Source organism: Laceyella sediminis, assembly GCF_003003125.1.
Taxonomy (GTDB): Bacteria; Bacillota; Bacilli; order Thermoactinomycetales; family Thermoactinomycetaceae; genus Laceyella; species Laceyella tengchongensis.
This window is the reverse complement of record NZ_PVTZ01000007.1, coordinates 115,124-172,512: the sequence shown is the minus strand read 5'-3', so window position 1 is coordinate 172,512 and position 57,389 is coordinate 115,124. Positions and strand designations below refer to the sequence as shown.

General features: G+C 49.8%; 55 protein-coding genes (1 of these 55 cut by a window edge). 38 read left to right on the top strand and 17 right to left on the bottom strand.

Annotated elements, in window-relative coordinates; all coding sequences use genetic code 11:
- The 11 genes from CLV36_RS10250 to CLV36_RS10200 all read left to right on the top strand — a co-directional run.
- Positions 1 to 972: the 3' portion of a CD3337/EF1877 family mobilome membrane protein gene (locus tag CLV36_RS10250; protein ID WP_106342612.1), read on the top strand. 504 nt of this gene lie to the left of the window's left edge; 972 of the gene's 1,476 nt are visible here — the last part of the coding sequence; its start codon lies beyond the left edge, outside the window; it ends in the stop codon at positions 970 to 972.
- A 21-nt stretch (positions 973 to 993) separates the two neighbouring features.
- The gene (locus tag CLV36_RS10245; RefSeq protein WP_106342611.1) at positions 994 to 1,563 is read left to right on the top strand and encodes a hypothetical protein; all 570 of its coding nucleotides are present in this window, start codon (positions 994 to 996) and stop codon (positions 1,561 to 1,563) included.
- Positions 1,547 to 2,674: a peptidoglycan DD-metalloendopeptidase family protein gene (locus CLV36_RS10240; protein WP_106342610.1), complete on the top strand. Its 1,128-nt coding sequence runs from the start codon at positions 1,547 to 1,549 to the stop codon at positions 2,672 to 2,674. The genes CLV36_RS10245 and CLV36_RS10240 overlap by 17 nt, the downstream gene beginning before the upstream one ends.
- A gap of 114 nt (positions 2,675 to 2,788) precedes the next feature.
- Positions 2,789 to 5,404 (top strand): type IV secretory system conjugative DNA transfer family protein, encoded by a 2,616-nt coding sequence (locus CLV36_RS10235; protein WP_146130624.1) that lies wholly within the window; start codon positions 2,789 to 2,791, stop codon positions 5,402 to 5,404.
- Positions 5,405 to 5,475: 71 nt separating this feature from the next.
- Positions 5,476 to 5,787: a hypothetical protein gene (locus tag CLV36_RS10230; RefSeq protein WP_106342608.1), complete on the top strand. Its 312-nt coding sequence runs from the start codon at positions 5,476 to 5,478 to the stop codon at positions 5,785 to 5,787.
- A 259-nt stretch (positions 5,788 to 6,046) separates the two neighbouring features.
- Positions 6,047 to 6,364, top strand: a complete 318-nt coding sequence (locus CLV36_RS10225) for a hypothetical protein (protein ID WP_102991531.1) — start codon at positions 6,047 to 6,049, stop codon at positions 6,362 to 6,364.
- Between the two features lie 178 nt (positions 6,365 to 6,542).
- On the top strand, positions 6,543 to 7,535 hold the full coding sequence (locus tag CLV36_RS10220; RefSeq protein WP_106342607.1) for a helix-turn-helix transcriptional regulator: 993 nt from the start codon (positions 6,543 to 6,545) through the stop codon (positions 7,533 to 7,535).
- A gap of 233 nt (positions 7,536 to 7,768) precedes the next feature.
- Positions 7,769 to 8,836, top strand: coding sequence for a type III polyketide synthase (locus CLV36_RS10215; protein ID WP_102991533.1), 1,068 nt, complete (start codon positions 7,769 to 7,771; stop codon positions 8,834 to 8,836).
- A 5-nt stretch (positions 8,837 to 8,841) separates the two neighbouring features.
- Positions 8,842 to 9,387 carry an isoprenylcysteine carboxyl methyltransferase family protein gene (locus tag CLV36_RS10210; protein WP_102991534.1) on the top strand — a complete coding sequence of 182 codons (546 nt, stop codon included), beginning with the start codon at positions 8,842 to 8,844 and terminating at the stop codon, positions 9,385 to 9,387.
- A gap of 209 nt (positions 9,388 to 9,596) precedes the next feature.
- Positions 9,597 to 10,469 carry a phosphate/phosphite/phosphonate ABC transporter substrate-binding protein gene (locus CLV36_RS10205; protein WP_102991535.1) on the top strand — a complete coding sequence of 291 codons (873 nt, stop codon included), beginning with the start codon at positions 9,597 to 9,599 and terminating at the stop codon, positions 10,467 to 10,469.
- A gap of 194 nt (positions 10,470 to 10,663) precedes the next feature.
- Positions 10,664 to 12,181, top strand: a complete 1,518-nt coding sequence (locus tag CLV36_RS10200; RefSeq protein WP_106342606.1) for a chitinase — start codon at positions 10,664 to 10,666, stop codon at positions 12,179 to 12,181.
- Between the two features lie 56 nt (positions 12,182 to 12,237).
- Here the strand turns inward: CLV36_RS10200 and CLV36_RS10195 are convergent, their stop codons facing one another.
- The 4 genes from CLV36_RS10195 to CLV36_RS10180 all read right to left on the bottom strand — a co-directional run bounded on the left by CLV36_RS10195 (position 12,238) and on the right by CLV36_RS10180 (position 16,303).
- Positions 12,238 to 13,650 (bottom strand): alanine/glycine:cation symporter family protein, encoded by a 1,413-nt coding sequence (locus CLV36_RS10195; protein ID WP_146130626.1) that lies wholly within the window; start codon positions 13,648 to 13,650, stop codon positions 12,238 to 12,240.
- Between the two features lie 278 nt (positions 13,651 to 13,928).
- Entirely contained in the window at positions 13,929 to 14,294 is a 366-nt protein-coding gene (locus tag CLV36_RS10190; protein WP_106342605.1) for a hypothetical protein, read from the bottom strand.
- 2 nt (positions 14,295 to 14,296) lie between these two features.
- Entirely contained in the window at positions 14,297 to 14,629 is a 333-nt protein-coding gene (locus CLV36_RS10185) for a hypothetical protein (protein ID WP_022737760.1), read from the bottom strand.
- 186 nt (positions 14,630 to 14,815) lie between these two features.
- Positions 14,816 to 16,303 carry an FAD-dependent thymidylate synthase gene (locus tag CLV36_RS10180; protein ID WP_022737761.1) on the bottom strand — a complete coding sequence of 496 codons (1,488 nt, stop codon included), beginning with the start codon at positions 16,301 to 16,303 and terminating at the stop codon, positions 14,816 to 14,818.
- Between the two features lie 205 nt (positions 16,304 to 16,508).
- On the opposite strand from CLV36_RS10180, the gene pdxK reads away from it, so the two are divergent.
- The 7 genes from pdxK to CLV36_RS10145 all read left to right on the top strand — a co-directional run bounded on the left by pdxK (position 16,509) and on the right by CLV36_RS10145 (position 24,295).
- Positions 16,509 to 17,321, top strand: a complete 813-nt coding sequence (gene pdxK, locus CLV36_RS10175; RefSeq protein ID WP_022737762.1) for a pyridoxine/pyridoxal/pyridoxamine kinase — start codon at positions 16,509 to 16,511, stop codon at positions 17,319 to 17,321.
- Between the two features lie 313 nt (positions 17,322 to 17,634).
- A complete protein-coding gene (locus tag CLV36_RS10170) occupies positions 17,635 to 18,627 on the top strand; it encodes an ABC transporter ATP-binding protein (RefSeq protein WP_106342603.1) in 993 nt (330 codons plus the stop codon).
- Positions 18,614 to 19,585: an ABC transporter ATP-binding protein gene (locus CLV36_RS10165; protein WP_106342602.1), complete on the top strand. Its 972-nt coding sequence runs from the start codon at positions 18,614 to 18,616 to the stop codon at positions 19,583 to 19,585. The genes CLV36_RS10170 and CLV36_RS10165 overlap by 14 nt, the downstream gene beginning before the upstream one ends.
- Before the next feature lie 92 nt (positions 19,586 to 19,677).
- Positions 19,678 to 21,294: an ABC transporter substrate-binding protein gene (locus CLV36_RS10160; RefSeq protein ID WP_106342601.1), complete on the top strand. Its 1,617-nt coding sequence runs from the start codon at positions 19,678 to 19,680 to the stop codon at positions 21,292 to 21,294.
- An 85-nt stretch (positions 21,295 to 21,379) separates the two neighbouring features.
- Entirely contained in the window at positions 21,380 to 22,390 is a 1,011-nt protein-coding gene (locus CLV36_RS10155) for an ABC transporter permease (protein ID WP_106342600.1), read from the top strand.
- Positions 22,391 to 22,396: 6 nt separating this feature from the next.
- Positions 22,397 to 23,308 (top strand): ABC transporter permease, encoded by a 912-nt coding sequence (locus CLV36_RS10150; protein ID WP_106342599.1) that lies wholly within the window; start codon positions 22,397 to 22,399, stop codon positions 23,306 to 23,308.
- Positions 23,309 to 23,506: 198 nt separating this feature from the next.
- The gene (locus CLV36_RS10145; protein WP_106342636.1) at positions 23,507 to 24,295 is read left to right on the top strand and encodes a TIGR00266 family protein; all 789 of its coding nucleotides are present in this window, start codon (positions 23,507 to 23,509) and stop codon (positions 24,293 to 24,295) included.
- Between the two features lie 101 nt (positions 24,296 to 24,396).
- Here CLV36_RS10145 and CLV36_RS10140 read toward each other — a convergent pair whose 3' ends face one another.
- Together CLV36_RS10140 and CLV36_RS10135 are read right to left on the bottom strand one after the other, a co-directional pair.
- Complete coding sequence (locus CLV36_RS10140) at positions 24,397 to 26,067, bottom strand: M4 family metallopeptidase (RefSeq protein WP_106342598.1); 1,671 nt, start codon at positions 26,065 to 26,067, stop codon at positions 24,397 to 24,399.
- A 344-nt stretch (positions 26,068 to 26,411) separates the two neighbouring features.
- The gene (locus tag CLV36_RS10135; RefSeq protein WP_106342597.1) at positions 26,412 to 28,433 is read right to left on the bottom strand and encodes a M4 family metallopeptidase; all 2,022 of its coding nucleotides are present in this window, start codon (positions 28,431 to 28,433) and stop codon (positions 26,412 to 26,414) included.
- Positions 28,434 to 28,998: 565 nt separating this feature from the next.
- On the opposite strand from CLV36_RS10135, the gene CLV36_RS10130 reads away from it, so the two are divergent.
- From CLV36_RS10130 to CLV36_RS10120, 3 genes are all read left to right on the top strand, one after another.
- Positions 28,999 to 29,691 (top strand): hypothetical protein, encoded by a 693-nt coding sequence (locus CLV36_RS10130; RefSeq protein WP_146130623.1) that lies wholly within the window; start codon positions 28,999 to 29,001, stop codon positions 29,689 to 29,691.
- Positions 29,692 to 29,999: 308 nt separating this feature from the next.
- The gene (locus tag CLV36_RS10125; protein WP_106342595.1) at positions 30,000 to 30,269 is read left to right on the top strand and encodes a 3'-5' exonuclease; all 270 of its coding nucleotides are present in this window, start codon (positions 30,000 to 30,002) and stop codon (positions 30,267 to 30,269) included.
- A gap of 37 nt (positions 30,270 to 30,306) precedes the next feature.
- A complete protein-coding gene (locus CLV36_RS10120) occupies positions 30,307 to 32,058 on the top strand; it encodes a GmrSD restriction endonuclease domain-containing protein (RefSeq protein WP_106342635.1) in 1,752 nt (583 codons plus the stop codon).
- Positions 32,059 to 32,121: 63 nt separating this feature from the next.
- Here the strand turns inward: CLV36_RS10120 and CLV36_RS10115 are convergent, their stop codons facing one another.
- Positions 32,122 to 32,676 (bottom strand): excalibur calcium-binding domain-containing protein, encoded by a 555-nt coding sequence (locus tag CLV36_RS10115; RefSeq protein ID WP_106342594.1) that lies wholly within the window; start codon positions 32,674 to 32,676, stop codon positions 32,122 to 32,124.
- A 777-nt stretch (positions 32,677 to 33,453) separates the two neighbouring features.
- Here CLV36_RS10115 and CLV36_RS10110 point away from each other — a divergent pair.
- Positions 33,454 to 33,834, top strand: a complete 381-nt coding sequence (locus CLV36_RS10110) for a hypothetical protein (RefSeq protein ID WP_106342593.1) — start codon at positions 33,454 to 33,456, stop codon at positions 33,832 to 33,834.
- Between the two features lie 46 nt (positions 33,835 to 33,880).
- Here CLV36_RS10110 and CLV36_RS10105 read toward each other — a convergent pair whose 3' ends face one another.
- The gene (locus CLV36_RS10105) at positions 33,881 to 35,641 is read right to left on the bottom strand and encodes a UbiD family decarboxylase (RefSeq protein ID WP_106342592.1); all 1,761 of its coding nucleotides are present in this window, start codon (positions 35,639 to 35,641) and stop codon (positions 33,881 to 33,883) included.
- 159 nt (positions 35,642 to 35,800) lie between these two features.
- On the opposite strand from CLV36_RS10105, the gene CLV36_RS10100 reads away from it, so the two are divergent.
- Together CLV36_RS10100 and bcaP are read left to right on the top strand one after the other, a co-directional pair.
- Entirely contained in the window at positions 35,801 to 36,037 is a 237-nt protein-coding gene (locus tag CLV36_RS10100) for a glutaredoxin family protein (RefSeq protein ID WP_106342634.1), read from the top strand.
- Between the two features lie 158 nt (positions 36,038 to 36,195).
- Positions 36,196 to 37,581 (top strand): branched-chain amino acid transporter BcaP, encoded by a 1,386-nt coding sequence (gene bcaP / locus CLV36_RS10095; protein WP_106342591.1) that lies wholly within the window; start codon positions 36,196 to 36,198, stop codon positions 37,579 to 37,581.
- 51 nt (positions 37,582 to 37,632) lie between these two features.
- Here the strand turns inward: bcaP and CLV36_RS10090 are convergent, their stop codons facing one another.
- The 3 genes from CLV36_RS10090 to CLV36_RS10080 all read right to left on the bottom strand — a co-directional run bounded on the left by CLV36_RS10090 (position 37,633) and on the right by CLV36_RS10080 (position 40,889).
- Positions 37,633 to 38,385, bottom strand: coding sequence for a MerR family transcriptional regulator (locus tag CLV36_RS10090; protein WP_106342590.1), 753 nt, complete (start codon positions 38,383 to 38,385; stop codon positions 37,633 to 37,635).
- A gap of 332 nt (positions 38,386 to 38,717) precedes the next feature.
- Positions 38,718 to 39,785 carry a M23 family metallopeptidase gene (locus CLV36_RS10085; protein ID WP_106342589.1) on the bottom strand — a complete coding sequence of 356 codons (1,068 nt, stop codon included), beginning with the start codon at positions 39,783 to 39,785 and terminating at the stop codon, positions 38,718 to 38,720.
- A 138-nt stretch (positions 39,786 to 39,923) separates the two neighbouring features.
- Positions 39,924 to 40,889, bottom strand: coding sequence for an ABC transporter substrate-binding protein (locus CLV36_RS10080; protein WP_106342588.1), 966 nt, complete (start codon positions 40,887 to 40,889; stop codon positions 39,924 to 39,926).
- 193 nt (positions 40,890 to 41,082) lie between these two features.
- On the opposite strand from CLV36_RS10080, the gene CLV36_RS10075 reads away from it, so the two are divergent.
- The 3 genes from CLV36_RS10075 to lipA all read left to right on the top strand — a co-directional run bounded on the left by CLV36_RS10075 (position 41,083) and on the right by lipA (position 44,161).
- Positions 41,083 to 42,096: a FecCD family ABC transporter permease gene (locus CLV36_RS10075; protein ID WP_054096472.1), complete on the top strand. Its 1,014-nt coding sequence runs from the start codon at positions 41,083 to 41,085 to the stop codon at positions 42,094 to 42,096.
- Between the two features lie 5 nt (positions 42,097 to 42,101).
- A complete protein-coding gene (locus CLV36_RS10070) occupies positions 42,102 to 43,145 on the top strand; it encodes a FecCD family ABC transporter permease (RefSeq protein WP_342748014.1) in 1,044 nt (347 codons plus the stop codon).
- 113 nt (positions 43,146 to 43,258) lie between these two features.
- Positions 43,259 to 44,161, top strand: a complete 903-nt coding sequence (gene lipA / locus CLV36_RS10065) for a lipoyl synthase (RefSeq protein ID WP_245888340.1) — start codon at positions 43,259 to 43,261, stop codon at positions 44,159 to 44,161.
- Between the two features lie 48 nt (positions 44,162 to 44,209).
- Here the strand turns inward: lipA and CLV36_RS10060 are convergent, their stop codons facing one another.
- Complete coding sequence (locus CLV36_RS10060; protein ID WP_054096469.1) at positions 44,210 to 44,896, bottom strand: YhcN/YlaJ family sporulation lipoprotein; 687 nt, start codon at positions 44,894 to 44,896, stop codon at positions 44,210 to 44,212.
- Positions 44,897 to 45,015: 119 nt separating this feature from the next.
- On the opposite strand from CLV36_RS10060, the gene CLV36_RS10055 reads away from it, so the two are divergent.
- Positions 45,016 to 45,312, top strand: coding sequence for a YutD family protein (locus CLV36_RS10055; RefSeq protein ID WP_106342587.1), 297 nt, complete (start codon positions 45,016 to 45,018; stop codon positions 45,310 to 45,312).
- A 14-nt stretch (positions 45,313 to 45,326) separates the two neighbouring features.
- On the opposite strand, the gene CLV36_RS10050 is transcribed toward CLV36_RS10055, so the two are convergent.
- The 3 genes from CLV36_RS10050 to CLV36_RS10040 all read right to left on the bottom strand — a co-directional run bounded on the left by CLV36_RS10050 (position 45,327) and on the right by CLV36_RS10040 (position 46,674).
- Positions 45,327 to 45,548, bottom strand: a complete 222-nt coding sequence (locus CLV36_RS10050; RefSeq protein WP_022737784.1) for a hypothetical protein — start codon at positions 45,546 to 45,548, stop codon at positions 45,327 to 45,329.
- Positions 45,549 to 45,603: 55 nt separating this feature from the next.
- The gene (locus CLV36_RS10045) at positions 45,604 to 45,873 is read right to left on the bottom strand and encodes a DUF3055 domain-containing protein (RefSeq protein ID WP_022737785.1); all 270 of its coding nucleotides are present in this window, start codon (positions 45,871 to 45,873) and stop codon (positions 45,604 to 45,606) included.
- A 171-nt stretch (positions 45,874 to 46,044) separates the two neighbouring features.
- Entirely contained in the window at positions 46,045 to 46,674 is a 630-nt protein-coding gene (locus tag CLV36_RS10040) for a MerR family transcriptional regulator (RefSeq protein WP_102991558.1), read from the bottom strand.
- Between the two features lie 456 nt (positions 46,675 to 47,130).
- On the opposite strand from CLV36_RS10040, the gene CLV36_RS10035 reads away from it, so the two are divergent.
- From CLV36_RS10035 to CLV36_RS10015, 5 genes are all read left to right on the top strand, one after another.
- Entirely contained in the window at positions 47,131 to 47,565 is a 435-nt protein-coding gene (locus tag CLV36_RS10035) for a DUF86 domain-containing protein (RefSeq protein ID WP_022737787.1), read from the top strand.
- A gap of 36 nt (positions 47,566 to 47,601) precedes the next feature.
- Positions 47,602 to 48,258, top strand: a complete 657-nt coding sequence (locus CLV36_RS10030) for a helix-turn-helix transcriptional regulator (RefSeq protein WP_106342586.1) — start codon at positions 47,602 to 47,604, stop codon at positions 48,256 to 48,258.
- 299 nt (positions 48,259 to 48,557) lie between these two features.
- Positions 48,558 to 49,289 (top strand): class I SAM-dependent methyltransferase, encoded by a 732-nt coding sequence (locus CLV36_RS10025; RefSeq protein WP_054096464.1) that lies wholly within the window; start codon positions 48,558 to 48,560, stop codon positions 49,287 to 49,289.
- The gene (locus CLV36_RS10020) at positions 49,286 to 50,053 is read left to right on the top strand and encodes a TIGR01457 family HAD-type hydrolase (RefSeq protein ID WP_054096463.1); all 768 of its coding nucleotides are present in this window, start codon (positions 49,286 to 49,288) and stop codon (positions 50,051 to 50,053) included. The genes CLV36_RS10025 and CLV36_RS10020 overlap by 4 nt, the downstream gene beginning before the upstream one ends.
- 22 nt (positions 50,054 to 50,075) lie before the next feature.
- Positions 50,076 to 51,050: an MBL fold metallo-hydrolase gene (locus tag CLV36_RS10015; protein WP_106342585.1), complete on the top strand. Its 975-nt coding sequence runs from the start codon at positions 50,076 to 50,078 to the stop codon at positions 51,048 to 51,050.
- Between the two features lie 48 nt (positions 51,051 to 51,098).
- Here the strand turns inward: CLV36_RS10015 and CLV36_RS10010 are convergent, their stop codons facing one another.
- Positions 51,099 to 51,617 carry a phosphatidylglycerophosphatase A family protein gene (locus tag CLV36_RS10010; protein ID WP_022737792.1) on the bottom strand — a complete coding sequence of 173 codons (519 nt, stop codon included), beginning with the start codon at positions 51,615 to 51,617 and terminating at the stop codon, positions 51,099 to 51,101.
- A gap of 129 nt (positions 51,618 to 51,746) precedes the next feature.
- Here CLV36_RS10010 and CLV36_RS10005 point away from each other — a divergent pair, with 129 nt between their 5' ends.
- From CLV36_RS10005 to CLV36_RS09990, 4 genes are all read left to right on the top strand, one after another.
- On the top strand, positions 51,747 to 52,529 hold the full coding sequence (locus CLV36_RS10005; RefSeq protein WP_022737793.1) for an SDR family oxidoreductase: 783 nt from the start codon (positions 51,747 to 51,749) through the stop codon (positions 52,527 to 52,529).
- A 121-nt stretch (positions 52,530 to 52,650) separates the two neighbouring features.
- Positions 52,651 to 53,745 (top strand): phosphotransferase, encoded by a 1,095-nt coding sequence (locus tag CLV36_RS10000; RefSeq protein WP_106342584.1) that lies wholly within the window; start codon positions 52,651 to 52,653, stop codon positions 53,743 to 53,745.
- Between the two features lie 86 nt (positions 53,746 to 53,831).
- Positions 53,832 to 54,194 carry a cupin gene (locus CLV36_RS09995; RefSeq protein ID WP_022737795.1) on the top strand — a complete coding sequence of 121 codons (363 nt, stop codon included), beginning with the start codon at positions 53,832 to 53,834 and terminating at the stop codon, positions 54,192 to 54,194.
- Between the two features lie 618 nt (positions 54,195 to 54,812).
- Positions 54,813 to 55,052 carry a YuzB family protein gene (locus tag CLV36_RS09990; RefSeq protein ID WP_181352972.1) on the top strand — a complete coding sequence of 80 codons (240 nt, stop codon included), beginning with the start codon at positions 54,813 to 54,815 and terminating at the stop codon, positions 55,050 to 55,052.
- On the opposite strand, the gene CLV36_RS09985 is transcribed toward CLV36_RS09990, so the two are convergent.
- Positions 55,049 to 55,417, bottom strand: coding sequence for a DUF3899 domain-containing protein (locus CLV36_RS09985; protein ID WP_106342583.1), 369 nt, complete (start codon positions 55,415 to 55,417; stop codon positions 55,049 to 55,051). The genes CLV36_RS09990 and CLV36_RS09985 overlap by 4 nt on opposite strands.
- Before the next feature lie 328 nt (positions 55,418 to 55,745).
- Between CLV36_RS09985 and CLV36_RS09980 the strand changes: the two genes are divergently transcribed.
- Positions 55,746 to 57,386, top strand: coding sequence for a peptide ABC transporter substrate-binding protein (locus tag CLV36_RS09980; RefSeq protein WP_106342582.1), 1,641 nt, complete (start codon positions 55,746 to 55,748; stop codon positions 57,384 to 57,386).
- Positions 57,387 to 57,389: the final 3 nt, after the last annotated feature.

Sequence of the window (57,389 nt, the reverse complement as noted above, 5' to 3'; positions counted from 1 at the left end):
ATTGCCGGAGCGGTTATCGCTTATCAAGGGATCATCAAGAAGAAGACGCAAGACGCCTTGTCATCGATGATTACCAGCGTGGTGATCCTGATCTTGGGAATGGCCTTCTTCGCCAACGCTGGCGGGATTATGCGTTATTTCAATGACATCAGTAGCGGCCTTAGCCAAGAGGTGATGGGTGTAGGAATCGATTTCCAAGCGGAGTTGAGCGATGATGAAGTGACTTATCCCGCTGACGTTTCCTCGCTGATCATCGCTGACAAGTTGTACAACATGATGGTTTATGAGCCGTATATTATGCTGCAATACGGCAAGACGTCGATTGACAAAGAGATTACGCCGGAACGGATTAACAAGATCTTGAATCACAAAGTGGGTAGTAGCGCCCGAAAACAAGCGGTGATCGATGAGAAGAAGGGAAGCAGTGAGCGGGGCATCGAACCTAATCCGATGGTGACGACGATGGGTGTATTTGAGCGGTTGACCCTGTTGTTGCTGCTCTGTATATCCCATTTGATTTTAGGCTTGCTTTTCTTCATCATCGCCGGGGCGATGATTGTCTACCAATTCATGTTTGTGCTGATCGCTTTGTTCGCTCCGTTTGCGTTCTTGATGGCGCTCAATCCCAATTGGTCGTCGGTGGCAACAAACTGGTTCAAACGGTTTATCGGGTATCAAGTGATCAAATTGATCGTCGGCGTTTTTTTCAGCATGCTGCTTACCATCTCCCAATTTCTCTACGCAATGAACCCTCCTGACAAGGTGGGGTACATCTGGACCATCGCCATGCAATTGATCTTGGTGGTCGGCGTGATTTGGAAGCGGAATGAACTGTTCAGCATCATGAAGGCGCCGATGGGCAAAATGGATAACTTCAAAGGCGAACTCAATATTGAGATGCCGATCAATTATGTTACGAAATATACGGAAAATCTGGCCGCGCGCGCGGGGAAAATCAAGTTGCGCAAATAGGGAAAGAGGAGGGCGCAACCCATGTTTAATACAGATTTGCCCAGTGGTCGCCGCAAATTGTTTGCGTTGGTGCTCGGTGTGTTTCTCATTGTCGGATTTTCAGTTAAGTATCTGCTCATCTGGCTCGGTTGGGTGGGAGGCGCCGATCAGACCTCCCGCCCCACCCAGGGGCCGGTGGCCGCAGTTGGGTCTGACATAGAGTCTACTTCGGTGACGCCTGAAGAGGTGGCACAGGCGAAACGGGTCGCCGAACAGTTTATTCATGCTTATACGACGGTGGATTTTAAACAACGAGACGCTTGGCTGGCGTCACTGAAAAGCCTGACTACGCCTTCCCACTATGCGGTGTTGGAGCAAGAGGCGACCCAGGCCCGTTCGCCAGAAGACACGGTGTCCACAGCATTCTCCAAACAAGGCAGAATGGATTGTGAGGCGGTGGCGTCGCGCGTTTCCTGTCTCGCGGAAGTGATCGTGATGGAAAAAGGGCCGAAGGAGTCCCTGCCGGTGGAGCGGATTTACCAGCTGCTCTTAAGCGCTGACGGGGAGCGATGGGTAGTGGAGGAGGCGCAAGCACGTGGCAACTTCGAGTAGACCTGCGACCGTCACGATCAAGAAGCCGTACATCATTCAAGGAAGAAAAGAAAAAACCGGCCGTGAAGCGAAAGTGTTGTTTCTTTCCATCCTGGCTGGTGGGGGGATTTTCTTTCTGTTTGTCTGCGCGCTGATAGGGCTTCTCTTCTTGAATCTCTTCACCGAGGGACAAACGGGGAGCGAAGTGGAACAATGGGAAGTGGCCGAAGGCTTCCCACAGGTGGCGCAAAAATACCTACCTATTTATCAGGCGGCTGCCAAGAAGTATGGGGTGCCATGGCACATTTTAGCCGCCATCCACAAGGTAGAAACCAACTTCGGCCAAGATTTGAGTGTGAGTTCGGTGGGGGCGAAGGGCCACACCCAGTTTATGGATAAAACGTGGGTCGGCTGGTCTTATCCAGGGGGAACAGCGCTCGGGGATTTGCATGATTCCGTGGACATCACCAACCCGAGTCTCATTGCCAAATACGGCGGTTACGGGGTGGATGGCAACGGGGATGGCAAGGCCGATCCGTATGATCCTGTTGATGCCATTTACGCCACGGCCAATTATCTGGCGGCCAACCACAGCCAAGGCGAAGATTGGTTTGGCAGGAAGGGGCCCATCTGGCGCTACAACCACGATTATGAGAATTATGTGTTGAAGGTTAAGCGGTATGCTGATTCATTTGCCCATCCTGTGCTGACGGCGGGAGGAACCGGGATTTCAACTGGCCAATTTGTCTGGCCCGTGCCAGGGGGACGCATCACATCGCCCTTCGGCATGCGTTTTCATCCCGTGAAGAAAGTGTACACCTATCATGAGGGATTAGATATCGCCAACCGAGCGGGAAGCCCGATCTTGGCCAGCGACGGAGGCGTGGTGGCGGAGTCGCGTGAAGCCAGCGGTTACGGGTGGATGTTGGTCATCGACCATGGCAATGGGTTTCGCACGTTGTATGCGCATATGTACCCTGAAGACGTCAAAGTCCGCGTCGGCCAAAAAGTATCCAAGGGGCAAGTGATCGCCTTGGTGGGATCAAACGGATGGAGCACCGGCCCGCACTTGCATTTTGAGGTGCGGAAGAACGGGCAACTGATTGACCCTAGCTTAGTGATGAAGCTGTGAGCGGGTCAGATGGAGTAGAGGTTGTCCCGCGCTAGATGGCGAATTTGTAAGAGGATATGTTTGTCGAAAATGTGAAAATGAAATGGGCATTTCGGCGAGAAAGGTGGGAGTATGTTGTTCGGTGAGTGGAATAAAGTTCCAAAAGGCGGCGATGACCAGCTCAGCCTTGTCGCAAGATATTTTTTCTTTGGCGTTCTCGGCTTAGGCCTGTTGATCGGCGTCTTGTACGCTTGGCGGTTCCTGGAGGGGCTGTTCGGTGAGCAAGGAAAGGCCGAAGAAGCGACGGAAGCGGTGAGTAACACTTTTCAATGGCTTGGCGGCCAATTGTCATCTTGGATTCCGCTCGTCATCCTCTTAGCGATCATCATTATTGGAGCGATTGTTGGTACTCAGCTGATGACCAAGTCCCATTATCGGAAACGGGCGGAGGAGCAAGTGCGTTACTTGCGTATTCTGCCGTCTAATCGCATCGAATTGGACCTGGATAAAATAGAAGAATTGACGAGAACGTTTGGCGGCATGGTTCGTCCCATCCGGATGCGCCTGCGGTACGGCCGCCCATGGTTTCGACTCCGGTTTGCTCTGCCGGCAAACAGCAAGGAGATTGGCATTTATCTCGCTTATCCGGGGGATAAGGAAAACAGCGTGAAAGACACGCTACGTAGCGTTTATCCCGCGGCAGAGCTGCATGACATTCCTGAGGAGCAGTTTCCGGGGCCGGACAAAGGTGGTTCGGGCGGGCATTTCATCTTTAAGATCGGTCAGAACAAAGGGTTGCCGCTCGCTTCGTTGAGTCAGAAGAAACAGAGTCATTTGGGTAGCATATTGAACTGTTTGCGGCCGGGAACGTATCTGGATCTTCAATTCTCTCCTGTCAGCTGGAAAGAGGTGGAGGAGCGGACGGAAGACGCCGTGGATGACTTGAAGCGGAAAAAAACGAAAGATATGGACCCGGAAGAGCGCTCCCGCCGTGTCAGCTTGGTGCAACGCTTCACCGGGCGGGAACTGAGCTTTCATGTGCGATTGTCGGTCTGGTCCAATTCTGAAAACGCCGTCTCTGTCGTGCGCTCTACCGCCGAATCGGTGGAAACGGCGCTCAAATACGATGGAGCGATCCAATTCATCCGCCATGACTGGTGGAATCCATTGAGAGACAACAATTTGGTTCCGATTCCATATCCCTGGACGATCATGACGTGGACGGGTGATGAGATTGCCAACCTTTTGCACATTCCGCCATCTAACCACTACATTTACCAGGAAGCGAAGGAAGAAGGCCCTGACACGCGCGGTTATATCGTGCACTTGGAAGACAACCAACGCTCTTTGAAGCCAGATGAATGGACCGAAGGCGTCTTGATCGGGAAAATCCATCATCCGCTCGAACAGCGGGAAGTGCGTGTTCACTACGAACAGCTCAGCAAACACTTCATCTTGACCGGGGCCAGCGGGATGGGAAAATCAAGCCTGGCCGTGGAAATGATTCAATCCATTTTGGATGAGTGGTTCGATAACCCCGATGAAGCACCAGGCTTCACCATCATCGACCCGGCGAGGGAGATCATTCCCATCATCGAGAACCGACTGCGCATCGCCGAGAAGGTAGGGGTGAATATACCAAAAGAGAAGATTCACCATTTCAACCTCACCCACGATGCGACCCATGTTCCGTCATTAAACTTGTTGCACAAAGTTGAAGGGATGTCGACCAACCAGCTGGCTGAACAGCTGGCGACGGTGCTGGTGACGTTTGAGGAAGCGGATGAGGCGCTGTCCCGCTCCAAACGCCTCATGGCGATGGCAATCCAAAGTTTGTTGGAAGATAGTGAAACGCATACCATCTTGGGTATTGATGATATTTTCCGCAACAACGCGTTTCGCAACAAAGTGATCCAAAATGTGCAGGACCCTTATGTCAAGCGCTTCTGGGCCAATGTCGACGAAGCGGAATTGAAGTGGGAAGCGGAGCGGGTTTTGCACCGGATTGACCGTTTGCTCCAAAGTCCGACCATGCGCCGGTTGTTCTGCCAGAAAGAGATGAGTTTGGACATCAGTAAATACATGGATGAAGGCCATCTGGTGATGTTTGACACTTACGGGCTCAAAGATTATGACATCCTGGTAACCATCGGGCAGCTGATCAACCAATATTACCAAGTGGCTCGCAAACGAACCACAGGCTCCAAATTCCATTTAATGATGGTGGATGAAGTGCACTTGGTGCAAATTCCGCTACTGACAGAAATCCTGCAAGAAGACCGCAAGTATCCGTTTGGCATGGGATTGATCACGCGAGAAATCGACCATTTCAACAACGAAGAATTGATGCAAGCCATCCGGTCCAATATAGGGATGGTGTTGAGTTGCGGACAAACAGAAGGGTCGGACGAAGTGGAAAGCATTACGCGTAAACACGTCACGTCCAGCTTTTTGGAGAAGTTGCCAGAACGGCACGCCGCCGTATACATCCGCTCAAAGCGGCGCCAACGCAGTGATGTGACCACCTGTGTCGTGCAGAATGAACCGCCGGTGGTCTACCGGCCCGATGGGAAAGTGGCAGATCACCGCACCAAGGAGAAAGATGATGCCTTGCAGTGGGGACTGGAGTGGGGTTTGGAGATCATGAAAGAGTCATCCGAAGTTCGCCCGATCGAAGAAGTGGATCGCGAAATCGCCGAATATATGAACCAGTCCCTCTATTTTGACAAACGCTCCGAATCAGCGAATTAAAAGAGACAGCCGATCCCGCGCCTGCCGGGATCGGTTTGCTACCAAGAGACCGAGGGGTGGAGGCGAAGACGATGTTCAATATGTTTAAGGCGATATTCCATTTGTTCCGGTCGGTCATCCTATTTGTGGAAGTCGCGTTCATTTCTTATGTGGTGGGAAGTTCCATCCAATCCACCTCGTTTATGGTGATTTCGTTTGCCGTGTTATGCGGCTTGCTGTTCTGGTCGGCCACACTTAGTATTTCCATTGCCTGGGTGGTACTTGGGTTCTCTATGTTTCACTTTTATATGGGCCAAAACATCCTGACGAGCGCGGTGGCCGCTGTCATCATGGGCTTGTTGCGCTTGGTTGTCTGGAGATTGATGGCGTATATCAAAAAATGACCTAACCAAATATAAGCTTTCTGGCGTGTTTCTTGAAGGTTTCAAAAGTAGCAGGCGTGCAATGAGGTGATCGCGTCCACAGATGCGATGGTTGCTCGCACCCAAGGTTCAGCAACGAAGCCATTTTCCGTTGAAGCGACCAAAAAGTGTAGGCTCAACATCCACCTTCAGCTGTATGCTGCGTTTGGCGAATCCATACACCTGAAGCGCTTCATCTGTTATACTGACAAAGATAAATTCGCAGATGGAGGGTTGGTCTGTGCAACGGAAGTGGATGGTATATTACGTCATCTTGATTGCGGTGTTTCTGGCTGGCCGGTGGGGGATGCTCATGTGGCTCGGCTTTTCGATGGAGCAAGCGACCCAGTGGCAACGTACGTTGTATGTCGGATGGGTGCACGCGTTCATTTTGGGCTTCTTGGTGCCGCCGTTTGTGTGGTTGGCTCGCAAAATTCTTGCCCTGGTTAAAGAGCGGGTGCAGTCGCCGGCTTTGCGCATCTTCACGCAATTTTACAGCATGGTGTTTTTGCTCATGCTTTTTGTGACGATATATTACAGTTTCCTTTTGTCTTTTTAAGGGTGATGGCATCCAACCGATGGGGTTTGGGTGCTATTTTGTTTGGAGTGAAGGGTGTGGGGCAACATGATCTGTAGGATTGAGGATAAGTGCGCCATCAGGGAACAGACTGGCTTTCCTGTTTAAACAGGGGAGGCCCGGCAGCGCGCACTTAATGTGACTGACAGGAGGTGGGAACATGCGGGCGGACCGTTTGCTTTCCATTTTATTGTTTCTACAGCAACGCGGGAAAATGACCACCAAAGAACTGGCCCAAGCCTTGGAAGTTTCCGTGCGCACGATTCACCGTGACATGGATGCTTTGAGCGCGGTTGGTATCCCGGTCGTGGCCGAACGGGGAAAAGCGGGGGGGTGGCGCCTCTTGGATGATTTTCGCGCGAAGTTGACGGTGCTCAATCGGGAGGAAATTTCGTCTTTGTTTGTTGCGCCTTCGCTTCATGTGTTGCAGGATTTGGGGATAGCTGGACAGGCGCGGCTGGCGCGGCAGAAATTGATGGCCGCTATGCCGAGCGCTTATCGTCAGGCGGCAGAGCAGATATGGGAACGCATCTATGTCGATACCAGCACATGGAGGCAGACCACGGACAGGGGCCGGTTTTTTAGGGAGATGCAACAAGCGGTGTGGCGTGAGCAGCGGGTGCGCATTCGATACGAACGCGCAGACGGGCACATCGTGGAGCGGAAGATCGATCCGCTGGGCTTGGTGGCGATGGGAAGCAAGTGGTATGTCGTTGCGCGGACTGGAGAAGGCATGCGCACCTATCGAATGAGCCGCATACAAGCGGTGGATCGGTTGGAGGAAACCTTCATTCGCCCTGCCTCGTTTCGGCTGGCCGATTATTGGCACGAGTCGAAACAAGCTTTTGTTGAAAACCTTCCGCAATATCGGATTGAAGTGGAGTTGTCCCCAGCGATTGTAGAGCGGCTTCGGTTTGGCGGACGCATCGTTAAAGAGATTCAAACGGACGCCCCCTTGCCGGATGGCTGGATTCCTGCCACCCTGTGGTTTGATGTAGAACAAGAGGCGGCAGAGTATGTGTTGGGTTTTGCCGATCAGATACGGGTGCGCGCCCCAGCCGCACTAAGAACGAAAATCATCCAGATGGCACAAGCGGTCTTGCGACACTACGGGCGGCAAATGGACGGCCAAGGCGAACTTCAACTTCCCTGAGCTGGGTGAGGTACAAACGTTAGTCTCCCTGTGAGCGCATTGGCGCCGATGCAAAAAACGCTTTCCTCACGAGATCATGGGCAGAAGTGCAACAACTAACTCTAGGCAGTCTCTAATAAACAGGTTCATCTTACCTTTACGTACGAAACTCCCCTAATCTGGGGGAGTTTTTGCATAGCTTGGCCCAATCAGGGGATGCTAATGGAAAACAAAGGAAAATCGGAGGCTAGATTATGCCGCGAATCATTGCAGTGGGAACCGCCGTTCCACCCTACGAACTCCGCCAGATTGAAGCCAGACAATTTGCGAAGCGCCTGTTTGGAGAGACTTTTCCAGGTATTGAAAGGCTGTTAAAGATCTTTGAAAACACGGCCATAGCCACACGATATGTGAGCAAACCGCTTGAATGGTTTGAGCGGGACCATTCGTTTCAAGAGAAGAATGAAGCGTATGTAGAAACAGCTTGTCGGCTGGGCGCTGAAGCGATTCAGCGTTGTTTAGCACAAACCGATATCGCGCTGGATGAGATTGACCATCTGCTGGTCGTCTCCACGACGGGCATGGCCACCCCCAGTTTAGACGCTAGACTGATTAATTACTTGGGCTTGCGTAACGACGTGAAGCGCACGCCGATCTGGGGGCTGGGTTGTGCCGGGGGAGCGGCGGGATTGGCACGGGCTGCGGCGTTTGCCAAAGCTTGCCCCGGCGACCGCGTGCTGTTGGTGGCGATAGAATGTTGTAGCTTGACTTTCCGCCGCCAAGACCGTAGCAAAAGCAACCTTGTAGCCACGTCGCTGTTTGGGGATGGAGCAGCTGCCGTTCTGGTTACGGATGGGGTAGGAGAAGCCCGATCCGACGGGGCTCACTGGGAAATTACTGCCTCTGACAGCTATTGTTGGCCAGACTCGCTAGATGTCATGGGCTGGGATTTTATGGACGATGGGATGAAGGTGATTTTTTCTAGGGATATTCCCACTTTGATCAAGCAAGAAGTTAAAGGGGTGTTAGAGCCGTTTTTGGCTACCCATCAGTTGACCGTCCCCCGGCTTGACCGCTTATATATGCATCCGGGCGGGAAGAAGGTGCTGGAGGCTTATGAGGAAGCGCTAGGTATGTCCCCCGACAAGTTGGCGAGTGCCTACCAGGTGTTGAAGCAATACGGCAATATGTCCTCGGCCACGGTCTTGTTTGTGTTGGAACAAGACATGCACCAACCGTTGCTTCCGGGGGAGCGGGGATTGCTGGCCGCTTTGGGTCCAGGATTCAGTTTGGAGATGGTTTTATTGCAAGCGAAGGGGTGAGAGGGATGAATCAATGGGAATGGGGGCTGTTGTTGTTTGTGATCCTGCAACGCTTCGGTGAGTGTTGGATGGCGGAAAAAAATGCCCGATGGATGACAGTTAAGGGCGCGGTTGAAATCGGGCGGGAGCATTATCCGTTGCTGGTCTCGGTTCACGTCTTGCTGTTTGTGGGCTTAATTGTGGAGTGCTTGGGATATGGGGCGCAACCGCCGTCATGGTGGATGGTGCCGTTCATCATTTTTGTGTTGGCGCAAGCGGCACGCATCTGGTGTATCCGTTCGTTGGGACGGTGCTGGAATACGCGCATCCTGCTCGTCCCAGGGCAAGAGCCGCGGGTAAAAGGGCCGTACAAATATCTACGGCATCCCAATTATCTGGTGGTGATCATCGAATTAATCTGTTTGCCTTTGATGTTGGGGGCGTTTGTGACCATGGTGGTAGTGTCGGTGTTCAATGCGCTCATCCTCTTTGGGGTGCGGATTCCGGCTGAAGAGCGGGCGTGGCGAGAATGGACATGTTATGAAGAGCGGATGCCAACACGGCGGATGTGAGAAAAAGGCTGGCCGTGCGCAACCGGATGCTTGATAAAGGCGGGAACCGCTGGGTGTGTAGCGATGCGTTGACATCGCGCACGATTATTCGCATCTTTTTCAATGTCTTTGTCATTCTTATTGTAAATGAAACTATCATAATCTGATATAATCAAGCTGTGTGCCAACCTGTGTTGGCGCGAAGGAATCATACAGCGGAGGCCTTTTTCATGAAGCAACGGTTAGGAATGATTGTTTTTTCCTGTTTGGTTTCGGTTGCGGTGTTGGTCGGGTGCCAGTCGATGCTCGGTGTTGCCGGAAGCGACAAAGTATTGCGCCTGGGCGTGATCCCGCACGAAAATCGCGAAGAGATGGAAGACAAGTATGAAGAATTGGTCAATTATCTGGAGACAGAATTAAATGTGCGTGTGAAAATCTATGTCGCTCCTGATTATGATGGCGTTGTCGAAGCGATGCGCGAGCGCAAGGTTGACTTTGCCATGTTCGATCCGCTCAGCTACCTGAAGGCAGAGAAAGAAGTGGGGGCGGTGCCGATTGTGGCTGAACATTTTGAGGATCAAGGAAATGGGTATCGCAGCCTCATTATCACCCACAAAGACAGCGGTCTCACTTCTTTGCAAGCGCTTAAAGGCAAGTCGTTCGCCTTTGTCGATCCGGGTTCCACGTCGGGGTATTTGATGCAGACTGCGCATTTAAAACGCATGCACATTGATCCGGCTCGCTTCTTCGGCCAAGTCACCTACGCTGGCGGCCATGATGTGGTGGGACGGATGGTGTACGGCAAGCAAGTGGACGCGGGGGCGATGGATGACATAACCTACCGCAAGCTGGTTAATGAAGGTAAGATCAATCCAAACGAGATGCGCATTCTTTGGCGGTCCAGCTTGATTCCAGGGGCTCCGATCGCTGTTCATCCGCAACTTGACGCCGTATTGAAAGAAAAATTGGCAGAGGCGTTAACTTTGGCCGATGACAAAGAACCGGAGGCGTTGGAAGAGCTGGGGGTCAGCAGCTATGTGCGCACTGACCGCGATTACTACAAGCCAGTTCGGGACGCAATGCAGATGGTAAATCTGCAATAAGGCAAATCATGATTGCCGGTAAAGAAGCTACTCTTTTATAAGAGTGGCTTTTTTATTTGGATAGTTGTTATGACAACTAGATGATAAGATAAATTATTGTTTTCTGAATAGGGATATGATTAAATAAAAATAGAAAGATTTATCGAAATGCTGAAAAGATTATTCAAATCTTGGCGATGAACAGGGGGATGGAAATGAACAAACGCCGTTTAAGCGCATTGTCGGTTGTCATCCTGCTATTGGCCGCGCTCCTTCCCGTTGGCGTTTTCGCCGCTAGCGAATGGGCGCCCCATGTTAATTACCAGCAGGGGGACCAGGTGACATACCAAGGGAATGTATACTCCTGCTTGCAATCGCATACATCGTTGCCCGGCTGGGAACCGCCAAATGTGCCTGCGCTGTGGAAGCTGGTCTCTTCCGGCTCTGATGACACTACGGCGCCAAGTGTTCCGACTAGTTTGAAAGTGACGAGCAAATCAGCAAGTAGTGTCAGCTTGTCTTGGACAGCTTCCACGGATAATGTCGGAGTGGTCGCCTATGAAGTGTACAACGGCGCCAACTTGGCGGGTATCAGCAACCAGACGCAGTATACGGTGACGGGGCTCAGTGCCAATACATCTTATACCTTTACCGTCAAAGCAAAGGACGCGGCTGGCAATCGGTCAGGTGCGAGCAATAGTGTGACGGTGACCACTGATCCAGCTAATGACGGGGGTGGCGCACCAGCGGGCGACAAATTGTTGATCGGATACTGGCATAATTTTGACAATGGCTCCACCACGCTCAAGTTGGGGGAGGTGTCAAGCAAATATGACGTGATTCAAGTGGCGTTCGCTGAACCAAGTGGACAAGCTCCTGGTCATATGCAATTCACCCCTTATAATGCGACACCGGAACAATTTAAAGCCGACATCGCTCGTCTCAAACAGATGGGCAAGAAAGTGCTGATCTCGATTGGTGGGGCCAATGGACATATTCAACTCAATGATGCGACCGCCAAACAAAACTTTATCAATTCAATGAAAAACATCATCCAGACCTATGGTTTCAACGGAATGGACATCGACTTGGAAGGCAGCTCCCTTGCGGTCGGGCCTGGAGATACGGACTTTAAACATCCAACTACCCCCATCATTGTGAACATGATTGACGCCATTCGATCTATTTGCAACTCGTTCGGCAGTGATTTCATGTTGACGATGGCGCCGGAAACGGCTTATGTGCAAGGAGGATACCTGTCCTACGGTGGTCCTTGGGGCGCTTACTTGCCAGTGATTCATGCGCTTCGGGACAAGTTGACCTTCATTCATGTGCAACATTATAATTCTGGTTCGATGGTTGGCTTAGACGGCAAGAGTTACACACAAGGGACGGCTGATTTCCAAGTGGCCATGGCCGAGATGCTGTTGCAAGGGTTCCCGGTGGGCAACAATCCGAACAACGTGTTCCCGGGATTAAGAGAAGATCAGGTGGCGATCGGCTTGCCGGCAAGTCCGTCAGCGGCTTCGGGTGGTTACACCACTCTGGACAACATTGATAAGGCGTTGAAGTACTTGGTGAAAGGCCAATCGTACGGTGGAGCGTACAAGCTGGTTAAAACGGGTGGTTACCCCGGTTTCCGCGGTGTAATGACTTGGTCGATCAATTGGGATGCCGCTTCCGGCCATGCGTTTTCCAACCCCGTTCGCAATACGCTCGATTCGTTGAAATAACAAAGAAAAACACCCGCCAGTGGGTTTGCACTGGCGGGTGTTTTTTCACAGGCGGTTTAGCCTGCTTTTTTGTCAGATTTCTTTTCCCACAATTCAATCCCTTTCAAGCCGGGGAGACTGTCGGAATAGAAGACAGGGTCAAGGCCTGCTCTTTTTTGTTCAATATAGTGGTTGAGCGCTTTAAAGGCGATGCCGCCCAACAAGCCGATCGCCACCATGTTGGTGATCGCCATCAGACCCATAAATAAGTCGGCCATATCCCATACGATTTGCACCTTGCTGACAGAACCCCAGATGACCATGCCGACGACGGCCAAGCGGTAAATGGTCAGCCATACTTTGCTGTTGCGGATAAACTCGATGTTGGTTTCGCCATAGTAGTAGTTACCGATCAAGCTGGAGTAGGCGAAGAACAAGATAGCAAAGGACAGGAAATGTCCGGCCCACGCGCCGACTTCCGCGCTCAGGGCGTTTTGGGCGATGACGATGCCCGGCAGTTCGCTATTGGTGAATTCTCCGGAGATTAACACGATCATGGCGCTGGAGCTACAGATGAGCAAGGTGTCTACAAACACGCCCAAGGCCTGGATAAATCCTTGTTTCACCGGATGAGTTACATCTGCTGTGGCCGAAGCGTTGGGCGCGCTCCCCATTCCCGCTTCGTTGGAGAAAAGACCGCGTTTGATCCCTTGCATCATCGCGGCGCCAATACCACCGCCTACCACTTGCTCCAAACCAAAGGCACCCATAAAGATATGTTTGAAGACCGTGGGAATCGCAGGCAGGTTCGTTGCAACAACATACAGTGCCAACAGGATATAAGCGATCGCCATAACCGGAACGATCAGCTCCGACGCTTTGGCGATCCGTTTCACCCCGCCGAAGATGATGAAAGCAAATGTGCCGGCGAGGACCAAACCGAAGATGAAACGGTCAAATCCGTAGTTGGATTCAAAGGCCACTGTGATCGTGTTGGCTTGCACGGCGTTGAAAACCAAACCAAAGCAAATAGTGATCAAAATGGCGAACAAGATTCCCATCCAACGTTGTCCGAGGGCTTTTTCCATATAGTAGGCCGGTCCACCCCGGAATGTGTCTCCGTCCTTGATTTTATAGATCTGGGCGAGCGTCGCTTCTACAAATGCCGAAGCCGCTCCGACCAGCGCGATCAGCCACATCCAGAAGACTGCGCCTGGGCCGCCCAAGGCAATCGCCGTTGCCACACCCGCGATGTTACCTACACCGACGCGCGCGGCAGTGCTGATACAAAACGCTTGGAAGGAAGAAATCCCGTTCTTGTTATTGCCGCGCCCTTCGCCCAATAGACGAAGCATTTCACCGACAAAGCGGAATTGAACGAATTTTGAACGAAATGTAAAATACAATCCCAAGACGATCAACAGGGTAATGATGATATAAGACCATAAAAAGTCATTAATCTGTGTAACCAATTGCCCTAGCATTTCCACGATCTCGTCACCTCTTTTCATAAAAAAGACACAACCTTACCAAATTCTTTTATATCATAAATGTTTTACTTAGTCATTGGATTAATTTTACAAAAAGACTGATATTCTACAACAAATTGTGGTTGTCGGTCCATTTTCTGTTTGATGTGAAGCGAGATGTGGGGGCAGGGGGATTTTCCAAGGAAGGCCATAATCGGAGGATGTCGGCCAACTGATCGTGTGAGTGACGGGCCAACATCCTCTATCGGCTAGAGGTGTGTGATATTGCAGTATTCCGCCTATTCCCAGCGAGAAAAATCGCGTTCCCGGGCACGCGAATAGACATCGTTGGGATTACGGGGGCGCTCCGCGATGCGCAATCCGACAGACAGGAAATAGATGGTTTGCTCAGCGGGTACATAGCGGTATAGCAAGCGCATATTGGGGCGTTGCCGTTTACGCGGTCGGCCGATGGAGAAAAATTTTTTTTTGCGGAATTCGGTAAGTGGGGGGTATTTGAGCAAAGCGGCCTTGGTTGGGTTGCGCAGGACCTGTTCAACGGCACGGTCGATTTGTATCAGGCATTCTTGAAATTTCTTTTTTCCCAGCACCGCGTGCAGAAATGCGAGATCATCACGGAAGCATGGATGGTAAACCTCTTTCATCGTCAAGGGGTCCTTTTGGTTTCGGCCAGTTGTGATAGAAACTGGAGTCGGGTTTGATTGGGGGATTTTTCGATCCATTCGGTGCTGGCAATTTGGAGGCGTTCAGCCATTTCGTCGGCGAGGCGCAAGTCTTCATGCATATTCTCCAATTCTTCCAAACGGTCCAACAGCTGCTCATACGCTTTAATATCTAAAATGACGGCGCGAAGCTCGTTATTGTGCACCAACCCCAACTTTTGAAAAGCGTGCAGTTTCTCTTCAAATAATTGGTCTTTGCTGATCTCTTTCAATTCATTGGCGGAGATCAGTTCTTCACGGGCAAATGCTTTAGACATGCGAGACAGTCTCCTCTCGTCTGATCATCCTGTTCCTTGTAGTACCTGGAATGCATTCGTGCTGTATTTTATTCCAGGCACCTCCTAGTGTAGAAAACTCCTATTTTCATTATACATCGAATCTGCGTGAAAAGAGACGCATGGCATGAGAAAAAAGGGCTTCCCCTTTCGAGGGAGCCCTTCGGATCAGCCCAGTCGACGCTTGGCGTATCTCGCTAATGCCGGCTGTGCTGCTTGCAGTTGTTCATGCAGTTGTTGAAACGTGTCGCGAATATCCCATTGTGCTTCGGGAGAGGTGCGCAGATTGATCAGATGGTACAATTCCCATAAGCTGGCCGTCATTGTGACTTGACGGTGATGGGCGTTGGTCACCGCGTATTGGGCGATGGAGGGGTTCCAATCTGCCAGTTTTTGCACCACTGCTTCGGCTTCGTCAATGAAAGATTGATACCGTTCGGCCAGTCCGGCGGCTTCCACATGCGGCGGAGTCGTATAGCCAAGGCGGACGGTCGGTTGGCCAAAGCTGAAGTGAGCACGTCGGTTGTGGCGCAACAGTTGATGCCAATTGGCCTCCGAGATGGCCAACTCCATTTGGTAATGGAGGTGTTGCAGTTCCGGAAGCGGATTGTCAAAGAAGCGCAAGTCCGACAAAGCGTCTTGGGCCAGCTGTTCCAGCTCGACGAGCGGCAAGGTCTTGGCGTGGGTTTGCGCCGCATCGTAAGAGAGTCCAGCGTAGGTGACCAGCATCTGGGTGGCCAACAGGATCAGGGCGTCGCGGTATTCCGGCAGGCGGGTGAACCGTGCATGGGGGCCCTTGATGGTCTGGGAGGTTGGCTGGATTGTGCTGAACCGATTGCTTAGCTTGCGCCGCGCTTCGGCCACATAGGCGTTGGGTTCAACGTATTTGAGCAAGGTGGGGATCACTTGGCTAATCTCCCGTTCCATGTCACGCGCCAACTGCCGGGATTCGGCCTGTTCGCTAGTTAAGAGGGCGACCAGTGTGTCGCGCAGGGCGCGGCCGTTCCCAGTCATGCCCAAGTTGGTCAGCGTAGCCAGAGTGAGCACGTAGCGGGCATCTTCAAACGCGATTTTTTCCACTCTTGATTGGTAAGCGCGAGGCGATTCCCCTTCGTTTTGTGGAATGGCTTGCTTGAGGTAAGGGATGAGGCCCGCCATCAACGCTTCGTATGTATCGTACGCTTTGTCTTGTAGCGCCAAGTAGTCGGCCTTCAATTCCGGTTGTTGTTCCAGCTCTTCAGGGATGTAAATGTCCCCGCGCGCAGGCCGCTGGTACCGCTGGCTGTACTCTGTGAAGCTGTTGAATGAATTAGCTAGTTCCAGTTCGGCGGAAGCGAGGCGGCTGATTTTCTCGATGCCGATATGGGCGACAGCATGTTCAGCGACGCTGGAATGGCCATAGCCAACCACCCATTTTTCATGGAAGCGCGCCGCTTTTTCTGAATAAGAGGTGGCCAGTCCGCCGCTTTGCTCGTTTACCGCCAGCTCGTCGTCGGCAAGTAACTTCGCCAGATTGTCGCGAAAACTGAGCGAACTGCGGCTCACATAGGCGAAGATTACCGCAATCACTTCTTCCGGCAAGTTGAAAATGGTGTAGACATTCCGGTCCAAATTGGACACATAACGGGTTAGATCAACCTTGTGCTCAGTGTTCATCTCATTCATCCCTCCTGCATTCATCATTCCATTCTAACAAAATTTGTCCGCCTGTAGGCATGGGGATTGCAACCATGTTCATCCAGTGTAGGGAGGCCGTGGGCAAACTGTGGCTGGAGAGGGAAGGGGTTTCTCCCCTTGGCAAATTAAGGTATGATGAATCGTAGAGTAATATTTGCTAGAAGTATGCGATGGGGGGATTTTTATGGCAATATATAAAGCTTTAACCATAGCTGGATCCGACAGCAGCGGGGGGGCGGGCATCCAGGCCGATTTGAAAACATTCCAGGAGCTTTGTGTGTACGGCATGACCGCGCTGACCACCATCGTGGCCATGGACCCGGACAATCGCTGGAATCACTTGGTATTCCCCGTAGACATGAATGTCGTTCGTGAACAATTGAAAACGATTGTGGACGGCATTGGCATTCATGCCTTGAAAACAGGTATGCTCGGCTCAGTGGAATTGATTGAGCTGGCGGCCGACACGATTGACAAAGCGGGCGTGCCAGCCGTGATCGATCCGGTCATGGTTTGCAAAGGCACGGATGAGGTGTTGCATCCCGAACTGGCAGATGCTTTGCGCGAAGTGCTAGTGCCCAAGGCGACTGTGGTTACACCCAACCTCTTTGAAGCAGGACAATTGAGCAAGCTTGGTCCGATCACCACTGTTGAACAAATGAAAGAAGCTGCCGGCATGATCCATGGCTTGGGGGCGCAAATCGTCGTGGTTAAAGGCGGCGGCAAATTGCAACATGAAGCGGCGGTCGATGTCCTGTATGACGGGCAGTCGTTTGAAGTGATGGAAAGCGAACGGATTGAAACCACCTACACGCATGGAGCCGGATGCACGTACTCAGCGGCTATCGCGGCGGAATTGGCCAAGGGCCGGCCGGTGCGGGAGGCGATTGAGACGGCCAAAGCTTTCATCACCGAGGCGATTCGTCATTCGTTCCCGCTGAACCAGTATGTTGGTCCCACCCTGCATGCGGCACAACGGATATATGGGAAAAACTAAGGCACATTTTGACATAGATAACCACGCTCCTTATCGCAAGGGGCGTTTTTTATTGCGGTGCACGGAGGAGGAACAAAGTGTGGTGGGCGAAGCGGCATCATACGCGCACAGAGAAAAGCGTACTCTGATTGATAACCGAAATCTGGTAAATCAAAAATGCTTAGTTTTGGGATATATAAATTAAATGTTGAAGGATTAACTTACGAATTGGTAGAATATATTGAGTTAAAAATATTTTTAATCTAATAAAAAACAGGTAATCATTATGTACATTCCCAATTCACACACTACGGTGTATCCCTGAGGTGATCCAATGACCCAACCTGTGTTGGAGATTCAGCACTTGAAGTTGCATTTTTTTACAGATAAAGGTGTGGTGAAAGCGGTGGATGGGCTGGATCTCACCATTCGCGAAGGGGAGATCGTGGGCTTGGTCGGTGAGTCCGGCTGCGGCAAGAGCGTGACTTCTTTGGCCGTGATGGGCTTAGTGCCCCAACCTCCTGGCAAGATCGTGGACGGATCGATCCGGTTTCAAGGCACCGACCTGACTAAAGCGAGTCAGCGGGAACTGCGGCAGATTCGCGGCAAAGACATGGCCATGATCTTTCAAGAGCCAATGACCTCGCTCAATCCGCTATTTACCATCGGTAACCAATTGATTGAAGCGGTTCGTGCTCACCGGTCGTGTAGCAAGGCGGAAGCTCGGGAGTTGGCACGGGAGATGCTGGAAAAAGTCGGAATAGCCCGGAAAGGCGTTTTGGATGAGTATCCACATCAGCTGTCCGGTGGGATGAGGCAACGGGTTATGATCGCCATGGCCATGATTTTGAACCCTCGCCTGTTGATCGCCGATGAGCCGACGACCGCACTGGACGTCACCATTCAAGCGCAGATTCTGGAGTTGATGCAGCGCTTGAACGAAGAGTTTGGCACGGCGATCCTCTTAATCACGCATGACTTGGGTGTCGTCGCCGAGATGTGCGACCGGATTGTGGTCATGTACGCCGGGCAAGTGGTAGAGGAAACCGATCGCTACCGCTTGTTCAGACAGCCCCGACACCCTTACACCCAAGGGTTGTTGCTATCGATTCCCAAATTGGATGAACAAAAGGAACGGTTGTATGCCATTCCAGGTCAAGTGCCCAATCCGTATCAGATGCCAGCGGGATGCCGGTTCGCTCCACGGTGCACGCAGGTGATGGATGTCTGTAGGCAGACAGTGCCGCCGTTGGCGCCGGTGGAACAAGGGCATGTGAGCCGTTGTTTCTTGCATCAGAAGGAGGAATCGCATCATGGCACTGATTGATGTTCGTAATTTGAAAAAAACATTTCCCATCCATGGCGGGGTGTTGGGCAGAAAAGTGGGAGAAGTGGTAGCCGTCGATGACGTGAGCTTCTCTGTGGAACCCGGAGAAACGTTGGGGCTTGTCGGAGAAAGTGGTTGCGGCAAATCAACAACGGGTCGCACCATTATGCGCTTGTATGAGCCGACAGCAGGGGAAGTGGAGTTTGCTGGCAAGAAACTGTTTCAGCTCAAGGCAGAAGAATTGAGGCAGGTACGGCGGGACTTGCAGATGGTTTTTCAAGATCCCTTCGCATCGCTCAATCCGCGTCAAAAAATATCCACCATTCTCGAAGAGCCGCTGATCGTGCATGGTTTGGGCGACGCACAGGAGCGCAAAGAGCAAGTGCGGGAATTGCTTCATGTCGTCGGCATGAATGAGAGCCATGCCAGCCGGTATCCGCACCAATTTAGTGGCGGCCAACGGCAACGGATCGGGATCGCTCGAGCCCTGTCTACCCGTCCTAAGCTGATTATCGCGGATGAACCGGTGTCGGCACTAGACGTTTCCATCCAATCCCAAGTACTGAACTTGATGATGGATTTGCAGGAGCAATTTGAGCTGACTTACATCTTCATTGCACACGATCTCAGCGTGGTGAAGCACATTAGCGATCGGGTCGGCGTGATGTACTTGGGTCGCTTGGTTGAGCTGGCTCCCCGCGATGAGCTATACAAAAAGCCGCTTCACCCCTACACGGAAGCACTCCTGTCTGCTGTGCCGGTGCCCGATCCCGATGCCAAAAAAGAACGCATCATCTTGTCCGGAGACGTGCCGAGCCCAGATAACCCACCGCAAGGATGTGCTTTCCATCCACGTTGTCCCCATGTGATGGATGTGTGCAGAGAAACACGTCCTATCTTTGATGATGCCGGCGGTGGCCATTTTGTGGCTTGCCATTTGCATAACGCAAAGGCGTGAGTGACACTCTCGGTTTTCTCACCAAAGGGGGTGAGGGAAAAGCAACACCGAAGCAGGTTTTGAATTAAGAGCCATGAAAAGGAGGAAAGGGAATGAAAAAACGGTTATGGCTGGTATCACTCATAGCAATCTTCATTTTTTCATCTGTTTTGGTTGGTTGTGTGGAGAAGAAAAGCGCGGGCACTGGCAAGAATGACAAAACATTGATCTACGGGCGCGGGGAAGACGCCAAGTTGCTTGATCCAAGTCTCGTCACTGATGGGGAGTCTACTAAGGTGACAGACCAGATCTTTGACAATTTGGTTGAATACGCCGATGGCAGCACAGATGTGGTACCCAGTTTGGCTGAAAGCTGGGAGGCCAGTGAAGACGCCAAAGTATGGACCTTCAAATTGCGCAAAGACGTGAAGTTTCACGATGGAACCCCGTTTAACGCCGAAGCCGTGGTGTTTAACTTCGAGCGGTGGGCTGACAAGAACCATCCCCAGCACAAAGGTGGGGACTTCCCTTACTACGCATACATGTTTGGCGGCTATAAAGGGGACCCGGGACATAAGATCAAAAGCGTCACCGCTGTCGATGAATTTACGGTCAAGTTTGAATTGACCAGCCCACAGGCACCATTCTTGCAAAACTTGGCAATGTCCGCATTTGGAATCGCCTCACCCACCGCGGTGAAGAAAGATCCGATCGCATTTACGCGTAACCCAGTGGGATCGGGGCCGTTCAAGCTGAAAGAATGGAAGAAAAATGACACGATCACCCTAGTGAAAAATGAAAACTTCTGGAGAAAAGGGGAGCCTAAACTAGACAAAGTCATTTTCAAAGTGATTCCCGACAACTCCGCGCGCTTCACTGCGCTCAAGTCGGGAGATGTGGATATCATTGACGGATTGAATCCGACCGATGTTGCCCCGGCGGAGAAAGACAGCAAATTGCAGGTCTTCAAACAAGTAGGTATGAACGTGGGTTACCTGGCCTTCAACACGGAAAAGAAACCGTTTGATAATCCCAAAGTGCGTCAAGCGTTCAACCATGCGGTCAACAAAGAAGCGTTGATCAAAAATTTCTACTCTGGATTGGCCAAACCGGCTATCAACCCCATGCCGGAATTTATGTTGGGTTACAACAAAAATGTGAAAGATTATGAGTTCGATCTGGACAAAGCGAAACAATTGCTTGCGGAAGCTGGATACGCTGACGGACTGGAAGTAGAATTCTTCGCGATGACCGCTCCCCGTCCTTATATGCCGGATGGCAAGAAGATCGCTGAGTACATTCAAGCCGATCTGGCCAAAATCGGGGTGAAGGCGAAAATCGTCACCCATGACTGGCAAATCTACTTGGACAAAACGGGTAAAGGCGAGCATCAGATGGCCTTGTTTGGCTGGAACGGGGATAACGGTGACCCAGACAACTTCCTGTATGTGCTCTTAGACAAGGATAACACCCGTATGCCAGATGCTGCGAATATCGCTCTTTACAAAAATGATGAATTACATGATCTGCTCATTAAAGCACAAGAGTTGAGCGATGAAAAACAACGGGCAGAACTGTACATGAAAGCGCAGGAAATCATTAAGCGAGACGCGCCATGGGTGCCGATTGCCCATGCCACCGTCCCCTATGCGGCTAAAAAAGAAGTGATCGGATTCAAAACACACCCCACGACGGAGCTGTCGCTGGAAAAAGTCGACTTCGCGCAATAATTGGCGGGGGGCCCACCATGGCTTAGGCGGTGGTGGACCCTTTCTGCATCCATGATGATCGATAGGGATGAGGTGGTGAAATCAAATGCTGGCATATACTGCACGACGGTTATTGATGTTGATCCCGGTGCTGCTCGGCATGTCGCTGATTGTGTTTGCGGTCGTCCACGCTATACCGGGCGATCCGGCCAAGACCATCGCGGGTGACAAAGCCACACCGGAGCAACTGCAAGAGATCAGGAAAAATCTGGGCTTGGATCAGCCGGTCTACATCCAGTATTTCAAATATTTGCAAGCATTGTTGCAAGGCGATTTGGGGACATCGCTGGTCAATAAGACCAAAATCTCGGAAGAGATCGGCCCCTTCTTGGCGGCAACCGCGGAATTGTCCTTTGTCGCCATCGCCATCGCCCTCTTTTTTGGTATTAATCTCGGCATATTATCGACTTGGCGCCAAAACTCATGGCTTGATTACGGCTCGATGTTCATCGCCCTTATCGGTGTGTCTATCCCCATCTTCTGGCTTGGTTTGATGGAGCAATGGCTGTTTGCGCAAGAGCTGGGATGGTTTCCTTCCAACGGGCGGTTGGACCCGCGGATGGAATACGAGCCGATCACGTACTTCTACATCATTGACGCTCTGCTATTTGGCGATATGGCCATGTTGGGGGATGTGCTAAAGCATATCTTGTTGCCAGCGATCGCGCTTGGCACCATTCCAATGGCGATCATCGCCCGTATGACCCGGTCCAGCATGTTAGAAGTGATGCGCTCAGATTATGTCCGTACAGCTAGGGCCAAGGGGATATCCGAGTTCTTGGTTATTTATAAACACACGCTGAAAAACGCCATGATCCCCATTTTGACGGTGGTCGGTTTGCAACTAGGCTTGCTACTCGGCGGTGCGGTTTTGACGGAGACCATCTTCAGCTGGCCTGGGGTTGGGCGATATATTTATGACGCGATCAATTCACGCGACTATCCGGTCATCCAATCCGGCATTCTCGTGCTGGCCTTCATTTTCGTCATGATCAATCTCATTGTCGACTTACTTTACGCCTGGATCGATCCGCGCATCCAATATGGAAAGGAGTGAGGCAGGATGCAAACAGACAACGTTCAACCACCAGTTACCAACCTTCCCGAAGCAGGCGCCGTGTCCCACTCCACCCAACAGGACAATCCGGCACGGGATTTTGCGCGCGCGTTTTTCCGGCACCGTTCGGCCGTCATCGGCAGTGTGTTGGTGCTGATCTTTATCATTTTGGCAATCTTGGCCCCGGTTATCACACCCTATGACTACACAGAACCGAGCGCGGATGCCTTGGCCGCCCCTTCGGCTGAGCATTGGTTTGGCACGGACGACCTAGGCCGGGACATCTTCACCCGGATCGTGTACGGTTCCCGCATCTCGTTATGGGTGGGCTTTATCAGCATCGCTGGCTCTATTGTGGTGGGTAGCCTCCTTGGCCTGCTTGCTGGTTATTACGGGAAATGGCAAGATACGTTGATTTCCCGCCTGTTTGACATCATGCTGGCCTTTCCCAGCATTTTGTTGGCCATTGCGATTGTGGCTATGTTGGGTCCGGGCCTGAATAACGCCCTGATAGCCATCGCGATCATCAACATCCCCACGTTTGGCCGATTGATGCGATCGCGCGTGCTCAGTGTGAAAGTAGAAGATTTTGTCTTGGCGGCGCGGGCAATCGGGATGAAGAACAGTCGGATTCTCTGGCACCACATCTTGCCCAACTGTTGGACGCCGATCATGGTGCAAGGTACCTTAAGCTTTGCGACTGCGGTAATTGAGGTGGCCGCGCTCGGCTTCTTGGGCTTGGGGGCGCAACCACCTGATCCAGAGTGGGGAACCATGCTGTCGGACGCCCGTGACTATCTGCAATTGGCTCCTTGGACGATGGTGTTTCCTGGCGTGGCCATCATGATTACTGTCTTGGGATTTAACCTGCTTGGCGACGGATTGCGGGACATCTTTGACCCGCGCATGAAGCAATGACTTTCCGTGTGGGAAAGGCTTGGCACCAGCCGAATCTTTTCGATATCAGCAGACAAGCTCGCAGATCCGGCGAAAAAGCCGGATCTTTTTTTGCAAAAGTGATAGGTTGATGCCAATTGCGGGAACATAAGAAAGAGAAATGAGTAAAAAGAACGGTGTGGATGACACACCACAATGATGACAGAGGGAGCGGATCAGATGGAATTGGCACATGAGATCGACTTTCGCATCTACGGCGATGACATGCAATTGGTGGAGATTGAGCTCGACCCCCAGGAAAGCGTGATTGCAGAAGCGGGCAGCTTGTTGATGATGGACGACACCATTCAGATGGAAACCATCTTTGGTGACGGTAGCAAAGATAGCAAGGGATTGATGGGCAAACTGTTCAGCGCGGGGAAACGCCTCATTACCGGTGAGAGCTTGTTTATGACCGTGTTCACCAATGAAGGCTCCACCCGCAAAAACGTTTCGTTCGCGGCGCCTTATCCGGGCAAGATCATCCCTCTTGACTTGAAACAATACAATGGGAAAATCATTTGCCAAAAAGACTCTTTTCTCTGCGCCGCTAAAGGCGTGTTGGTAGGCATTGAATTGCAACGCAAGATCGGGGCTGGCTTCTTCGGCGGCGAAGGATTTATCATGCAAAAGCTGGAGGGGGATGGCCTGACATTTGTCCATGCGGGCGGTACCATCGTTGAAAAAGAGTTGCGCGAAGGGGAGATGATTCGGCTCGATACCGGGTGTCTGGTGGCGATGACCGCCTCGATCGAATACGACATTCAATTTGTCGGCGGGATCAAAACTGCTTTGTTCGGGGGAGAGGGTCTCTTCTTTACCACCTTGCGAGGCCCGGGGAAAGTCTGGATCCAAAGCCTGCCGTTCAGCCGCCTGGCCAGTCGGATCTTCGCCGCGGCGCCGGCCGTCGGACGCAAAGAAGAAGGGAGCATTTTGGGAAGCTTGGGAGACTTCTTTGACGGGGATTAAGTTGACTGCGCGGCGGGCTTTGACAGGGAGGCCGCTGAGACATGGATGAGATGTAAAAGGCGTGAGCTCCCCAGCGAGGAGCTCACGCCTCTTTTGTGCATTTATTTGTTGGCAACGACACCGACGCTGGTCCAAGCATTGGCGACTGCGGTTGCTTCAGTGGAGTTGGCGCCAAATAGATCGGTTGCCGCTTGGATGGTGGCGTTGCGCGCATCTACGAATTGGGAGTAGGACGTCAGGTATTGCGTCAGCGCACGGTACCAAATCTTGCCGGCGTTGTCTTTGGTTATGCCGGGAGTGGTGACGAAGTTGTAGAATGCTTTGTTCGGAATACCGGAGTTGATGTGAACGCCGCCCCAGTCTCCTTCTCTGGTGTTGGGCAGGTTACGATATTCATTCATGTGATCTGGTTGGTCATACTCGTTCGGGTTGGACATCGAACGCAATGCGTCGCCAGCGATGCCAGGTGTGGTGACGTCTTCACCGAGCAGCCATTTCGGGTCGTTTTTATTTTCCACCAAGTTGCCGAGCACATCAGAGAAGGACTCATTCAATGCACCGGGTTGGTATTCGTAGACAAGGCCAGCTGTACGCTCGGTGACAGCGTGGGTGATCTCATGGGCCACCACGTCCAGTGCACCAGACAGAGAGGTGAATTGTCTGCCGTCGCCATCTCCGTAGACCATTTGCGTTCCGTTCCAGAAGGCGTTATTGTAATTTCTGCTGTAGTGTACGGTGGACTTCATCGTGGCTCCTCTGTTGTCAAAGGAGTTGCGGCCTAGCTTGTTGTAGTAGTAGTCGTAGGTTTTGCCGGCATAGTAGTGGGCGTCCACAGCTGCGCGGTCAGTCCACACGTTGTCGGCGTCAGTTAATAGCGTGCCTGGCAAGGCTGTGCCATAGTTGGCAGTGTAGGTTTCAATTTTGCCACCAGTGGAATACATCGGTTTGGTGATGTCACGCAGATAGTAGCCACTGCTGTAAGAATCGGTGTTCAGCGTCTTCGTGTCGCCAAGCACGCCCGTGCCTGTACCAGTGGCCGCTGCATGATTCACTTTATCGATTTTGTGTACGATGGCACCATTGTGTGCATCCACGAATAGATCGGTATAGACTGGCTGTTTGCCTTCCAGGGTGGACAGCGTAATTACATAAACCAAGCGGTAGTCGCCTTTTTCGGTTTCATATACATGCAATTTGCCTTTTTGGATGTCGAATTTGCTAACATTGGCCACGCCCTCGGACACCTTCGCTTTGTTGAGTGCTTGCGCCAATGACAACGTCGCTTTGGTATTTAGCCCTGCGGTTTTCACCTCGGGATCATAATAACCGTTGATGGAAGTGGTAGTGCCGTTTTTGTCAGTATGGACGATCAGTTCGTTGCCGAATACCGGTACCCCTTGATACACTTGTTGGTATTTATACATCGTAAAGCCCAAGGAATCTTTCTCTTGTGAAATGAGGGATAGTTCGGAAGAGGCTGAATCCATGTTGAAGAGCGCTTTGTTTTCCTCCACGATCTTCTTCACATCAGCCGGGGTTTTGGCCTGTTTGTCTGAAAGCTTGCCCGCTACAAATGTGGCTGCCCCTTTTTCCTTGTTCCATGTAACCTTTTCTTTTCCTTTGGAATTTTTAGATAGCCTTTCTAATGCCGCCTTCTTCTCCGGCTTTGCTTGGGGTGGTTGCTCACCCGGTGCTGCGGATGCGTTGGCTGTCGCCAGCGTAAATACCATCGTCGAAACCACTGCAAAAGCGGTGAACTTCTTGAAACCCATGTATCCCAACTCCTTTGCAAATGTGGTAAATCAAATTGTCTATCCAATTGTAATAATTACATTTATAAAAGGAATAATAAGATATTTTGATTAGAAAAGTAAATAACAAATCAAAATTTTAATAAATTAATTAACTCATAAGCCCAATATTGGAAATGAAATTGGTTTTAACAGGATGTGATTGCTTCATTTTAGGAGCGAGGGATTGCGGATCTGCGTTGGAGAAAGAGACAAAGAAACATCTTCATAAGTGCATAGAAAAAGAAAAAGACTCGCCCTCTTCCTGTTTGAGGAAGGCAAGTCTTTTTCGTTTAGTCGAATGAAAGATGATGCCGGGGTGTTGCTTAATAAGTCGCTTTTAGCGCGTATGGCTTGGATGTGCTCATAGCGCCGTTGTATCCGACAACTTTCACGTAATAGGTAGCGCCGCTTTGGATGGTGCCCGCAATTGATTCCGAAGAGGTGCCGGCGTATTCCGATCTAGCCAACAAAGTGCCAGCCGAGTTGTACAGATACAGATCGTAGTCTGCTGGCAGATTGGTCAAGCTGAGCGAAAGGTAGGTTGATGTGCTGGGCGTAAATTTGAACCAGTCCTCATCGGTCGCGCTGCTGATCAGACCATTGTAGGTAGTACCGGAGCTCATGGCTTTGGCTGCGGACATGCTGTCGTTTGGCTCGTAAGCATCGCCGCTTCCGCCGTTGTTTCCGCTGGAACCTACGCCCACGCTAGCCCAAGCATTGGCTACGGCAGTCGCTTCCAGCGAGTTTGCGCCAAATAGATCGGTTGCCGCTTGGATGGTGGCGTTGCGCGCGTCAATGAATTGGGAGTAGGACGTCAGGTATTGCGTCAGCGCACGGTACCAAATCTTGCCGGCGTTGTCTTTGGTTATGCCGGGAGTGGTGACGAAGTTGTAGAATGCTTTGTTCGGAATACCGGAGTTGATGTGAACGCCGCCCCAGTCTCCTTCTCTGGTGTTGGGCAGGTTACGATATTCATTCATGTGATCTGGTTGGTCATACTCGTTCGGGTTGGACATCGAACGCAATGCGTCGCCAGCGATGCCAGGTGTGGTGACGTCTTCACCGAGCAGCCATTTCGGGTCGTTTTTATTTTCCACCAAGTTGCCGAGCACATCAGAGAAGGACTCATTCAATGCACCGGGTTGGTATTCGTAGACAAGGCCAGCTGTACGCTCGGTGACAGCGTGGGTGATCTCATGGGCCACCAAGTCCAGTGCACCAGACAGAGAGGTGAATTGTCTGCCGTCGCCATCTCCGTAGACCATTTGCGTTCCGTTCCAGAAGGCGTTATTGTAATTTCTGCTGTAGTGTACGGTGGACTTCATCGTGGCTCCTCTGTTGTCAAAGGAGTTGCGGCCTAGCTTGTTGTAGTAGTAGTCGTAGGTTTTGCCGGCATAGTAGTGGGCGTCCACAGCTGCGCGGTCAGTCCACACGTTGTCGGCGTCAGTTAATAGCGTGCCTGGCAAGGCTGTGCCATAGTTGGCAGTGTAGGTTTCAATTTTGCCACCAGTGGAATACATCGGTTTGGTGATGTCACGCAGATAGTAGCCACTGCTGTAAGAATCGGTGTTCAGCGTCTTCGTGTCGCCAAGCACGCCCGTGCCTGTACCAGTGGCCGCTGCATGATTCACTTTATCGATTTTGTGTACGATGGCACCATTGTGTGCATCCACGAATAGATCGGCATAGACTGGCTGTTTGCCTTCCAGGGTGGACAGCGTAATTACATAAACCAAGCGGTAGTCGCCTTTTTCGGTTTCATATACATGCAATTTGCCTTTTTGGATGTCGAATTTGCTAACATTGGCCACGCCCTCGGACACCTTCGCTTTGTTGAGTGCTTGCGCCAATGACAACGTCGCTTTGGTATTTAGCCCTGCGGTTTTCACCTCGGGATCATAATAACCGTTGATGGAAGTGGTAGTGCCGTTTTTGTCAGTATGGACGATCAGTTCGTTGCCAAATACCGGTACCCCTTGATACACTTGTTGGTATTTATACATCGTAAAGCCCAAGGAATCTTTCTCTTGTGAAATGAGGGATAGTTCGGAAGAGGCTGAATCCATGTTGAAGAGCGCTTTGTTTTCCTCCACGATCTTCTTCACATCAGCCGGGGTTTTGGCCTGTTTGTCCGAAAGCTTGCCTGTCACAAACGTGGGAACCCCTTTTTCCTTGTTCCATGTGACTTTTTCTTTCCCTTTAGATTGTTTTGATAATTTCTCCAACACGGCCATTTTCTTCGCCTTTGGCGGTTGTTCACTTGGTGCCGCGGACACATTCGCGGTGGCTAGAGTGAACACCATGGTCGAAACCACTGCGAAAGCAGTAAATTTCTTAGCTCCCATCCCTTTCAACTCCTTTTGTGAAAGATTAGTAAATCTAATTATCTATCGAATTATAATAATTAGATTTATAAAATGAATAATAGGACAATGTATGTATAGAAGTAAATAACAATACAAAATTTTAATAAATTAATTAACTCATAAGACTGATAATGGGAATGTAAATGGGGTTTTAGTCCTGTGTGTGGCGAAGGGATGGAGGAGGAGAGACATTGACGGTATTTGCATGAATCATCAATGAGAATTGATGATCATTAATAATCGATTAATGTAGATTTTGTATTAATAATATTTGGTTAAAGTAGTGGGGGGAGAAAGGATAAGTTTTTTTGCTTTGTTAATAAGAAAATTTCCTGTTCAATAATACGCGTTATGAGTTGGAATTTAGTTGGAAAACAAATAAAATAATAAATATTAATATATTAGAGTAATAGTAGATTTTGAATTTAGTAAGGAGAGATTCCCTATGAGAGTGGCAACATGGTATGTAGACCGGCGTAGATTAAACCATGGGCATTTGGATCTTATTCAGCAGGTGAATCCGGATATTCTAGCTGTCCAGGGATTGAAACAAGCAGGATTTGACAGAATTACTGAAAGTAAACGATTTGACCAAGGGCGTTTTTCATTTGACTTGACCAATGAAGAGTATGCGGCGAAAGAGCATGGCGTAGCAATATTTGTGAAGCATCCATATACCATAAAACATGTTTGCCTCATTTCGGATATGCCTCCTAATGCAAAAGCTGTTGCGGCCGAGGTCATGAAAGATGACCGTGTTTTTGTGGTGGCATCGGTGGACATCCCAAATGGAAGCGAATATAAAGAGCAGAAGGCTTTAGCCCTATTTGCTTTAATGCGTTGGGTGAAAGAGAGAAAAGAGATGCCGACTTTGGGAGGCATCAAATACACCGGACCCGAAGTAGACCATCCAGACTTATCAAAGGTGCAGTTTTGGGGAGATGTGGATACAGAGGGAGGGAAAGCCCTCATCCACGGAGATGCCACCTTATTCAAAGACGCATACCGTGACTACTTGGATCAAAGATCTGATCTTAAACAAGAAATTGTGAAGAAAAGTCCGCAAGGACCATTAGCGATGACATATAAATCACCAAAAAAGTCAAATCCATACCGCTATGATTATATCTTTAAAAGCCCACACTTTGAGGTGGAGTACATGGAGCATCTATGGGAGAAATCGCAATCGTTGAGTACACATGCATTGGTGTATACTGATTTGAAATGGTTGAAATGACAAAGTAATCAACAGGATGCGGATGTGAAAAAATTATGACATGGGTGAAAACTACGGGGAAAACGCTTTGGAGAACGATTGGAGCCCAGTTATACTTTCAGATTTATTTTGCTTATACATACATGGATTTGTTTATAGTTACTTATTCATGCCGGTAACTCAAATTATTTCATAATCTGCTTGAGTCAGTTACTTCCAAGTTGTTTTATGCTACACTCACTTCTCACTAGATTTATTAGTGACATGGAGGTTTGTTTGCAAGGCTTTGCGCATTGATTCCAACACACCTAGACGAGAGTAGCTGGCTGATGCGTGACAGTGGCACCATGCACAACAGCAAAGGCTTGGAATTCCGCGTGGTGTTCATCGCCGAGGCAAATGAAGATAATCTCCCTAATGCTTGGGTGTTGCGGCAGAAACGGGAAGACCCCGACGAAGAAGCGGCGTACCTGAATGAACAGCGTTCTCTGCTGTACGTAGCTATGACCCGCGCCCGCGAGCAGGTGTACATCACTTCGTACGGACCGCTTACCTCTTTTCTGATGAGAGGGGAAAGCCAAGGGGATGGACGGAAGTAGCACAGCTTGGATTGAATGGAAAGGGGATAGAACAACGATGAGCACTATGCTGTACAAGAGAGTGGATTACAGTCTGTCCAAGCTCCTGCATGATATTGAGCATGGAGATATTGCTTTGCCTGATTTGCAACGGCCGTTTGTGTGGCCAGCGGCCAAAGTGAGAGATTTATTTGATTCCATGTACCGAGGCTTTCCCGTTGGCTACTTTTTGTTCTGGGCCAACGAGCATCTGACTGATACCAAACAGATTGGTGTAGAACAGAAACAAGCCAAGGTGCCGAGGTTGTTAATCGTGGATGGTCAGCAACGGCTCACCTCCCTGTATGCGGTGCTAAAAGGGCGCAGGGTGTTAAATAAGGATTTTAAGGAGACCTCCATAAAGATTTCTTTTCGCCCCATCGATGGCCAATTTGATGTGGCAGATGCGGCGATTGAGCGCGATCCTGAGTATATTTACGATATCTCAGAGCTTTGGAAACAAGGTGCATCCAGTTTTCGATTCATTCGCCAATTCATTGAGAATTTGTGTAACCACCGAGATGTTACCGATGAAGAAGTGAACGTGATCAGTGAAAATATCGATCGCCTGTACAAATTGCAAGAATATCAATTTACCGCGATGGAGATATCTTCCACCGTGGATGAGGAGCAGGTATCCGATATTTTCGTGCGTATCAACAGTCAAGGAAAGAAATTGAATCAGTCTGATTTCATTTTGACCTTGTTATCTGTGTTTTGGGATCAAGGAAGGAAAGAATTGGAGGCTTTCGCTAGGGATTCGCGTCAAGCGGGTGGGGAGCGGGCGAGTGCGTTTAACCACTTCATTCACCCTGATCCAGACCAAATGTTGCGCGTGGCAGTGGGTCTTGGATTTAAAAGGGCCCGTCTGAAAAACGTCTACTCCATTTTGCGCGGGAAGGACTTGGAAACAGGTGAGGTGTCTCCGGATAGGCGAGATCAGCAATTTGAAGTGTTGAAACATGCGCAAGCCAGCGCGCTCAACATGCAAAATTGGCATGATTTCTTAAAAACCTTGATTAAGGCCGGTTTCAGAAGTAAGGCGATGGTGAGTTCGAAGATCAATATTATTTATGCCTATGTCATGTATTTAATTGGGAAAGAAGATTTTCGCGTGGACGCTTATCGGCTACGACAACTCATCGCCAAATGGTACTTTATGCTGGTGCTGACAGGCCGGTACACCAGTTCCCCAGAAACGGTGATGGAAGCCGATTTGGCACGGTTGCGCGGGGTAAGAAATCAAGATGAGTTTGTGGGGACATTGGAAAAAATCATTAATGATTCATTGACCAATGATTTTTGGGCTATCACCTTGGTCAATAAACTTGAATCTTCCACCTCGAGAAATCCGGCGTTGCACGCATACTATGCGGCTTTAAATATTCTTGGTGCCAACGTACTGTTTTCCAGCATGAAAGTGTCTGAGTTGCTCGATCCGATGCTCCATGCTAACCGGAATGCGATTGAGATTCATCATTTATTTCCTAAAAAATACTTGAAGTCCATTGGTATCAGTGAAAGCAAGCTAATCAACCAAGTGGCTAATTTCGCATTAGTTGAATGGGGGGATAACGCCAGAATATCTGATGAGTCTCCCGAGGAATATTTCCCCAAATATGCTTCCAGATTTTCTTCCGCTGAATTGGCGGAGATGATGGAGATGCACGCGCTTCCTGACAATTGGACCAGCCTTGAATACTCGCGTTTTTTGGAAGAACGGAGAAAGAAAATGGCCCATGTCATCAAACAGGGGTTTTTGCGGCTTTGAGTGGCTAGAAAAAGTAACAATCCCCCCAATGGAATAACCCATGGGGGGATTTTTTGAAATGATCTACTCACAAGCGACGCCATCCCCATCACGGTCGAGTTTGCTGGCGTACCCAGGTTCTCCTTTATAGAGCGGTGCTGCCCCTGCTGCGCGCGCTTCCTTACAGTTTGCGTAATAGACGTTGCTGGACTGGTCGCTCTCACTCTCATTTGGAGTGGATTTAGGTTGCTCAGTGGTCGTTTGGGATTTTTGGGATTCACTGCTTTTTTCTTCGTCATCTTTGGTAGCCTCGTCAGCGTTTTTCTTGCTTTGTTCTTCTTGTGCTTTTGCTTTTTCGTCAGCATCTTGCTCGTTATTTTGCTGATCAGTGCTTGGTTGTTTCGGTTGTTTATTGGTTTTGTCGGTTTCCACTTTGACTTTTTTGTCTATGTCATCAGCAGGCTGAGATTGATTGGGCGCAAAGATAGAGAGAAGAATGATGCAGAGGATGAATAAGATAACATTCCATAAACGTTTTCCTAGATCGACTTGCTTGAATTTGATTTTTTTATGTAACGGTGTTGGGTAAATGATACCGACCAAGGCAAAAAGCATCAATATAAAGGAAATGACAAACATTTTACTGCCTCCTTTGCATTAAACTGGTTTCACCATTAAATGGTTTGCATAGCGAACAAAAAATGTTTTTTAGTTTGTTTTGTATTGAAATGCCATGTAATAGAGAGGTTACCACTAAAATAAAAATAATGCAATATTTTATATAATAAAATATTATTAACTATTATATAAAGTGCTTGACTTTAAGAATTAGATCATTAGTTACTGCGTAGAATGAGCCTATCTAGTAAAACAAGTTAAAAATAAGCGGCGGAAAAACCTTTTCCCAAAGAGCGCCGATGCACAAGTGAAGCGAGTGGGAAAACGGTTTTGAAGCCGCTGTCCTATTTATTCACCATTCCTAAGTCTGGTAAATCAAGTTTGAAAAATAAGCGGTGGAAAACTTTTTACCGAAGAGCACCTCGCCACGCATGAAGCGAATGGGAAAGCGGATTTGGAGTTGCTGTCCTATTTATCTACCATGCCTGAGTCTAGTAAATCAAGTTAGAAGAAGAAGAGGCGGAAAAACCTTTTCCCGAAGAGCGCCTCGCCACGCGTGAAGCGAATGGGAAAACGGTTTTGAAGCCGCTGTCCTATTTATTCACCATTCCTAAGTCTGGTAAATCAAGTTTGAAAAATAAGCGGTGGAAAACCTTTTCCCGAAGAGCCTCGCCACGTGTGAAGCGAATGGGAAAACGGTTTTGGAGCCGCTGTACAACACCGTGTCGTTTTTGTTATATAAATCATAATTATTTCTTGATAAAATAATATTAAAAATACATAAAAGGAGAGGGCATCATGAGCAGATGGGATCAATGGGAGATGGAGGCCAAGATTAGGGAAGTATTGCAAGCGGTGGAGAATGATCGCGGAGAATCGCATCATTTCGGCCGGCCGCTGTTTACGGCATATCAGATCGCGATCGCGATAGGCAAGCGATATCCAGGCTTTTTAGAGGAGACAGGCATGGAGATCGGCGGGGAAGGTTCGGACAGCTCCTTGGCTCGCTATATCGCGCAACAGTTGTCCGTGAAGATCAAAGAAGGCGCGATTGAAGATATGGAAGGATTCTTGTTGGCAGCCGACCATGTGAAGGAGATCGATTTCATCGACCCGAGCCGTGCCGAGTTTGAAGCCAATGTGACCAATGATATCTCCTTGTTCCGAATAAAAGAGTAGCGCAAAAAGTGAAGTCCCCCTTGGACCAGGGGGACTTTTGCTCGTCTTATGAGCGGAAATACTCTTTCCAGCGCTCGTCAACCAGTTGCTTAATCGCCGGATCCACTTCCAACTCATCAGGATAGCCCGGCTTCATCCGCGCATCGACGATGATCGGGAATTGATAGCGGGCGTGGTGGCGAGACCATTCCGCTTGCGCGTAGATGTCATGCGCTGGGTCAAAGCGGGTGAAGATCGTCCACAGGAATGCAGATTGGCCGGAGGCGGCCGAGATGTTATCGACCAGGAAGATCATGGGCCATGATTTTAACTCTTCGCGATGCTGTGCCAATAAGCGCTCTGCTAAGTCGGGCGCGTCAACAAACGAATCGGTTTCCAATACTAGCGCCCCACGGCAGTAGACGGCAGCTTGCTTTACCCCGTGCATGTCGGGACCGTGGAATTCGGCAGGTAGGTTGCGTTTGGCTTCGCCCGTGCCGATCATCACGGCTTTGCTACCATGATTTAGGCGGCGTCCCGTATAATCCAGCGTGTCCATGGAGGTGTTGCTGAAGATAAATAGGTCGCACGCCGGGTCAAACCGCTCCAATATCGTTTCCATGAGCTCGGGGAAATTCTCCAATGAGACAGGGCGATCCGTCAGCATGAGGAATTTGGTTAAGGTCAATTGACCTTCGCCCAAGATGCGGAAGGCGTTTGCCAACGCTTCCCGGCTGTAGCTCTCTCTGACGACGGCCGCGGCCAGGGAGTGGAAGCCGGTTTCGGCGTATGTCCACAATGCCTTCACCCCAGGCATCACCATCGGGAATGCTGGTGATAGGAGACGCTGCAAAAATTCCCCCATATAATAATCTTCTTGGCGCGGTTTGCCGACCACGGTCGCCGGATAAATCGCGTCTTTGCGGTGATGGACGCTGTCGACGTTGAAGACGGGGAAGTCATGGGCCAGTGAATAATAGCCGTAATGGTCGCCAAACGGCCCTTCTAAGCGGCGCACATGAGGCGGCACATGCCCCGACAGGACAAACTCCGCTTCCGCGATATACGGATAACCGCCATCGGCGGGACGGACAACAGGTAACTTCTCGCCGATGATCAGGGAAGCCAGCAAGAGCTCCGGTAGAAATTCAGGAGCTGGCGCGATGGCTGAAGCGATGAGTGCAGGTGGGCCGCCGAGATGGACGCGTACCGGGAGCGCTTGGTTCTTCTCTTCTGCGGCAAAATGGTGGAACCCGCCCCCTTTGTGGATTTGCCAGTGCATGCCAGTCGTGTTCGCGTCAAAAACTTGCATGCGGTACATGCCTAAGTTGTGCTGGCCGGTTTCTGGATGTTCCGTATAGACCAAAGGCAGGGTGACAAATGGCCCACCGTCTTCTTGCCACGAAGTGATCACCGGGAGTTGGGTCAAGTCCGGCTGCGGCTGTTGCGCTTCCAACACTGGCGCTTGCGAGGCGGGAACGGATTTTAAGCCGACCTTGAGCAACTCCAAGAGCAGCTGCCGTTCTCCCCAGATTGCTTTCGGTGTGGGTGGCATCAGTTTATGCACCATGTCCACTGCTTGTCGCATCAGTGTTTCCGGCCGCGGCCCAAAGGCGAGGTCGACCCGCCGGGAGGTGCCGAACAGATTGGTGACCACAGGGAAGGCGCTTCCTTTTACATTGGTGAAAAGAAGCGCCGGGCCTTCCTCGGAGATGACACGCCGGTGAATCTCCGCCAATTCTAGATGGGGATCAACCGGAACGTCTATTTCTACGATATCGTTTTCATTGCGCAATTGCTCTATGAACGTGCGTAAATTCTTGTGCACAAAACATCTCTCCTATATTGGCAGCATAGATGAACACATCCACGTGGCCATCCCTATTGCCAAATGGTTGCTTAGGCCTATTATACCGAAGAAGATGCGCAAAAATATAGAGCGGGCGGAGATTACATAGTATAGTAAAAGCAAAGGAGTGAACAGATGATGGCAGTGATTGTGTATTCGCGGCCGCATTGCATTGAGTGCAATGTCCTCAAGCGGTTTTTAAATGATTACCAAATTCCTTATGAAACGAGAGATTGTAGCGAAAATCCACAATATCTGGAAGAAGTGAAACAAATGGGGTTTTTGGGGGTGCCGGTCACTGTGGTGAATGGGCAAGCCATTCACGGCTTGCAACCGGATGCCATTTTAAAAGCGTTAAAAGAAGAAAATGATTAACTTTTGAAGAATCCTACCGTAATTGGTAGGATTTATTATTTATTTTCATACATGATTCATATATAATATATAAACAATCCATCAATTCTAAATGATTGGATTCAATGTAGTTGCCGCATTATTTTAATTTTTTAATTATTTCAAAAGGGGGCAACATTGTGGAACTCTTTCGCAAAAAGAGTGTGGATTATGCCTTAGAATTGAGTAAAGGGTCGCAACTGCGACGGGAACTCGGGGCATGGGATCTCACACTGCTTGGCATTGGTGCAATCATTGGTACAGGGATTTTCGTTTTGACGGGTCTTGGTTCGTTGACTGCGGGTCCAGCACTTACTCTTTCCTTTATCATTGCCGGACTGGCCTGTCTGTTCGCCGGGTTGACGTATGCTGAATTCGCTTCCATCGTTCCCGTATCTGGTTCCGCTTACACTTACAGTTATGTTACCGTTGGAGAATTCATGGCTTGGATTATCGGCTGGGACTTGATCTTGGAATATTTGTTAGCTGTTAGTTCCGTCTCAGTTGGTTGGTCGGGTTATTTTGCGGACTTAGTCATGGGCTTGGGCATCCAAATTCCCCAATCGCTGCTGATGACCCCAATTGAGGGTGGGATCATGAATCTTCCCGCATTCCTGATCGTCTTGCTCATTACGTTGCTAGTGTCGATCGGTGTGAAAGAGTCTAAATGGGTAAACAACCTGATCGTGGCTCTCAAGCTGTTGGTAGTTGTGTTGTTCATCTTGGTCGGCTTCTTCTACGTCAAGCCGGACAACTGGACGCCGTTCATGCCGTTCGGATTTGAAGGGGTATTTCAAGCGGCAGCCGTCATTTTCTTCGCCTTCCTCGGGTTTGACGCCGTTAGCACGGCCGCGGAGGAAACGCGAAATCCGCAAAAGGATTTGCCCAAAGGCATTTTGTGGTCGCTTGCCATCTGTACCATTTTGTATGTAGTTACTACGATGGTGATGACTGGGCTGGTCGAATACAAAGAATTTGCTGGTCATGAGAAAAGTCCTGTCGCTTTTGCCATCTCAGTGACTGGGCAAGACTGGCTGCGCGGCCTAGTAAGTGTGGGGGCAACAGTGGGGATGTTGACGGTGATGCTGGTGATGCTGTACGGACAAGTGCGGATCGGTTACTCCATGTCCCGTGACGGCCTGATACCGAAAGTGTTTTCCAAAGTGAACATCAAAACGCGCACACCATTCATCAACACGTGGATTTTCGGTTTGGTTGCCGCATGTTTGGGCGGGTTCGTATCGTTGAAGGAATTGTCCGAGTTGGTGAACTTGGGGACATTGGCGGCGTTTGTGCTGGTGTCGATCTGCGTGATGATCCTGCGTAAGACGCAACCTGATTTGCCGCGGGCGTTCCGAACGCCGTTGGTGCCGTTGGTGCCGATTCTGGCCATTCTGTTCTGCGGATTTTTGATGATTAAATTGCCAGGCACCTCATGGATACGCTTCTTGCTCTGGTTGCTGGTGGGCTTAATCATCTATTTCGTGTATGGGTACCGCAACTCGGAGTTGAACAAGAAGAAGTGACGAAAAAAGCTGTTGCCTTGACGGGCAACAGCTTTTTTTCAATAGGTTAGCTCATTGCTGAACAGAGGCAAAGGCTTCGGCGGCAAAGTAGAGATAATAAGAAAGGCCGGTTTGCACTTCCTCCAGCATGTGGCGATGGAAATCGTCCTGCACAAAGAAAAGAGCTTGGGACGCAAAGTCGGCATCGGTCAGGGCCTTCCCGTGGTCATTCAAGAAATCAATGTGTTGGCGGATGAGCTTTTTCACTTGGCTGTCGTCATATTTGCGCCCCTCTCTCAACGCACATGCCATGCTGTTCATAAAGTGCTGAGCCTCCAGCGCCATCTCGTTCATTGCCTCCACTTCGATCGGCTTGCTGGCCAGCAAATCATAATCGTATGTTTCTTTGATATGTTCGTTTTGCTCCGCCAGCGCCATCTCCCACTCTTCTTCACTTCGAAATCCTTTGAACATCGCTGATTGTTCCATGGGTTCTCCTTTCAAGGCGTGATCAATCGATTCGTCCAATGTCTGAACCAAGCGCGTCAATCTGTGCAGCCGCGCCATGAGCAATTGTTTTTGGTTCTGCAAAATGGACAACCGATCTGATTCACCAGACAAGATGTTAGTGATTTCTTTGAGGGGGAAATCCAGCTCGCGGTAAAAAAGGATTTGTTGCAATCGTTCCAGTTCTTGTTGCCCGTACAAGCGATAACCGGATTCGCTTATTTTGCGCGGAATCAGCAGACCGATTTTGTGATAATGATGAAGTGTCTTGACTGTCACATTTGCCAATTGGGCGAGCTCTTTTACTGTATACAGCATGCGTTCCACCTCACTTGCGATTCTAAAGGCTCCTCTTGGGTGAGGGTCAATACGCATGGGGCTATTTGGAGCAAAAAAAGTTTTTCTATTCGATTCACGTGTTTCAAGAAACCTATTTAACCGGTTCGGGACCATAAATGGGGAGGTCGGAACGAATAATATAGTACCCCGGAACAATGGCCAACTGCGATTTAGGCGGTTGGCTTTTTTTGATGATGACGTGAATCGTCGTTCTGGAGGATATGAATAAAAAGAAAGTTTGCTCGTCAAAAAATGGCTCCCGACATGGGAGCCGATTTCATGGAAAGCCGCTGTTGCTGCAACAGCATACGTTAATCGATCCACTGCAAAGTTGTGGTCGAAGAGGTTTGGCGGCTTTGTCTCTTTTTACGTTCCTTCCGCTTTTTGAAGGCTTCGCGTTCCCAACGGCGCAGGAGGGGATAAGGGTCAAATGAGTAAGTGTTGCGGCCGTTGAAACGGTATATGCCGTAATGCAGATGGGGAGGGAATTTTCCGGAGGTGCCCGGTGGACCGTAGCCGGATGAGCCGACATAGCCGATCACATCCCCAGGTTTGACGATGCTTCCTTTTTTCAAGCCTTTATTGAAACTGCTCAAATGAGCAAAGTAATGATAACGATTGTAAATGTCACGGATGCCAATCCGCCACCCACCATAGCGGTTCCAGCCTTTCAGTTCAACATAGCCATAACTTGTGCTAAGCACAGGTGTTCCGTAATCGGCGAAAATATCTGTCCCTTCATGAATGCGTAATCCGCCCCAGCCGCGGCGGTCTCCCCATGTGTTGTGGTAGGTGTAATTGTAACGCAGAGGGATGGGGAAAGAGCGATCATAGAGTTGGACGGTTTGAAACTTGTTGTAGATGCGGGCGATGTGGGTAATGACATCCACCGTGGTGGGATGGCGGTAGTAATCCCAGATCCGTTCGCGGATTTGCTCTTCTTTGTGTCCTTTCTCTGCTAAGTAGGAAGCGACACTGTACAACACGTCAATCGGGTTGCGCCGATCCGCGACGCCGTCTCCGTCCCCGTCTTTGCCGATGCCCCCAAAGAAGGAAATCGAATCCGGTAGCTTATCTTCCTGGTCAGGATTGATCAAGCCAGCCCATGTGGATGGGGGGACTTGTATGGAGATGAGCGGCGGTGGGCCTGCATTCTTTGACTCTTGGCGCAAGTTTTGTTCATATTGATCCATCGCGGCTAGATAAGGCCATGGGACTCCGGTCAAGGTTTGCATCGTTTCATATAGGATTTGCCGTTCCTTTGCCCGCGCTTGCACCGACGGGTCGACCTTTGGCGTTGGTGACGCGGCCGCGGCGAGCTCGGGTATTCCGCTACCGATGAGAATCACGCAGATGAGAATAATCCATTGCTTCTTCATATTTATCACCACGGGTCAGTTTTTAAAGATAGTTTTTCTTTTTCATTGACGTTTCATGATGGAAGATGATGGGCAAGGATTTTCTGCATAAAAAGAAGCGGGCCCCATCTTGTGCGGGACCCGCTTTTCATACCAACCTTATTTTGCTACTTTGATTTGATTCACGATGTTGTTCAACTGATCCAGCATCAGCATTGCGGCTTTCACACCGCCGGCTGTGTTCCAGATGACATCGTCCACTTTGAAGGCGCGGTTGTTTTTGACCGCAGTCAGGTTTTTCCACAGTGGATCGTTTGTCATTTCTTGCTCTTGAGCGTCGCCTTTTTTATCGCCCACATCATAAGTGAAGTAGAAGATGATGTCTCCATCGGCATCCGGCAGTTGCTCTTTGGAGATTTCTTGAGCAAATTCTTCCTTTTGCCCCAATTCGGTGCGAGCGAAGCCCACGTCTTTCAGCAAGACACCGGTGAAGCTCAACTGTTGGTAGATGCGCGTTTTACCTGCCATGAAGCGAACGACGGACACTTTTTGTTGCAACAGGTCACCCGCGTTTTGCTTCACTTCTTGCACTTTTTTATCGTAATCAGCCAACACTTTTTTGCCTTCTTCTACTTTGTTTACCGCTTGGGCGTACAGGTTGAAGTTGGTTTTCCAGTCACCACGCAGCTCTTCCGCGAATACGGTCGGTGCGATGGCATTTAGCTGGTTGTACACTTTTTCTTGGCGCATTTTGTTACCGATAATCAGATCGGGTTTCAAGCTAGCGATGGTTTCCAGATTGGGTTCATGCTCTGTTCCAACGGTTTTGACGCCTTTGGTTTCAGGCAACAGATGTTTGTAGAAGGGTTTTTCGGTAAATGATTCCACTGCGCCGACAGGCTTGACGCCCAAAGCGAGCAGGGCTTCAAGTCCTTCGTTGGTCAAAACGACTACGCGCTTGGGTTCGGTCGGCACTTTCGTGGTGCCCATGGCATGTTTGATGGTATGGGTTTGCCCCGTTTTCTCATTGTTGGGGGCGGGAGAGGATGAACAGCCCACAAGAGCGATCATCATCGCGCTTACGATCAGCAGAGATCGGATCAAACGTTGCTTCAGTCCGGACATGAGAATGATACTCCTTTCGATCTGAGTAATTGATAATGATTATCATTATTTCGTTGCTTATACTATAGCGTTTCAGTTCATGGATTGTCAATCACTTTTTGATAATGATTTTCACCATCGTTGACACGCTTTCATGCTTCCCATAGACTAAAGTTGATTTTAAGAACTGATGACGGAACGAAGGTGACTTGACTTGAAAGAACTTGCCTATTCGCCGGGATGGAAGTGGACGGGTCTCATTGGTGGTGTCCTTCTTGTTGGACTGTTGATGGTTGTGAGTGTCAGTGTCGGTATTATGCGGATTCCTTTTGATGTGGTTATCGATTCGTTTACTAATTTTAATGGTTCTAATCAACATCTGATTATTCAGACCACCCGGGTGCCGAGAACCTTGATCGCGGTGATGACAGGGGGGAGCTTGGCTATCGCTGGCGCGATGATGCAAGCGTTGACACGCAATCCATTGGCCTCTCCGGCAACGTTGGGCGTCAATGCGGGCGCCAGCCTGTTTATTGTGATCGGCGTCTCTTTTTGGGGCATGACTGGGATTTCTTCATTGGTGAGTTTGGGATTTGTAGGAGCGGCCATCGCTTCATTCGCTGTGTATTTTCTGGGGTCGGCTGGTCGGGGCGGATTGACGCCGATCAAGTTGACACTCGCCGGGTCAGCCATTTGGGCGTTGTTTTCTTCGCTGACCCAGGGCTTGCTCATCATGAATGAGAAAGGTTTGGAAGAGTTGTTGTTTTGGTTAACCGGATCAGTGGAAGGACGTAGCTTGGAATTGGCGATGCCGGTGTTTCCATTTATGGTTGCCGGATTTATTCTAGCCTTTTTGCTCTCCCGCGCAGTGAACATTTTGATGATGGGGGACGATGTCGCCGTCGGTTTGGGAGTGAAGACAGGGTTCATCAAATTGATGGGCTCGGTGGTGATCGTGTTGCTGGCGGGCGGAGCGGTGGCTGTCGCTGGTCCTATCGTGTTTGTGGGCTTGGTGGTACCACACATGGTTCGTTGGGCCGTCGGTACAGATCATCGGTGGGTATTTCCTTATTGTTTGGTGTATGGCGCAGCGATGTTGCTGGTGGCGGATATCAGCGGGCGCCTGATCATGAATCAGCAGGAGATCCCCGTTGGTGTGATGACCGCGTTGATCGGGACGCCGTTCTTTATTTACCTAGCTATGCGGAATGGAGGTGAGCGGGCGTGAAAAAGATGTGGTCTTGGCGTGTGAAGGGTTTCTCCATGCTGGTTGAAGCGAAGGCGCTGTGGACGCTGATCATCCTGGCCGCGATTGCGCTATTGGTGGTGTGCGTCAGTGTGGGGGTCGGCGACATGTATATCGCTCCCCAAGATGTGTTGAAAGTATTTTTGGGTTGGGGGAATGCTTATCATACGTTGGTAGTGGAAACGCTACGCTTGCCACGTGTGCTTATCGCACTTTTATCCGGTGCCGGCTTGGCGGTGTCTGGAGCCATTTTGCAGGCGGTGATTCGCAATCCGTTGGCTTCGCCTGACTTGATTGGCATCACTGGCGGAGCGACCGTTGCCGCTGTTGCGGTGTTGACCTTCTTCAGCGACGGGGCGACTTCCCTGGTTGTGCCGCTGTACTGGGTTCCGCTAGCCGCTTTTGGTGGCGCGATGGTGGTCGCTCTGCTTATGTATTTGTTGTCATTGCAGCAAGGAATTACTCCGTTCCGCCTGATATTGTTGGGGATCGGGTTCTACACCGCTATGCAGGCTTTCACCAACTTGGTCATTTTATTGGGGCCGGAGATTCGCGCTGTGCAGTCGAAAACATGGATCACGGGGAGCGTCTATGGCAGTAATTGGGAGCAAGTGATGATCATTTTGCCGTGGATGGCGATTTTTTTGCCGTTGATCTTCTTTTTTGCCCGGCACCTGAATGTGCAACAGCTGGGAGATCAGGTGGCGACGGGACTGGGGGGGAGTGTTCATCGTGACCGGGTGCTCTTCCTGTTTTTAAGCACCGCATTGACAGGCGCTTCCGTCGCTTTTGCAGGGGGGATCAGCTTCGTCGGTTTGCTTGCTCCCCATGCGGCCCGGAAGTTGGTAGGTTCATCCTATGGCGCGTTGTTGCCCGCGTCGGCCTTGTTGGGAAGCATCTATGTTATGCTGGCTGATTTGCTAGGAAGAACGCTGTACGCGGCTCATGAAATTCCCGCTGGCGTGTTCACAGCTGTGATCGGAGCCCCCTATTTTATATATCTGCTCATCCAAAGCCGAAATCGGACGTAAGAGGATAGGCTTAGTTTTTAATCTTTGTGGTAATATAAAGAGGACATTTGAAAATCAGAGAATCACTTGTCATATAGATAGGCGGATGTGGTTTGAACCTGGGGGGGATTGAAGTGTCAGAGAACAATGTGACCCGTGAACGCAAGCCGGAATGGCTGAAAGTCAGATTGAACACAAACGACAATTTCCAAGAATTGAAGAAGATGATGCGGAGCAAGACCTTGCATACCGTGTGTGAAGAGGCGCGTTGCCCGAACATCTTCGAATGTTGGGCTAACCGTACGGCTACTTTCATGATTTTGGGTGATATTTGCACACGCGCTTGCCGATTCTGCGCGGTAAAAACGGGACTACCGACGGAATTGGATTGGGCGGAGCCAGAGCGGGTGGCTGAAGCGGTGGAACAGATGGGCGTGCGGCACGTCGTAGTCACCTCTGTGGCCCGTGATGATTTGAATGATGGAGGCGCGGCTATTTTTGCTGCGACGATCAAAGCGGTTCGCAAACGGAACCCACTGACTAGCGTGGAAGTGCTGATTCCCGATTTTCTGGGGAATTGGGAGGCGCTGAAAGTGGTGATGGATGCCAAACCAGACATCCTCAATCACAACATTGAAACCGTGCGCCGCCGGTCTGACCGGGTTCGTTCCAAAGCGAAATACGACCGCTCATTGGAGCTGTTGAAACGGGCTAAAGAGATGCAGCCAGATGTTCCGACGAAGTCCAGCATCATGGTGGGCGTAGGGGAAACCTTTGATGAGGTGGTTGAAGCGATGCGGGATTTGCGCGCGCATGACGTGAACATCGTCACGATTGGCCAATACCTGCAACCCACCAAAAAACACTTGAAGATTGAGCGCTATGTGACACCGGACGAATTTGCGCAGTGGAAAGAAATCGGCCTTGAGATGGGCTTCTCGCATGTGGAATCCGGGCCGTTGGTGCGTAGTTCTTACCATGCCCATGAGCAAGTGCAATCTGCGCAAGAAAATGACCAACAAAAGCTGGCGCAATAACGAAAGAAAAAGGACGGCTCTTGTGACAAGGGTCGTCCTTTTTCCAAACTACTTCATTTGCGGATTGATTTGGCGATAGGAGTTCGGATACAAGGATTCGTTCACGTCGGGCGGTGTTTCGTCTCCCATTTTGCGCAAGAGTTGTTCCAGATCGCCCTTGACCCCTTCTACGTCGTGATTGCCCACCATGCGCATGCCGATGTCGTTCATTTGCGACTCCAATTTGCGGTTGGTGGTGATGTGAACCCGATAATAGCGGGGAGTGACACTTTCGGCCGTCCGTCTAGCCTCTTTGACTGTTTTGCGGTCCATTTTGCCGTTTTTGGTGCTGATTCCCACGAACACATGGTCATCGGTGACGAGAGTGGTGGCGGTTTTGACATTGGGAAGGTAAGCGACCAATTCCGAGATGTGGCGGGCAAGCAAGTCTCGGTCTATGAAGACGCTTGTTGTCGCGCCGGCCTTGTTGTGATAATGTTCTGGATTATATCGAAAATATCCCACTTCATTTTGTCCGCCGCCCCCGGCGTTTTCCTCTCCGGTAATCGTGTCGTTTCGTACGCGACCGATCCGGGTCTCCTGGCCTTCTTCACGATAGAGCGGTTCCGGGGTGCTGATGTTCAAAGCGCCGCCTCCCGCGTTTTCGTTACCCATTCCCTGTTGATTTCCGTTGTTTTTGGCACAAGCAGGAATAAAAAGAAGGCAAGCGAGAATAATGTATACCCAGCGTTTCATTTTCTTCACCTCCTACTTGCTAAGGTGCCCAAATCCATTTTCATGATGCAGAAGGTTTTTGCCTGTTACAGGATGTGGTAACATATAATGGAGAAATGGAATAGAAAAGGTTGATCTTCATGGAACGTATTCAGATATATGGTTTGGAATATGTATTGTTGACCAATCATCGCGAAGGTTGGAACGCGGAGGCTTTTCGGCGGAGATATAGCGACATTTTGAGCAAATATGATTATGTGGTGGGAGATTGGGGCTATGGGCAGTTGAGGTTGAAGGGGTTTTTTTCTGATCAGCATGCAAAGGCTACGACGGAGACGCGGATCAGCTATCTTCAGGAATATCTTAATGAATTTTGCAATTTCGGATGTGCCTATTTTGTGTTGAAGCGCATGGCGGATAAGAAAGAAACGAAGTGAGGGAAGAGCCAGCTCTACGATTGAGCTGGCTCTTCTGGTTCATCATGACGGGGATGGCTGCCCGGGTAGTCTCTTTCCAAGCCTTCGTGAAACTCCCGCATTTCATATGTGAAGGCGGAGTGGATTTGTTGTCCCGGTTCCCATGGCGTTGATTTGCCCAACTTTTGATTGTGTGCTGCGCCGTAGGGGCCGTCCGGAAATTCTTCGGGTTGGATTCTTTCGGTTGAGGATGTCATCAATGCTCTCCCCCCTTGACTTTAAGATAAGATGGTTCGGGGGAGGATATGCTTGTTAAATCATGGTTGCTAAGAACTGCCGAAGCTCATTGGCTTCTTCTTCGGACAATTGGTAGGCGTGCTCAAGATAGCCGGGCTCATCCAAGTCATCTTGGCCGATGATGGCAAAGCGGTTTGACAATAGGTTGAGCACGAGTAACTTGCCGTAAAAACGGTCGGTCATTGTGATCGCCAAATCAAACCGGCTTGTCTCTCCCATGAAGCTGACAAACCGGGTTCGGGTTTCTTTGGTGTCATCATATAAAAACATCCAATCATTAGACATTGCGATAAACCCCTTTAGAAGCATTTTCCTCCATTATAGCGGCTGTCGCTACGACCTGAAAGCGCGGGTGTCTAGCGAAGGCACCCGGATGCGGCAAGGAAAATGGCTTTGGGGCTTTGACGCCGCGCCTTTTTCACTCGAAAAACATTTTTAATCAACCACAAGAATCATTTATAAGAGACCGAAAAAACGCGATTTTTTCTGCCGGCGTGGCAATAAGCCATACTCGCTCGTCGCGGCAGTCAGGCGTTGGGTGAATGAGACATTGCGTAGTTCAATCCGCAATTGATCCTGTTTCTTGCGGACTTCGTCAAACATTTGTTGTACTTCGTTGGCCGAGATGGAATCATAGCTGACGGTCAACACTTTCTGCTCCATGCCCTCTAAGGATTCAAACAAGTCGGTCATGTGGTTTTCCATGCGTTCCATGCGCTCATACAATTCCTCAACCAACCCTCCCACGTTGTCAATGGTTTCCAGCAGGTGTTGAAACATTTTTTCCGTGGTTTCCGAATTGGGGCTAGGGGAAGCCGCCGGTGCGGCTGGCTGGGGGAGCGAGATTTTCCCTTCAAGGATCAATTCTTCCCGGACTTGCTTTAAGGTTTTATTGGAATCATTTAACCGCTGTTTAATGTCAAGCAAACGGGCAAAGCTTTCTTCGGATAAAACATAGTGTCCTCGCTCGTTCCAATTGGGACCGATATATTCTTGAAAGGTATCAATCCAATTGCGGACGGTGCGAGCGTGTATTTTCAAGCGCTCAGCCGCTTCTTTAGTAGAGATACACCCCGCTTGTGCCATCTTTTACCCTCCCATGAATTAGTGTTTTCCTACGATTTCGCCCATTTCCAGCCATTTCCTTCAACTGAGACAAAGGAAGTCATGAGATGACAAAACTAGTGTTGTTGCCTGATAAATAAACATGACCGTCGACGACACGCAACTGAGGGGGAATGGGATAGCCGGTACCATCTTTTCTGGTTTATCACGTATAACAAGCCGCGCTGGGCTTGGTACATGTCGATTAAACAACTCGATTCATTCACGGCGATGTTGTCACCGTGGTCAAATATTTTTCATCGCCAGCCTGTCATGATGATGTCACAGGTTGTCCAGCTTTGGCCCTTTCGACGGGGAAGCCTGTTAGAGGCCGGCGTGCCGCCCTGATGTAATGGTTTTCATTTGTTCCGGGCATGGCTTATAATTCTATATGAATGTCAAGAAAACGGCATTTTCCAAATTAGGGGGATCAAATAAATGGTGTATGATGTAAATGTAAAGCAAATAAAGAATCAACTTAATTATTTGGCACAATGCCAAGAAGTTTTGCGACGCATCCATCCGGAATCGACCGGCCTTACAGAAAAATTCGCGGTTGAGCGCGCCCTGCACCTGGCGGTGGAGTGCATGATCGACATTGGTAGCGTGATGATAGATGGATTTATTATGCGGGACCCAGGCGGATATTTGGATATTGTAGATATTTTATTGGACGAAACGGTCATCTCAACAAATGTGGCAAATAAGTTGAAAAATCATGTGCAACTTCGTGAGCGACTTGTGCGTTATTATGATAAGGTCACTTGGACAGAAGTGCGCCCAGTGCTGGAAGATGTGGATTGGTACACTTCATTCAGCGCGCAAGTAGAATCTTATTTGAAACGAGAATTGGGAGCCGATTGTTTGGCATAAATCTCGGAAGAGAGAGAACGAGGAGAAAGGAAGGTGATGCAGGTGAGCGAGGCGGGTTCAACCAGAAAGCAAATCTTGTTGATGTTGAAAATGGAAGGACCGCTGACCGTCGGGGAAATGGCCGAGCGTCTAGGGGTGACAGAAATGGCCGTGCGGCGCCACATCAATACTTTGGAACGGGATGGGCTAATCCAAGCACGGCTATTGAGACAAGCTATGGGCCGACCAACCAGCCAATACTTCCTGACTGAAAAGTCGGATGAACACTTCCCAAAGAGTTATTCGAACTTTACCATCGATTTATTGCACGATTTAGAAAAAAATTTTGGGTCGGAGCTGGTCGACCAGCTATTCAACAATCGCGAAGAGCGTTTGGCTGAGGCGCATCAAATGGATTTCGCTGGGAAAGATTTTAGTGAAAGAGTGCGCACACTGGCCGAGATCCAAGATCAAAAAGGATATATGGTGAAAGTGGAAGAGCTGCCTGACGGCAGTTATGAGCTGATTGAATACAATTGCCCTATTTTTCAAGTGGCCAACCAATACAACCATGCATGCCAATGCGAGCTCAACTGGTTCGAACGCATGCTGGACGCCCGGGTGGAACGGCCGGAGTGTCAAGCAAAAGGCGGGCAACATTGCGTTTTCCGAATCAAACAGAAAGAGCGGAGCGAAAACGCACCCCTTTCGTGATTGCCTTCCTGCGTTCAATTAGGCATTAGAGGTTTGAGGTGCGGGGTTTGCGACGGATGCGTATAAACCTTTATAGTAGCGAGATGTTTGCTAGCCCAATGATTAAAAGCGGTGAGGCCCGCTGTCCTACATTCGGCAGCGGAGCCGCTTTTTTTGTTTTCTGCGGCCGCAAAACAACAGATCCAAACATCGCTCCGGATTCGCTTGGGTACCAAGCTTGCGACACGCGTCTAGCGTGTCGTTTTTCTTTTCATGCAGCAAATGGTACAATCAATGAGAAATGATCAGGAGGGGACATCATGTCGAATTGGTATGAGAAGAGTTTTGGCGAGGACTATTTGACGGTTTATAAACATCGCAGCAGACAAGATGCCTCCCGAGAAGTGGCGAAGCTTGAAGAATGGCTTCCGTTGCGAAAAAAACAGTTGATCCTTGATTTGTGTTGCGGGATGGGGCGGCACACCATCGCTTTGGCGCGTAAAGGATTCTCTGTGGTGGGGCTGGATCTGTCGTCGACGCTATTGTCCCATGCTGTTAGGGAATCGGAAGGTTTGGCCATTCCCTTTATCCGAGGGGATATGAGAAATTTGCCTTTTGTCGATAATCAGTTTGATGTGGTTCTGAACCTGTTCACTTCATTTGGTTATTTTGAAGAAGATGAGGATAATCTTCAGGTGTTGGGAGAAATCCATCGCATCTTGAAGCCGCAAGGGCATTTTGTGATCGATTTTTTGAATCGGTTTGCGGTGGAACGCTCGTTGGTGCCGCTCAGCGTCAGGGAAGAGGAAAATGTCTCCATTCGGGAAGAGCGATGGATTGACGGAGAGTTTGTGTGCAAACATATCACCATCACCGACGAACGGGGAACGAGAGAGTATGAGGAGCGCGTGAAAATGATCGAATATTCACGGCTCCTGCAATGGATGGAGCAAGCTGGCTTACATGTGCAAAAGGCGTACGGCAATTTTGCTGGTGATCCGTATGCTAAGGATAGTGAACGAATGATACTGGTGGGTTGTGTGGACAAATGAGAGATTACCAAGGTTATTTGATAGATCTGGACGGAACGCTGTTCCGTGGCACCGAATTGATCGAGGGTGCCCTTGAATTTATGGAGTGGCTTAACAAACAGGACATACCATACCTGTACCTGACGAACAATTCGACGCGTACTCCCGAGCAAGTGGCTGAAAAGCTTCGGAAGTTTGGATTTCCAGCGACAGCAGAGCAAGTGTACACTTCGGCTATGGCCGCGGCTCAATATGTCAAAGAGGAGCTGAAGGTGTCGTCGGCGTTTGTGATTGGCGAGGAGGGATTGTTGCAAGCTTTTCAGGATCAGGGCATTGAGTTGACTGCCGAGCGTCCGGCAGCGGTGGTTTCGGGATTGGATCGGTCGTTTACATATGACAAGATGAAAACCGCATGTTTGAGCATTCGTGCTGGAGCGGCTTTCATCGGGACAAATGCCGACCGGGCTTTGCCGACGGAAGCGGGCCTGTTCCCGGGCAGCGGATCGCTGGCGATGGCGATCGGTTATGCGACGGGGATTGAGCCGACATTCATTGGCAAACCGGAACCGATCATTATGCGGTACGCTTTGCAAGCGCTTGGTGTGCCCCCAGAACGGGTGTTGATGGTTGGTGACAACCTAGAAACCGATATCTTGGCGGGTGCACGAAGTGGAATTGACACACTGTTGGTGTATACAGGAATTACTACCCGGGAGATGGCTCAGAATTCGTCGGTGCGGGCTACCTTTGAAGTGACAGATCTTCGCGAATGGATCAAAACTTAAACATTAAAAAGGGGAGTAAGGGATGAATCATCGATGGGGAGACATCTATCAGGTTCCGTTGCCGCTGCCATTTGCTTTGCGAACGATTAATGCGTATATCATCAAAGGATCGTCTGGGGTGACTTTAGTAGACGCTGGCTTAAATATCGACATGGATGTGCAGGCTTGGCAAGAGGCGCAAGCCGCAGCCGATTGGAAATGGGCGGATGTGGAGAAAATTGTCTTAACCCATTACCACCCTGATCATTATGGGTTAGCGGGGACATTGCAACAGTGGACGGGGGCCCCTGTCTATCTGTCCCAGATTGACCATGAGCAAGCGCAACTTTTCTTTGGAAGAGAGAGCCAAATGCCGGAAACGATGGAATCGTTTTTTGCTTTTCATGGGTTGCCGGATGAATGGGTTTCCCAAATCCCAGCGCATTTGCGCAGTTTCCATCCATGGGTGGAGCCCCATCCGCAGGTGACTTTGCTGGAACCGGGAGAAACGATCCGTATGGGGGATGTGAACTATGAGGTCCTGCATACGCCTGGTCATGCTGACGGGCATCTCAGCTTCTATGACCCTAATCGGAAGTGGCTGATCGGTGGAGATTTCTTGTTGCCGAAGATCACCCCCAACATCAGCTTGTGGCCGGAATGTCATCCCAATCCCCTCGATAATTATCTGACCACGCTCGCGCGGATGAAAGAGCTGGAAGTAAGTCGGGTGTTTCCTTCGCATGGGCCGGTGTTTGATCATTACGCCGAACGGATCGAAATGTTGGAGAAGCATCATGCTGACCGCTTGCGCGAAATGAAAGCGTTTGTGGTGGAAAAGGCGGGTGCCACAGCGTTTGAGGTGTGCCAACATCAGTTTGGCTCCAATCATAACATTCACAACCTCCGGTTTGCTCTGTCGGAGACATTGGCGCATTTGGAGTATTTGCGAATCCGGGGTGAACTCTCGGTTGAGGAACGAGACGGGATCGCCTATTATATGGCGTGTGCCGCATAAGCGGGTTAATTGCTTATTGCAAAGAAAAGACCTGATCCGATCAGGTCTTTATTTTTCTTGTGCGCATTTTCGATTGTGGGCCAGGCGGGCGGCGGCGGAAGCGGCGATCGCCCCGACGAGGTCATCAAGGAAGGTGTGGATTTTCCCGCTTTGCTTATTGTTGAGCCGGGCGAGAACCCCTGGTTTCACGCGGTCAATAAACCCGTAATTGGTTAAGCCGATACTTCCATATACATTTAATATGGCGACCGATAAAATCTCGTCCACTCCGTACAAGCTTTCATCGTGCAAGATCAATTTTTGTAAAGGGCCTTCCAACAAATTTTTTTCGGCCAGTACATCGAGCTGGATTCCCGTCATCACGGCGTTTTGGACTTCGCGTTTGTGGAGCACCTGTTGGATATGACTAAGGCACTCCTCCAGGGTGATGTCTGGATAGTAATCTTTTTGCAGATACATAGTCAGTTCCGCTATCTCTTCCAACTCAACCCCTCGCTCTTTGATCAGGTTCAGGGTAAAGTCGTAAATCTCTTTTTCTGAACAGGGCTGCGCGGTGTTTTTTCTCATGGCAAGTTCACCTTCCAAACCATCATTTATATAAAAAGTGTTATATACAACAAGAAAACATCGAACTTTTGTTTATTCTTAACCATACAAGAAATAATTATGTTGTATAAAGAGAAAGGATGAGTCCTGATGAGTGAAGAGAGAGTTGCCCTTATCGCGGGGAGTTCAAGCGGATTAGGAAGCATGATCGCCCGCACACTGGCGGCGGCGGGGTGGCATCTGTGCCTAAACAGCCGCCGCGAAGGGGATAAAATAAGCAAACTGAGGGCGGAATGCGAGGCGTACGGCGTCCGGGCGTTTATCAGCGCGGGTGATGTGAAGAACCGGACCGAGATCGAGCGGGTGGTGGAGGAGACGATGGCGCGGTTTGGGCGAGTGGATGCCCTAATACACACCGTGGGCCCCTTCATTCGTGAGCGGAAATGGTTTGTGGAACACTCCCCGGAGGAGATCGAGGACCTGATCGCGGGCAACTTGTTGAGCGCCATGTGGTCGACAAGAGCCGTTTTGCCGCATATGCGCCAGGCCGGATGGGGGCGCATCATATTGTTTGGGTTTGGACGCGCGATGGAAGCGCCGGCTTGGCCGGATCGCTCTGTCTATGCCGCCGCCAAAACGGGATTAGTATCCTTTACCAAATCTTTGGCTGTAGAGGAAGCGCCGTTTGGCATTACTGTCAATATGATTTGTCCGGGCGACATCGTCGGTGAGAAGAAAGAGATGACCATCATCGAAGCGGCTGCGCTTACTGATAAGGAAACACCGCGAGGGCGGCCGGGCTCCGGCGAAGATGTAGCCAAGGCTGTCCAATTCTTGCTCCAAGAATCGTCTGACTTTGTGACTGGCAACATGATCCAAGTGACGGGAGGGCTGGATGTAATTCATCCTGTTTCTAAACGCAACCAGCCATAAACGTCGGATGGGCAAATGTCTTTGGCAGATTCCTATCTGTCCAAGTTACATAAGATACCGATGCCCTAGGCAACATTCCCACACCGGGCACATATCATGGATTGACGAGAGGTGAGGGAGTGTGTCTGCAAACTGGATCACAAAACTGGCAGAATTGACTGGTGAAGAGAGATTGCTCGACTTATTGAACCATCATTATGATCTGAAAGTAACGCGAGCCCATCCTGTGGGTGGGGTATTGAAACTGGTGACCGACCGTGGCGCGTATGTGTTGAAACGGGTGCGTATGAAGGAGCAAGACCGGTGGGAGTTGGTGGATGAGGCGGCCGCCTATCTGAATCAGGTTGACAGGGATGCGGCTATTCTGGCTAAGCCAGTTCGCACAAAAAAGGGGCGGTTGCAGATTGATGGCTATCGCTTCCGCTATGTCTTGCTACCTTGGATTGACGGGGATGCCGCCCGGTTGCGTGACAAGGAAGACTGGATGCGGGTGGCCCGGCATGTGAGCCGGGTGCACCAGGCGTCGAAAGGCTTCAACCCGACCGGGAAACACGAGGATTATGAGTGGATCGGCCAGTGGCAAGACCGGTGGGAGAGGGATTTGCAACATCTGAACATCTTTCAGACTGCGGCCAAGTGGACGGTGCAACCCAATGAGTTAGACCGGGTTTGGCTCGACATTTCCCGATACACAATTGGGATGATGGAAAATTTGTTGCAGTATTATGATAAGATTGGCGGCGACAAGTTGGCGGCCGAATCGAGCGCACAAGGGAAGATATGCCACAAACGGTTGCGCCAGGCCAACATCTTAGAAACCGCCAAAGGTACGCTGCACCTAATTGATTGGAATGAAATGGCATTGGACATCAGGGCGACAGATGTGGCTCAACTTCTCCTTTACGCATATGGCCGCACGGGAAGTCGGGAAATCGTGGAAGCGGTGTTAGAAGGGTATCAAACGGTGAGCAAGTGCTCGCAAGAAGAATTTGCGTTGATTTACGCTAGGCTCTTATATCCTGAGCGGTTAATTCACTTATTGGAGAACACTTACCTGAATCAGACCCTGCCCATGGAGGATGCCGCTCAACGCGTGCAACCCTTGTTGCAGATGGAGGAAAAGAAATTGGGCCTGATGCAGATGTATCATTCTGTTATAAAAGAAAAAATGGGATTCACCATCCCGCAATTAGATTGGATAAGAAATGAAATCTAACCCATTTAAATGGGTTGTTTTCTTTTCAGTTTTAAATTCCTATAATATAAAGTATTAGGACATCAAGGGTAAAGGAGAAGTAGGTTGTGCGGATTTTTCGATTTAATACCCATTTAGTGCAGCGTATAGATAAATTCGATAGCCATAATGCGTTTGTCAATCCTGTTTTGAGCACCAACGGTTTTGTCCAAGTCGGGTGTTTTTTTGTGCAACCGTCCGGCTTGATCGGATTGCACCCCGCGGTGGCGAATCGATTGTTCATCGTTGTCCAAGGAAAAGGGTGGGTGCGAAGCGACGCCTCAGCCCCCGTCTTTGTAGAGATGGGGGATGCAATTTATTGGGAAGAAGGCGAGTGGCATGAAGTGGGATCAGATGACGGAATGATGGCTTTTGTGGTTGAAGGGAAAACAGTCAATCCAGGCAAATTTTCTTTGGTTGCTCAAAAGTAAGCTCAGATTTCCTCTCAAATGGCCCATAGCTGTCTAAATCTTCGCAATCAGTTTTCCATTTCTACTAGAGCGTGTCTGATGAATAGGCCAGCGGCTCCAAAACTATTTTCTCATTCGCTTCACTTGTGCATCGGCGCTCCTCGAGAAAAGGTTTTTCCGGCGCTTCTTCCCTACCAACTTGATTCGCCAGACACGCCCTAGGGAAGAGGAGCCGGCTTGACTTTGGACAGGTCTCTTGGGGCGTGTCTGTGCTTTTGTGTTAACACATATAAGGCGGTGCCTCTCCCGATAAACACCGAGGAACGAGGTCTTTCCACTGCAGGACATGCCCTGGTTCGACGTGCCAATCTAAGTAGAAAACTTCATCTGGTGAAAGCATAAGGGTGACCAACGTTCTAAAAAAGCATGCTTCTTTGTTCACGTAATTGCCAAAAAGAGAAGTTATCACTCCTCGCCCCGGCTTAAGATGTTTGTATATTTATTCAAGCCGACTAAAATTAAAATATAAAATCAATAATTATTAAATCATTCGAAAAATAGGTGTATTCGACTAGGTGCGTTGGGTTAAACATGGTCAAAAGAAAAGGGTTTTTCGACCCAAAGAAAAGAGGGAATCAGATGAAAACCGTGACCGTCGCATTTTGTACAGCCAGCTTGCTTGACGGGGCCATTGATGCGTACAATCAATTAAAAGGCCGGCAATACCCCAACATGACCATGCGCGCCGAAGCTTGTTTGGGATATTGCGGCCGATGCGCCAACACTTTCTTCGCTTTGGTGAACAAAGAAGTGGTGGAAGGCGCCACGTCAGAGGAATTGCTTGCCAAAATCATGGATCGGATCTCTGATCAGGATTAGACAGTATAAAGCAAAAGCAGGGAGAGCCCGATAAAAAAGATCCCGAGCATCATGGATACGGCGATCACGATCGGCATCCAGGCATGGGTTTTGTTCCGACTAACCGCGCTCTCTTTTTCACGATCTACTTCACTTGCGCCGGCTGGATAGAGCCAGCTGTTGAACTTTTTGAAATTGGCCGCAAACGATTGGAAAAAACCTCCACGCACCACGAACAGCGAAGCGGACACGACGAGCCAGCCGACGCCCAGCAAGAAGGCGTGGTCAATCCAGGCCATACGCTCCGCTTGTGCTGTGAATTTCAGCAATCCCAAGCCCAGGACAATCCCGATCAGTGTTAGAATAAATGGGTTATTTACTCGCAATGTGATTCTCCTTTGTCATCGCTGAAGTATGAATGAACTGTGAAACATATGACGCTCAACATTTATTATTAGAATATAATCTTTCCTATTACAACTGATTCATTTATAATATACAAGTCAAAAACGAGTTATTCCATTAGTTAACGTAATAATCTGACAAGATTTAACCAGCTAGGGCATGTTTGGTAATTGAAGTTGGTGGGTATAAGCGGTGGAAAAACCTATTCCAGGTGCGTGCCTCGTCACGCGCGAAGCGAGAAAACAGTTTTGGAGCTGCTAGCCTATTCACCAGACATGCCCTCGTTTGATAAAGGGGGGCTTAGCGCTGATGTGGAAAAAATGGAATGGGATTGTGGGGATGATCCTCTCCGCCAGTGTGATCTTTGCCGGATGCGGTGTGAGCAACAATCAACAAGAAGGTTCTTCACTAAGTGATAATCAGATCTTGCGCTTGAGTGACACCGGAGAGCTGACTACGCTGGACAGCACGCAAGCGAAAGACGTACCAACCATGAGCGTGTTGAACAATGTACAAGAAGGACTCATGCGTTTGGGCAAAGAGAAAAAACCGGAAGAGGGAATGGCAACCAGCTACGACATCAGTGAAGACAAGAAGGTGTATACTTTTTATCTTCATGAAGATGCCAAGTGGAGCGACGGCAAGCCCGTTACAGCGTATGACTTTGAATATGGGTGGAAGCGGGCCTTGGATCCGAAAACCAAATCGGAATACGCATATATCTTGTTCCCGATCAAAAATGCCGCGCGTTTCAACAGTGGCCAAGCAAGTGCTGATGAAGTGGGCGTGAAAGCGAAAGATGATCGCACGCTGGTCGTTACACTCGAAAAACCCACGCTTAACTTTATCAATATGACAACACATGTGGAATACCTGCCTCAGCGAAAAGACATTGTTGAAAAATATAAAGAGAATTACGGTCTCAAACCGGAATACATGGTTTATAACGGTCCGTTTGTCGTATCCAGTTGGACTCAGCAAAAAGTCGAATTGGTCAAAAATGAGAAATACTTGGATAAGAACGCCGTCAGCTTGACTAAAGTGGACATCCACATCATCAAAGATGTGGCACAAGGCATCAACTTGTACAATTCCAACCAATTGGACACCGCTTTATTGAACCAGGCTTTTGTGGACGCCTTCAAGCAAACGCCTGATTACTTGGAAGTTAAAGAGGCTTCAACCGTATTTATCATGCTGAACCAAAAGCATCCTTTTTTCCGGAATGAAAAGATCCGCAAAGCGATTACGCTCGCACTGGATCGCGAAGAAATGGTGCAAATCATGAAAGACGGTTCATTACCGGCTGGAGCGCTGATTCCTCCTACGTTGTCGGGTGAAGGTATCAATTCATTCCGCGTCAACGGGGAAATCGTCAAACCGGATGTGGCAAAAGCAAAAGAGCTGTTTAAACAAGGGCTGAGCGAATTGAATCTTTCCGCTCCGCCGAACAATGTGGTCATGGTTAGTTATGATTCGACCGCCAAACGGGATGTTGCCGTGAATATCAAAGATCAGCTCAGAAAAAAATTGGGCTGGGACATTAAACTGGACGCTCCCACGTGGAAAATCCATGTAGATCGCTTAAGCCGTGGCGATTATGATATGGGGATGCTGACTTGGACTGCGGATTATGATGATCCGATCAGCCATTTCGAGATTTGGCAGTCAAATAATCCAATGAACTTTTCGGGATTTAAAAACGCGAAATATGACCAGTTGATTGAGCAAGCCAAGAATACGACGGACGCCAAGCAGCAATTTAAAATCTTACTTGAGGCTGAAAAAATTCTTACAGATGTGCAAGGTGAAGGGCAAGCGGGATTTGTTCCTCTGTTTTATGCATCAAAGGCGTATATCCAGAAGCCTAAGGTGAAAGACTTATATCGTCACGCGACTGGCGCAAGTTATACATTGAAATGGGCGTATATTGTTAAAGACAAGAAATAGGCC

Excerpts from the sequence above, each read along its gene's own strand:
- CLV36_RS10150 (WP_106342599.1), top strand. The coding sequence starts at position 22,397 with ATGCAAACAGACAACGTTCAACCACCAGTTACCAACCTTCCCGAAGCA.
- CLV36_RS10020 (WP_054096463.1), top strand. The coding sequence starts at position 49,286 with ATGAGAGATTACCAAGGTTATTTGATAGATCTGGACGGAACGCTGTTC.
- CLV36_RS10060 (WP_054096469.1), bottom strand. The coding sequence starts at position 44,896 with ATGAAACGCTGGGTATACATTATTCTCGCTTGCCTTCTTTTTATTCCT.
- CLV36_RS10165 (WP_106342602.1), top strand. The coding sequence starts at position 18,614 with ATGGCACTGATTGATGTTCGTAATTTGAAAAAAACATTTCCCATCCAT.
- CLV36_RS10125 (WP_106342595.1), top strand. The coding sequence starts at position 30,000 with ATGCGTGACAGTGGCACCATGCACAACAGCAAAGGCTTGGAATTCCGC.
- CLV36_RS10185 (WP_022737760.1), bottom strand. The coding sequence starts at position 14,629 with ATGTCTAAAGCATTTGCCCGTGAAGAACTGATCTCCGCCAATGAATTG.
- CLV36_RS10245 (WP_106342611.1), top strand. The coding sequence starts at position 994 with ATGTTTAATACAGATTTGCCCAGTGGTCGCCGCAAATTGTTTGCGTTG.
- CLV36_RS10050 (WP_022737784.1), bottom strand. The coding sequence starts at position 45,548 with ATGACATCCTCAACCGAAAGAATCCAACCCGAAGAATTTCCGGACGGC.
- CLV36_RS10010 (WP_022737792.1), bottom strand. The coding sequence starts at position 51,617 with ATGAGAAAAAACACCGCGCAGCCCTGTTCAGAAAAAGAGATTTACGAC.
- CLV36_RS10110 (WP_106342593.1), top strand. The coding sequence starts at position 33,454 with ATGAGCAGATGGGATCAATGGGAGATGGAGGCCAAGATTAGGGAAGTA.
- CLV36_RS10085 (WP_106342589.1), bottom strand. The coding sequence starts at position 39,785 with ATGAAGAAGCAATGGATTATTCTCATCTGCGTGATTCTCATCGGTAGC.
- CLV36_RS10135 (WP_106342597.1), bottom strand. The coding sequence starts at position 28,433 with ATGGGAGCTAAGAAATTTACTGCTTTCGCAGTGGTTTCGACCATGGTG.
- CLV36_RS10025 (WP_054096464.1), top strand. The coding sequence starts at position 48,558 with ATGTCGAATTGGTATGAGAAGAGTTTTGGCGAGGACTATTTGACGGTT.
- CLV36_RS10190 (WP_106342605.1), bottom strand. The coding sequence starts at position 14,294 with ATGAAAGAGGTTTACCATCCATGCTTCCGTGATGATCTCGCATTTCTG.
- CLV36_RS10090 (WP_106342590.1), bottom strand. The coding sequence starts at position 38,385 with ATGCTGTATACAGTAAAAGAGCTCGCCCAATTGGCAAATGTGACAGTC.
- CLV36_RS10115 (WP_106342594.1), bottom strand. The coding sequence starts at position 32,676 with ATGTTTGTCATTTCCTTTATATTGATGCTTTTTGCCTTGGTCGGTATC.
- CLV36_RS10200 (WP_106342606.1), top strand. The coding sequence starts at position 10,664 with ATGAACAAACGCCGTTTAAGCGCATTGTCGGTTGTCATCCTGCTATTG.
- CLV36_RS10220 (WP_106342607.1), top strand. The coding sequence starts at position 6,543 with ATGCGGGCGGACCGTTTGCTTTCCATTTTATTGTTTCTACAGCAACGC.
- CLV36_RS10015 (WP_106342585.1), top strand. The coding sequence starts at position 50,076 with ATGAATCATCGATGGGGAGACATCTATCAGGTTCCGTTGCCGCTGCCA.
- CLV36_RS10155 (WP_106342600.1), top strand. The coding sequence starts at position 21,380 with ATGCTGGCATATACTGCACGACGGTTATTGATGTTGATCCCGGTGCTG.
- pdxK (WP_022737762.1), top strand. The coding sequence starts at position 16,509 with ATGGCAATATATAAAGCTTTAACCATAGCTGGATCCGACAGCAGCGGG.
- CLV36_RS09980 (WP_106342582.1), top strand. The coding sequence starts at position 55,746 with ATGTGGAAAAAATGGAATGGGATTGTGGGGATGATCCTCTCCGCCAGT.
- CLV36_RS10205 (WP_102991535.1), top strand. The coding sequence starts at position 9,597 with ATGAAGCAACGGTTAGGAATGATTGTTTTTTCCTGTTTGGTTTCGGTT.
- CLV36_RS10070 (WP_342748014.1), top strand. The coding sequence starts at position 42,102 with ATGTGGTCTTGGCGTGTGAAGGGTTTCTCCATGCTGGTTGAAGCGAAG.
- CLV36_RS10080 (WP_106342588.1), bottom strand. The coding sequence starts at position 40,889 with ATGTCCGGACTGAAGCAACGTTTGATCCGATCTCTGCTGATCGTAAGC.
- CLV36_RS10030 (WP_106342586.1), top strand. The coding sequence starts at position 47,602 with ATGCAGGTGAGCGAGGCGGGTTCAACCAGAAAGCAAATCTTGTTGATG.
- CLV36_RS10120 (WP_106342635.1), top strand. The coding sequence starts at position 30,307 with ATGAGCACTATGCTGTACAAGAGAGTGGATTACAGTCTGTCCAAGCTC.
- CLV36_RS10005 (WP_022737793.1), top strand. The coding sequence starts at position 51,747 with ATGAGTGAAGAGAGAGTTGCCCTTATCGCGGGGAGTTCAAGCGGATTA.
- CLV36_RS10170 (WP_106342603.1), top strand. The coding sequence starts at position 17,635 with ATGACCCAACCTGTGTTGGAGATTCAGCACTTGAAGTTGCATTTTTTT.
- CLV36_RS10215 (WP_102991533.1), top strand. The coding sequence starts at position 7,769 with ATGCCGCGAATCATTGCAGTGGGAACCGCCGTTCCACCCTACGAACTC.
- CLV36_RS10145 (WP_106342636.1), top strand. The coding sequence starts at position 23,507 with ATGGAATTGGCACATGAGATCGACTTTCGCATCTACGGCGATGACATG.
- CLV36_RS10140 (WP_106342598.1), bottom strand. The coding sequence starts at position 26,067 with ATGGGTTTCAAGAAGTTCACCGCTTTTGCAGTGGTTTCGACGATGGTA.
- CLV36_RS10210 (WP_102991534.1), top strand. The coding sequence starts at position 8,842 with ATGAATCAATGGGAATGGGGGCTGTTGTTGTTTGTGATCCTGCAACGC.
- CLV36_RS10035 (WP_022737787.1), top strand. The coding sequence starts at position 47,131 with ATGGTGTATGATGTAAATGTAAAGCAAATAAAGAATCAACTTAATTAT.
- CLV36_RS09990 (WP_181352972.1), top strand. The coding sequence starts at position 54,813 with ATGAAAACCGTGACCGTCGCATTTTGTACAGCCAGCTTGCTTGACGGG.
- CLV36_RS10160 (WP_106342601.1), top strand. The coding sequence starts at position 19,678 with ATGAAAAAACGGTTATGGCTGGTATCACTCATAGCAATCTTCATTTTT.
- CLV36_RS10055 (WP_106342587.1), top strand. The coding sequence starts at position 45,016 with ATGGAACGTATTCAGATATATGGTTTGGAATATGTATTGTTGACCAAT.
- CLV36_RS10180 (WP_022737761.1), bottom strand. The coding sequence starts at position 16,303 with ATGAACACTGAGCACAAGGTTGATCTAACCCGTTATGTGTCCAATTTG.
- CLV36_RS10045 (WP_022737785.1), bottom strand. The coding sequence starts at position 45,873 with ATGTCTAATGATTGGATGTTTTTATATGATGACACCAAAGAAACCCGA.
- CLV36_RS10230 (WP_106342608.1), top strand. The coding sequence starts at position 5,476 with ATGTTCAATATGTTTAAGGCGATATTCCATTTGTTCCGGTCGGTCATC.
- CLV36_RS10100 (WP_106342634.1), top strand. The coding sequence starts at position 35,801 with ATGGCAGTGATTGTGTATTCGCGGCCGCATTGCATTGAGTGCAATGTC.
- CLV36_RS10040 (WP_102991558.1), bottom strand. The coding sequence starts at position 46,674 with ATGGCACAAGCGGGGTGTATCTCTACTAAAGAAGCGGCTGAGCGCTTG.